Annotated in this window: 54 protein-coding genes (1 of these 54 cut by a window edge); 27 read left to right on the top strand and 27 right to left on the bottom strand. The window is 65.6% G+C overall.

All coding sequences use genetic code 11. From position 1 onward, the window contains the following. The 10 genes from E8F06_RS19950 to E8F06_RS19905 all read left to right on the top strand — a co-directional run. Positions 1-1,125: the end of a primosomal protein N' gene (locus E8F06_RS19950; RefSeq protein WP_280370316.1), read on the top strand. It extends 1,134 nt beyond the left edge of the window; only the last 1,125 of its 2,259 coding nucleotides appear in the window; its start codon lies beyond the left edge, outside the window; it ends in the stop codon at positions 1,123-1,125. Between the two features lie 138 nt (positions 1,126-1,263). Continuing rightward, positions 1,264-3,003, top strand: a complete 1,740-nt coding sequence (gene argS, locus E8F06_RS19945) for an arginine--tRNA ligase (protein WP_280370314.1) — start codon at positions 1,264-1,266, stop codon at positions 3,001-3,003. A 6-nt stretch (positions 3,004-3,009) separates the two neighbouring features. Then, on the top strand, positions 3,010-3,729 hold the full coding sequence (locus E8F06_RS19940) for an SPOR domain-containing protein (protein ID WP_280370312.1): 720 nt from the start codon (positions 3,010-3,012) through the stop codon (positions 3,727-3,729). A gap of 241 nt (positions 3,730-3,970) precedes the next feature. Next, on the top strand, positions 3,971-4,501 hold the full coding sequence (gene hslV / locus E8F06_RS19935; protein ID WP_044870821.1) for an ATP-dependent protease subunit HslV: 531 nt from the start codon (positions 3,971-3,973) through the stop codon (positions 4,499-4,501). A 29-nt stretch (positions 4,502-4,530) separates the two neighbouring features. Beyond that, complete coding sequence (hslU, locus tag E8F06_RS19930) at positions 4,531-5,868, top strand: HslU--HslV peptidase ATPase subunit (protein WP_280370310.1); 1,338 nt, start codon at positions 4,531-4,533, stop codon at positions 5,866-5,868. A gap of 58 nt (positions 5,869-5,926) precedes the next feature. After that, positions 5,927-6,301, top strand: a complete 375-nt coding sequence (locus E8F06_RS19925; protein WP_280370308.1) for a DUF971 domain-containing protein — start codon at positions 5,927-5,929, stop codon at positions 6,299-6,301. Positions 6,302-6,577: 276 nt separating this feature from the next. Next, entirely contained in the window at positions 6,578-8,257 is a 1,680-nt protein-coding gene (gene phaC / locus E8F06_RS19920) for a class II poly(R)-hydroxyalkanoic acid synthase (RefSeq protein ID WP_280370306.1), read from the top strand. Positions 8,258-8,410: 153 nt separating this feature from the next. After that, a complete protein-coding gene (phaZ, locus tag E8F06_RS19915) occupies positions 8,411-9,268 on the top strand; it encodes a poly(3-hydroxyalkanoate) depolymerase (protein WP_280370304.1) in 858 nt (285 codons plus the stop codon). Positions 9,269-9,439: 171 nt separating this feature from the next. Continuing rightward, entirely contained in the window at positions 9,440-11,122 is a 1,683-nt protein-coding gene (phaC, locus tag E8F06_RS19910) for a class II poly(R)-hydroxyalkanoic acid synthase (protein WP_280370302.1), read from the top strand. Between the two features lie 73 nt (positions 11,123-11,195). Then, positions 11,196-11,810, top strand: a complete 615-nt coding sequence (locus tag E8F06_RS19905; protein ID WP_280370300.1) for a TetR/AcrR family transcriptional regulator — start codon at positions 11,196-11,198, stop codon at positions 11,808-11,810. A 48-nt stretch (positions 11,811-11,858) separates the two neighbouring features. Here E8F06_RS19905 and E8F06_RS19900 read toward each other — a convergent pair whose 3' ends face one another. The 3 genes from E8F06_RS19900 to E8F06_RS19890 form a co-directional block, all read right to left on the bottom strand. Beyond that, the gene (locus tag E8F06_RS19900) at positions 11,859-12,779 is read right to left on the bottom strand and encodes a phasin family protein (RefSeq protein WP_280370298.1); all 921 of its coding nucleotides are present in this window, start codon (positions 12,777-12,779) and stop codon (positions 11,859-11,861) included. 10 nt (positions 12,780-12,789) lie between these two features. Next, entirely contained in the window at positions 12,790-13,221 is a 432-nt protein-coding gene (locus tag E8F06_RS19895) for a phasin family protein (protein ID WP_280370297.1), read from the bottom strand. A gap of 176 nt (positions 13,222-13,397) precedes the next feature. Beyond that, entirely contained in the window at positions 13,398-13,673 is a 276-nt protein-coding gene (locus E8F06_RS19890) for a polyhydroxyalkanoic acid system family protein (protein ID WP_271471267.1), read from the bottom strand. 142 nt (positions 13,674-13,815) lie between these two features. Between E8F06_RS19890 and ubiE the strand changes: the two genes are divergently transcribed. The 11 genes from ubiE to E8F06_RS19835 all read left to right on the top strand — a co-directional run bounded on the left by ubiE (position 13,816) and on the right by E8F06_RS19835 (position 22,388). Next, positions 13,816-14,586 carry a bifunctional demethylmenaquinone methyltransferase/2-methoxy-6-polyprenyl-1,4-benzoquinol methylase UbiE gene (ubiE, locus tag E8F06_RS19885; RefSeq protein ID WP_280370293.1) on the top strand — a complete coding sequence of 257 codons (771 nt, stop codon included), beginning with the start codon at positions 13,816-13,818 and terminating at the stop codon, positions 14,584-14,586. Continuing rightward, on the top strand, positions 14,586-15,203 hold the full coding sequence (locus E8F06_RS19880) for an SCP2 sterol-binding domain-containing protein (protein WP_280370291.1): 618 nt from the start codon (positions 14,586-14,588) through the stop codon (positions 15,201-15,203). Before ubiE ends, E8F06_RS19880 begins: the two co-directional genes overlap by 1 nt. Continuing rightward, a complete protein-coding gene (gene ubiB, locus E8F06_RS19875) occupies positions 15,200-16,792 on the top strand; it encodes a ubiquinone biosynthesis regulatory protein kinase UbiB (protein ID WP_280370289.1) in 1,593 nt (530 codons plus the stop codon). Before E8F06_RS19880 ends, ubiB begins: the two co-directional genes overlap by 4 nt. Positions 16,793-16,870: 78 nt before the next feature. Then, positions 16,871-17,272, top strand: a complete 402-nt coding sequence (gene hisI, locus E8F06_RS19870; RefSeq protein WP_280370288.1) for a phosphoribosyl-AMP cyclohydrolase — start codon at positions 16,871-16,873, stop codon at positions 17,270-17,272. Continuing rightward, on the top strand, positions 17,265-17,600 hold the full coding sequence (locus E8F06_RS19865) for a phosphoribosyl-ATP diphosphatase (RefSeq protein ID WP_151137849.1): 336 nt from the start codon (positions 17,265-17,267) through the stop codon (positions 17,598-17,600). The genes hisI and E8F06_RS19865 overlap by 8 nt, the downstream gene beginning before the upstream one ends. Before the next feature lie 25 nt (positions 17,601-17,625). Further along, entirely contained in the window at positions 17,626-17,883 is a 258-nt protein-coding gene (locus E8F06_RS19860; RefSeq protein WP_151137852.1) for a twin-arginine translocase TatA/TatE family subunit, read from the top strand. A 6-nt stretch (positions 17,884-17,889) separates the two neighbouring features. Further along, positions 17,890-18,396 (top strand): Sec-independent protein translocase protein TatB, encoded by a 507-nt coding sequence (gene tatB, locus E8F06_RS19855; RefSeq protein WP_280370285.1) that lies wholly within the window; start codon positions 17,890-17,892, stop codon positions 18,394-18,396. After that, a complete protein-coding gene (gene tatC / locus E8F06_RS19850) occupies positions 18,393-19,187 on the top strand; it encodes a twin-arginine translocase subunit TatC (protein WP_280370283.1) in 795 nt (264 codons plus the stop codon). The genes tatB and tatC overlap by 4 nt, the downstream gene beginning before the upstream one ends. Continuing rightward, entirely contained in the window at positions 19,184-19,891 is a 708-nt protein-coding gene (locus E8F06_RS19845) for a 16S rRNA (uracil(1498)-N(3))-methyltransferase (protein ID WP_280370281.1), read from the top strand. The genes tatC and E8F06_RS19845 overlap by 4 nt, the downstream gene beginning before the upstream one ends. A gap of 96 nt (positions 19,892-19,987) precedes the next feature. Beyond that, positions 19,988-21,907, top strand: a complete 1,920-nt coding sequence (locus tag E8F06_RS19840; protein ID WP_280370279.1) for a methyl-accepting chemotaxis protein — start codon at positions 19,988-19,990, stop codon at positions 21,905-21,907. Positions 21,908-21,965: 58 nt separating this feature from the next. Beyond that, entirely contained in the window at positions 21,966-22,388 is a 423-nt protein-coding gene (locus tag E8F06_RS19835) for a UPF0158 family protein (RefSeq protein WP_190829742.1), read from the top strand. A 405-nt stretch (positions 22,389-22,793) separates the two neighbouring features. Here the strand turns inward: E8F06_RS19835 and E8F06_RS19830 are convergent, their stop codons facing one another. From E8F06_RS19830 to pip, 5 genes are all read right to left on the bottom strand, one after another. Further along, positions 22,794-23,528 (bottom strand): amino acid ABC transporter ATP-binding protein, encoded by a 735-nt coding sequence (locus E8F06_RS19830; RefSeq protein ID WP_179062526.1) that lies wholly within the window; start codon positions 23,526-23,528, stop codon positions 22,794-22,796. After that, complete coding sequence (locus tag E8F06_RS19825; protein WP_280370277.1) at positions 23,521-24,483, bottom strand: amino acid ABC transporter permease; 963 nt, start codon at positions 24,481-24,483, stop codon at positions 23,521-23,523. Before E8F06_RS19825 ends, E8F06_RS19830 begins: the two co-directional genes overlap by 8 nt. Before the next feature lie 94 nt (positions 24,484-24,577). Beyond that, the gene (locus tag E8F06_RS19820) at positions 24,578-25,369 is read right to left on the bottom strand and encodes a transporter substrate-binding domain-containing protein (protein ID WP_280370275.1); all 792 of its coding nucleotides are present in this window, start codon (positions 25,367-25,369) and stop codon (positions 24,578-24,580) included. Between the two features lie 202 nt (positions 25,370-25,571). Further along, positions 25,572-26,009 (bottom strand): D-aminoacyl-tRNA deacylase, encoded by a 438-nt coding sequence (gene dtd, locus E8F06_RS19815; protein ID WP_280370273.1) that lies wholly within the window; start codon positions 26,007-26,009, stop codon positions 25,572-25,574. After that, on the bottom strand, positions 26,009-26,983 hold the full coding sequence (gene pip / locus E8F06_RS19810; protein WP_280370271.1) for a prolyl aminopeptidase: 975 nt from the start codon (positions 26,981-26,983) through the stop codon (positions 26,009-26,011). The genes dtd and pip overlap by 1 nt, the downstream gene beginning before the upstream one ends. A gap of 93 nt (positions 26,984-27,076) precedes the next feature. Between pip and E8F06_RS19805 the strand changes: the two genes are divergently transcribed. From E8F06_RS19805 to E8F06_RS19790, 4 genes are all read left to right on the top strand, one after another. Further along, positions 27,077-27,508 (top strand): hypothetical protein, encoded by a 432-nt coding sequence (locus tag E8F06_RS19805; protein ID WP_280370269.1) that lies wholly within the window; start codon positions 27,077-27,079, stop codon positions 27,506-27,508. Further along, entirely contained in the window at positions 27,505-27,978 is a 474-nt protein-coding gene (locus E8F06_RS19800; RefSeq protein WP_280370267.1) for an NUDIX domain-containing protein, read from the top strand. Before E8F06_RS19805 ends, E8F06_RS19800 begins: the two co-directional genes overlap by 4 nt. A gap of 102 nt (positions 27,979-28,080) precedes the next feature. Beyond that, complete coding sequence (locus tag E8F06_RS19795) at positions 28,081-29,493, top strand: NAD(P)/FAD-dependent oxidoreductase (protein WP_280370265.1); 1,413 nt, start codon at positions 28,081-28,083, stop codon at positions 29,491-29,493. A 15-nt stretch (positions 29,494-29,508) separates the two neighbouring features. Beyond that, complete coding sequence (locus E8F06_RS19790; RefSeq protein ID WP_280370263.1) at positions 29,509-30,468, top strand: alpha/beta hydrolase; 960 nt, start codon at positions 29,509-29,511, stop codon at positions 30,466-30,468. Positions 30,469-30,504: 36 nt separating this feature from the next. Here the strand turns inward: E8F06_RS19790 and hutG are convergent, their stop codons facing one another. From hutG to hutC, 12 genes are all read right to left on the bottom strand, one after another. Further along, a complete protein-coding gene (hutG, locus tag E8F06_RS19785) occupies positions 30,505-31,308 on the bottom strand; it encodes an N-formylglutamate deformylase (RefSeq protein ID WP_280370261.1) in 804 nt (267 codons plus the stop codon). Beyond that, a complete protein-coding gene (gene hutI, locus E8F06_RS19780; RefSeq protein WP_280370259.1) occupies positions 31,301-32,509 on the bottom strand; it encodes an imidazolonepropionase in 1,209 nt (402 codons plus the stop codon). Before hutI ends, hutG begins: the two co-directional genes overlap by 8 nt. Then, positions 32,506-34,038, bottom strand: a complete 1,533-nt coding sequence (gene hutH / locus E8F06_RS19775) for a histidine ammonia-lyase (protein ID WP_280370257.1) — start codon at positions 34,036-34,038, stop codon at positions 32,506-32,508. Before hutH (E8F06_RS19775) ends, hutI begins: the two co-directional genes overlap by 4 nt. 11 nt (positions 34,039-34,049) lie before the next feature. Further along, positions 34,050-34,880, bottom strand: a complete 831-nt coding sequence (locus E8F06_RS19770) for a glycine betaine/L-proline ABC transporter ATP-binding protein (RefSeq protein ID WP_280370255.1) — start codon at positions 34,878-34,880, stop codon at positions 34,050-34,052. Beyond that, positions 34,877-35,728 carry a proline/glycine betaine ABC transporter permease gene (locus tag E8F06_RS19765; protein ID WP_280370253.1) on the bottom strand — a complete coding sequence of 284 codons (852 nt, stop codon included), beginning with the start codon at positions 35,726-35,728 and terminating at the stop codon, positions 34,877-34,879. Before E8F06_RS19765 ends, E8F06_RS19770 begins: the two co-directional genes overlap by 4 nt. A 74-nt stretch (positions 35,729-35,802) precedes the next feature. Beyond that, positions 35,803-36,771 carry an ABC transporter substrate-binding protein gene (locus tag E8F06_RS19760; protein ID WP_280370252.1) on the bottom strand — a complete coding sequence of 323 codons (969 nt, stop codon included), beginning with the start codon at positions 36,769-36,771 and terminating at the stop codon, positions 35,803-35,805. 156 nt (positions 36,772-36,927) lie between these two features. Further along, positions 36,928-38,334, bottom strand: coding sequence for an amino acid permease (locus E8F06_RS19755; protein WP_280370250.1), 1,407 nt, complete (start codon positions 38,332-38,334; stop codon positions 36,928-36,930). Between the two features lie 73 nt (positions 38,335-38,407). Beyond that, positions 38,408-39,946, bottom strand: coding sequence for a histidine ammonia-lyase (hutH, locus tag E8F06_RS19750; RefSeq protein ID WP_280370640.1), 1,539 nt, complete (start codon positions 39,944-39,946; stop codon positions 38,408-38,410). Then, positions 39,943-41,613: a urocanate hydratase gene (hutU, locus tag E8F06_RS19745; RefSeq protein ID WP_280370248.1), complete on the bottom strand. Its 1,671-nt coding sequence runs from the start codon at positions 41,611-41,613 to the stop codon at positions 39,943-39,945. Before hutU ends, hutH (E8F06_RS19750) begins: the two co-directional genes overlap by 4 nt. A 291-nt stretch (positions 41,614-41,904) precedes the next feature. Next, positions 41,905-42,912: an ABC transporter substrate-binding protein gene (locus E8F06_RS19740; protein WP_280370246.1), complete on the bottom strand. Its 1,008-nt coding sequence runs from the start codon at positions 42,910-42,912 to the stop codon at positions 41,905-41,907. Between the two features lie 243 nt (positions 42,913-43,155). After that, positions 43,156-43,740: a HutD family protein gene (locus E8F06_RS19735; protein WP_280370245.1), complete on the bottom strand. Its 585-nt coding sequence runs from the start codon at positions 43,738-43,740 to the stop codon at positions 43,156-43,158. Then, complete coding sequence (gene hutC, locus E8F06_RS19730; RefSeq protein WP_280370243.1) at positions 43,737-44,489, bottom strand: histidine utilization repressor; 753 nt, start codon at positions 44,487-44,489, stop codon at positions 43,737-43,739. The genes E8F06_RS19735 and hutC overlap by 4 nt, the downstream gene beginning before the upstream one ends. A 193-nt stretch (positions 44,490-44,682) precedes the next feature. Here hutC and E8F06_RS19725 point away from each other — a divergent pair, with 193 nt between their 5' ends. Continuing rightward, positions 44,683-46,047, top strand: coding sequence for a formimidoylglutamate deiminase (locus E8F06_RS19725; protein WP_280370241.1), 1,365 nt, complete (start codon positions 44,683-44,685; stop codon positions 46,045-46,047). Between the two features lie 96 nt (positions 46,048-46,143). Here the strand turns inward: E8F06_RS19725 and E8F06_RS19720 are convergent, their stop codons facing one another. From E8F06_RS19720 to E8F06_RS19690, 7 genes are all read right to left on the bottom strand, one after another. Further along, positions 46,144-46,716, bottom strand: a complete 573-nt coding sequence (locus E8F06_RS19720; protein ID WP_280370239.1) for a lipocalin family protein — start codon at positions 46,714-46,716, stop codon at positions 46,144-46,146. Continuing rightward, positions 46,713-46,967, bottom strand: coding sequence for an outer membrane protein assembly factor BamE (gene bamE, locus E8F06_RS19715; protein WP_280370236.1), 255 nt, complete (start codon positions 46,965-46,967; stop codon positions 46,713-46,715). Before bamE ends, E8F06_RS19720 begins: the two co-directional genes overlap by 4 nt. A 69-nt stretch (positions 46,968-47,036) precedes the next feature. After that, on the bottom strand, positions 47,037-47,636 hold the full coding sequence (locus E8F06_RS19710; RefSeq protein WP_280370234.1) for a DUF924 family protein: 600 nt from the start codon (positions 47,634-47,636) through the stop codon (positions 47,037-47,039). A gap of 3 nt (positions 47,637-47,639) precedes the next feature. Continuing rightward, complete coding sequence (locus E8F06_RS19705) at positions 47,640-48,650, bottom strand: class 1 fructose-bisphosphatase (protein ID WP_280370233.1); 1,011 nt, start codon at positions 48,648-48,650, stop codon at positions 47,640-47,642. Between the two features lie 155 nt (positions 48,651-48,805). Beyond that, positions 48,806-50,455: a histidine kinase N-terminal 7TM domain-containing protein gene (locus E8F06_RS19700; protein ID WP_280370231.1), complete on the bottom strand. Its 1,650-nt coding sequence runs from the start codon at positions 50,453-50,455 to the stop codon at positions 48,806-48,808. Between the two features lie 172 nt (positions 50,456-50,627). Continuing rightward, positions 50,628-52,013 carry a DUF3999 domain-containing protein gene (locus E8F06_RS19695; RefSeq protein WP_280370229.1) on the bottom strand — a complete coding sequence of 462 codons (1,386 nt, stop codon included), beginning with the start codon at positions 52,011-52,013 and terminating at the stop codon, positions 50,628-50,630. Beyond that, on the bottom strand, positions 52,010-55,603 hold the full coding sequence (locus E8F06_RS19690; protein WP_280370227.1) for a DUF2339 domain-containing protein: 3,594 nt from the start codon (positions 55,601-55,603) through the stop codon (positions 52,010-52,012). The genes E8F06_RS19695 and E8F06_RS19690 overlap by 4 nt, the downstream gene beginning before the upstream one ends. 266 nt (positions 55,604-55,869) lie before the next feature. Here E8F06_RS19690 and E8F06_RS19685 point away from each other — a divergent pair, with 266 nt between their 5' ends. Beyond that, the gene (locus E8F06_RS19685) at positions 55,870-56,265 is read left to right on the top strand and encodes a YkgJ family cysteine cluster protein (protein WP_151137937.1); all 396 of its coding nucleotides are present in this window, start codon (positions 55,870-55,872) and stop codon (positions 56,263-56,265) included. The last annotated feature ends 247 nt before the right edge of the window (positions 56,266-56,512 follow it).

Raw genomic sequence — 56,512 nt, 5'->3', positions numbered from 1 at the left:
GAAAGCCTGCAGAATGCCCACGCCGGCCGCTACGGCCTGCTACGCCTGACCCAGCGCGCCGGCGGCGCCAAGCAACCGCGCTTCCTGCGCCTGGATGTGAAAAGCCTGCCGCTGGACTCCGGCATCTCCATGCCGCTGCAACAGGCCATCGCCCAGACCCTGGCGGCGGGCCAACAGGTGCTGGTTTTCCTCAACCGCCGCGGCTTCGCGCCGACCCTGCTGTGCCATGACTGCGGCTGGATCAGCCAGTGCCCGCGCTGCGACGCGCGCATGACCCTGCACCAGCGCTTCAACGAGCTGCGCTGCCACCATTGCGGCCACACCCAGCGCCAGCCAGCCTGCTGCCCAGACTGCAGCCGGGTCGACCTGCGGCCAGTGGGTGCCGGCACCGAGCGCGCCGAAGAACGCCTGGCGATCCTGTTTCCGAAGACGCAGGTCCTGCGTATCGACCGCGACAGCACCTCACGCAAGGACGCCATGGACAAGCTGTTCGCCACCATCCAGCGCGGCGAACCCTGCATCCTGGTCGGCACCCAGATGCTCGCCAAGGGGCACCACTTCCCCCGCGTGACCCTGGTGGCCATCCTCGATGCCGACGGCGGCCTGTTCTCCGCCGACTTCCGCGCCAGCGAGCGCATGGCCCAGCTCATCGTCCAGGTCGCGGGCCGGGCCGGGCGGGCCGAGGAGCCGGGCAAAGTGATCATCCAGACCCACCTGGCCGAGCATCCTCTGCTGGTGCAGCTCACCGAGCAGGGCTACTTCGCCTTTGCCGATCAGGCCCTTTCCGAGCGGCGCGCCGCCGGCCTGCCGCCCTTCGCGCACCTGGCCCTGCTGCGTGCGGAAGCGCACAAGCCGGGGCAGGCGGAAGACTTCCTCGACAGCGCCTGTACCGAAGCCGAACAGCAGCTAGCCGAAATGGGCGTCAACGGCGTCGAGTTGCTGGGACCGGTCCCCGCCCCCATGGAACGCCGCGCCGGTCGCTATCGAGCGCAGCTTCTATTGCAGGCCAACGCCCGCGCACCCCTGCACCGCCTGCTGACGCCCTGGAGCCAGGCGCTGGAGCAGTTGCCCGGGGGGCGCGCGGTGCGCTGGTCGCTGGATGTCGATCCAATCGACCTATTCTGACCAGAGCCGCCCAGCCGATATCACAGAAAGTCCCTTGCAGCTCGCCGCTTAAAACTTGAAGCTGCAGCCGCAGCCCGCCGATAATGCACAGTTTTCAACCAGCGCCAGCCCTCCCCAGGGCGGCCGGAAGAGCAGAAGATGAAAGACACCATTCGCCAGCTGATCCAGCAAGCCCTGACCCGTCTCACCAGCGAGGGCGTGCTGCCCGAGGGCCTCAGCCCGGCCATCCAGGTGGAAAACACCAAGGACAAGAGCCACGGCGACTTCGCCAGCAACATCGCCATGATGCTGGCCAAACCCGCCGGCATGAAACCGCGCGACCTGGCCGAGAAGCTCATTGCCGCCCTGCCCCAGGACGAGCAGGTGGCCAAGGTGGAAATCGCCGGCCCCGGCTTCCTCAACTTCTTCCAAAACACCCAGGCCCTGGCCCAGCGCCTGGAAGCCGCGCTGGCCGACGCTCAGCTCGGTGTGCGCAAGAATGGCCCGCAACAGCGCGTGGTCATCGACCTGTCGGCACCGAACCTGGCCAAGGAAATGCACGTCGGCCACCTGCGTTCCACCATCATCGGTGACGGCGTGGCCCGCGTACTGGAGTTCCTCGGCGACACCGTGATCCGCCAGAACCACGTGGGCGACTGGGGCACCCAGTTCGGCATGCTGCTGGCCTATATGCAGGAACAGCCGGTAGGCAGCGACGCCGAACTGTCCGACCTGGAATCCTTCTACCGCGCCGCGAAGAAGCGCTTCGACGAATCTTCCGAGTTCGCCGACCGCGCCCGCGAGCTGGTGGTCAAGCTGCAGGCGGGCGACCCCGACTGCCTGAAACTGTGGACCCGCTTCAACGACATTTCCCTGAGCCACTGCCAGGCCGTGTACGACCGTCTGGGCGTGAAGCTCACCATGGCCGACGTGAAGGGCGAAAGCGCCTACAACGACGACCTGGCCAACGTCATCACCGACCTGCGCGCCAAGGGCCTGCTCACCGAAAGCGACGGCGCCCTGTGCGTGTTCATGGATGAGTTCAAGAACGCCGAAGGCAACCCCCTGCCGCTGATCGTGCAGAAGGCCGGTGGCGGTTACCTCTACGCCACCACCGACCTGGCCGCCACCCGCTACCGCGCCAACGTGCTCAAGGCTGATCGCGCGCTGTACTTCGTCGACCAGCGCCAGGCCCTGCACTTCCAGATGGTGTTCGCCGCCGCGCGCCTGGCCGGCTTCGTGCCGCCGAGCTTCGAAATGGAACACATGGGCTTCGGCACCATGAACGGCGCCGACGGCAAGCCCTTCAAGACCCGCGACGGCGGCACCGTGAAGCTGATCGACCTGCTGGACGAAGCCGAACAGCGCGCCTACGGCCTGGTGAAGGGCAAGAACCCCGAGCTGGATGAGGCCGAACTGCGCCAGATCGCCCGCGCCGTGGGCATCGGTGCGGTGAAGTACGCGGACCTGTCCAAGCACCGCACCAGCGACTACAGCTTCAACTTCGAGCTGATGCTGAGCTTCGAAGGCAACACCGCGCCCTACCTGCTCTACGCCTACACCCGCGTGGCCAGCGTGTTCCGCAAGCTGGGCAAGGACTTCTCCGAGATCGACGGCCAGATCATCCTTGCTGCCGAGCAGGAGCAGGCCCTGGCCGCCAAGCTGGCGCAGTTCGCCGACACCCTGGGCAATGTGGCCGAGAAGGGCGTTCCGCACATCCTCTGCGCCTACCTCTATGATCTGGCCGGCCTGTTCTCCAGCTTCTACGAGAACTGCCCGATCCTCGCTGCCGAGGACCAGGCCACCCAGCAGAGCCGCCTGCGCCTCGCCGCGCTGACCGGCCGCACCCTCAAGCAAGGCCTGGAGCTGCTCGGCCTGCAAACCCTGGAACGTATGTAACGGACTATGGCGAAGAAAAAACCTGCACCCAAGCGCGGGGCCAGCCGCTACCAGGCGCCGGCCAAGAAACCGGTGCCCGGCTGGGTCTGGTTGGCCATCGGACTGGTCATCGGTGGCTTCGTGGTGTTCCTCAACCAGCTCGAGCCCGGCCGCGACGAAGTGCGCCGGACCAAGCCCGAGCAGGCCGCGAACGGTACCGCCGGCGGCAAGGCCAGCGGTGATGCCGGCAAGGTCCAGGCCAAGCCGGCGACACCTCCAGCCCAGGAACCGGCGAAGCCGAAGTACGACTTCTACACCCTGCTGCCGGAATCGGAAGTGATAGTGCCGCCGGAAGCGGTGCCCAAGGAGACGCCGGCCACGCCGCCTGCGCAGAAACCGGTCACCCCGGAAGAAGCCGCCAAGATCGACGCTGCACGCGCCCAGGCCGCCCTCAACGGCGAAACCCCGCCGCCCGCGCCGCCGGTAGTGGCCAAGGCGCCGGTTACCAATCAGTTCTTCCTCCAGGCCGGTTCGTTCCGCAAACGCGACGATGCCGACCGGGTGCGTGCGCAGATCATCCTGCTCGGACAGAACGTCCAGGTGGAATCCGGCACCGTCCGCGAGGAAACCTGGTATCGCGTGCTGGTCGGCCCCTTCGCCAACCGCGAGCAACTCGCCTCGGCGCAGAAGCAACTGGCCGGTAGCGGCTTCAGCAACCTGCTGTTACAGCAGCGCCAAAGCCGTTGAGCTGAGGCAGCTGATTGAAAAACGTTGGCGAGGCAGTCGAGGCGAGGCAAAAACAGACGAAAAAGCGGAGTTTACGAGCTGTAAATGAGCATTTTGAGCCTGTTTTTAACGACGCATCGACAGCGCAGGTAGTTTTTTCAACAGACTGCCAATCGTCCTTGCCCGGTTGAAAAGCTGGGCAAGGCCCCCCATCTGAGTTTCCATTCGGGCATTTCCGCCCCGCTGCGTGGAGACTCTCCCCTTGACCACCATCGTTTCAGTCCGCCGCAACGGCAAAGTCGTCATGGGCGGCGACGGCCAGGTTTCCCTCGGCAACACCGTCATGAAGAGCAACGCCCGCAAGGTCCGTCGCCTCTACCACGGCCAGGTCCTGGCCGGCTTCGCCGGTGCCACCGCCGACGCCTTCACCCTGTTCGAACGCTTCGAAGGGCAGCTGGAAAAGCACCAGGGCCATCTCGTCCGCGCCGCCGTCGAACTGGCCAAGGACTGGCGTACCGACCGCTCCCTGAGCCGCCTGGAAGCCATGCTCGCCGTGGCCAACAAGGATGCCTCGCTGATCATCACCGGCAACGGTGACGTGGTCGAACCCGAGCACGGCCTGATCGCCATGGGCTCCGGCGGCGGTTTTGCCCAGGCCGCCGCCCTGGCGCTGCTGCAACACACCGAGCTGTCCGCCCGTGAAGTGGCCGAGACCGCCCTGAACATCGCCGGCTCCATCTGCGTGTTCACCAACCAGAACCTGACCATCGAGGAGCTGGACAGCGCCGAGTAAGGCCGCCGTCCCGCATTGGAGCAACATTCATGTCCATGACGCCCCGCGAAATCGTCCACGAACTCAACCGCCACATCGTTGGCCAGGACGACGCCAAGCGCGCCGTCGCCATCGCCCTGCGCAACCGCTGGCGCCGCATGCAACTGCCGGCCGAACTGCGCGCCGAGGTGACGCCGAAGAACATCCTGATGATCGGCCCGACCGGTGTCGGCAAGACCGAAATCGCCCGTCGCCTGGCGAAGCTCGCCAACGCGCCCTTCATCAAGGTCGAAGCCACCAAGTTCACTGAAGTGGGCTACGTCGGCCGAGACGTCGAATCCATCATCCGCGACCTGGCCGACGCCGCCGTGAAGATGATGCGCGAGCAGGAAATGCACCGCGTGCGCTACCGCGCCGAAGACGCCGCCGAGGAGCGCATCCTTGACGCTCTGCTGCCTCCAGCCCGTACCGGCTTCGGCGATGAGGCGCCGCGCGAGGACTCCAATACCCGTCAGCTGTTCCGCAAGCGCCTGCGCGAAGGCCAGCTGGACGACAAGGAAATCGACATCGAAGTAGCCGAATCCCCGGCTGGCGTGGAAATCATGGCCCCGCCCGGCATGGAGGAGATGACCAACCAGCTGCAGAACCTCTTCTCCAACCTCGGCAAGGGCAAGCGCAAGTCCCGCAAGCTGAAGGTCAAGGAAGCCATGAAGCTGGTACGCGACGAAGAAGCCGCGCGCCTGGTCAACGAGGAAGACCTGAAAGCCGCTGCGCTGGAAGCTGTGGAACAGAACGGCATCGTCTTCATCGACGAGATCGACAAAGTGGCCAAGCGCGGCAACGTCGGCGGCGCCGATGTCTCCCGCGAAGGCGTGCAGCGCGACCTGCTGCCGCTGATCGAAGGCTGCACCGTGAACACCAAGCTGGGCATGGTCAAGACCGACCACATCCTGTTCATCGCCTCTGGTGCCTTCCACCTGTCCAAGCCCAGCGACCTGGTGCCGGAACTGCAGGGCCGCCTGCCGATCCGCGTCGAGCTGAAGGCCCTGTCGCCGGAAGACTTCGAGCGCATCCTGACCGAGCCCCACGCCTCGCTGACCGAGCAGTACAGCGCACTGCTGAAGACCGAAGGCCTGAACATCGAGTTCGCCCAGGATGGCATCAAGCGCCTGGCCGAAATCGCCTGGCAGGTCAACGAGAAGACCGAGAACATCGGTGCCCGTCGCCTGCACACGCTGATCGAGCGCCTGCTGGAAGAGGTTTCCTTCAGCGCCGGCGATCTCGCAGCGCAACATGACGAGACACCGATCCACATCGATGCCGCGTACGTGAACGGCCACCTCGGTGAACTGGCCCAGGACGAAGACCTGTCGCGCTACATCCTCTGACAGGCGCACACTGGATACAGCCGGCAATTGCCGGCTGTATCCGTTTGGAGACCCCGAAATGCGCATCCCCAGCGGTATTGAACTACACAAGGCCTCCAGGACTCTGACCCTGAAATACGGCCCGCAGGAAAGCTACACCCTCTCCGCCGAGTTCCTGCGCGTGCACTCGCCTTCAGCAGAGGTGCAGGGCCACGGCAAGCCCATCCTCCAGCACGGCAAGCTGAACGTCGGCCTGACCAGGCTGGAACCGGCCGGCAACTACGCCCTGAAACTGACCTTCGACGACGGCCACGACAGCGGCCTCTTCACCTGGGACTACCTCTACCAACTCGCCACCCGTCAGGAAGAGCTGTGGAACGACTACCTGCAGGAGCTCGCAGCCGCAGGCCGTTCCCGCGACCCCGACGAATCGGTGGTGAAAATCATGCTCTGACGCGGTGCAGGCCGCGCTCCATCCCCGCGCATACCGCCCAAGGTTAGGGCGCATTTTCTAATGGCTCGCGACATACTCGCGGGGCAGCGCCCTCTCAGTGGTCAGCTTGCGCAAACTGACAAACTCAGGTAACCAATTTCTGGCAAGTTCCATGCATTTGGCATCGCCAGATACAGAGAAATACGCGAAGTTCGCTTCGCCTTCCCGGTAACCCGAGCGTGTCAGCGCACTGCTTCGCCAGGGCGCTGTTCGACTCAGGACAATGGAGCGTCGTAGATGAGCAACAAGAACAATGAAGACCTGCAGCGCCAAGCCTCGGACAACACCTTGAACCTCAATCCGGTGATAGGTATCCGTGGCAAGGATCTGCTGTCTTCAGCGCGGATGGTGCTGTTGCAAGCCATCAAGCAACCTTTCCACAGTGCAAAGCACGTCGCTCATTTCGGCCTGGAACTGAAGAACGTGGTGCTCGGCCAATCCGGCCTGCAACCTGAAGCCGATGACCGCCGTTTCAGTGACCCGGCCTGGAGCCAGAACCCGCTGTACAAGCGTTACCTGCAGACCTACCTCGCCTGGCGCAAGGAACTGCACCAGTGGATCGCGCACAGCAATCTCTCCGAACAGGACACCAGCCGCGGTCATTTCGTCATCAACCTGATGACCGAGGCCATGGCGCCCACCAACAGCATGGCCAACCCGGCTGCGGTGAAGCGCTTCTTCGAAACCGGCGGCAAGAGCCTGCTGGACGGCCTTTCTCATCTGGCCAAGGACCTGGTGAACAACGGCGGCATGCCGAGCCAGGTGAACATGGACGCCTTCGAGGTCGGCCAGAACCTCGCCACCACCGAAGGCGCGGTGGTCTATCGCAATGACGTACTGGAGCTGATCCAGTTCAAGCCCATCACCGAAAGCGTGCACGAGCGCCCGCTGCTGGTGGTGCCGCCGCAGATCAACAAGTTCTACGTATTCGACCTGTCGCCGGAAAAGAGCCTGGCGCGCTTCTGCCTGCGCAACGGCCTGCAAACCTTCATCGTCAGCTGGCGCAACCCGACCAAGGCGCAACGCGAGTGGGGCCTGTCCACCTACATCGATGCCCTCAAGGAAACCATCGACGTCATCCTGAAGATCACCGGCGCCAAGGACCTCAACATCCTCGGCGCGTGCTCCGGCGGCATCACCACCGTCGCCCTGCTCGGCCATTACCAGGCGATCGGCGAGAACAAGGTCAACGCCTTCACCCAGATGGTCAGCGTGCTGGACTTCAACCTCGACACCCAGGTCGCCCTGTTCGCCGACGAGCAGACCCTCGAAGCCGCCAAGCGCCGCTCGTACCAGGCCGGTGTGCTGGAGGGCAAGGACATGGCCAAGGTGTTCGCCTGGATGCGCCCCAACGACCTGATCTGGAACTACTGGGTCAACAACTACCTGCTGGGCAATGAGCCGCCGGCCTTCGACATCCTCTACTGGAACAACGACACCACACGCCTACCTGCCGCGCTGCACGGCGAGCTGGTGGAAATGTTCAAGACCAACCCGCTGACCCGCCCCAACGCGCTGGAAGTCTGCGGCACCCCCATCGACCTCAAGCAGGTCACCTGCGACTTCTACTGCGTGGCCGGCACCACCGACCACATCACCCCCTGGGAAGCCTGCTACCGCTCGGCGCGGCTGCTGGGCGGCAAGTGCGAGTTCGTGCTGTCCAACAGCGGCCACATCCAGAGCATCCTCAACCCGCCGGGCAACCCCAAGGCGCGATTCTCCACCAGCAGTGAAATGCCGGAGGATCCGAAAGCCTGGCTGGATAACGCCACCAAGCACGCCGACTCCTGGTGGCTGCACTGGCAGCAATGGATTGCCGATCGCTCTGGCAAGGCCAAGAAAGCCAACTTCACCCTGGGCAACAAGGCCTTCCCGGCCGGTGAAGCCTCGCCCGGCACCTACGTGCACGAGCGATGAAAGACTGCGCCCTGCGCACCACTGCCCATGGCACCGGGATGTGCCCTGCGCGCCGCCGGCAATTGCCGGCGGTGCCAACCAGGCACTGCCTGGCGATTTCGGGAGCAGCCGCTGGCGGCTGCTCCCGGTTTTATCTTCAATAGGGCTCCGCGCATGCCGCTACCTTTCGTATTCCGAACCATCGAGCTGGATGGCCAGACCATCCGGACCGCCGTCCGCCCCGGTCAGTCGCACATGACGCCGCTGCTGATCTTCAACGGCATCGGCGCCAACCTCGAACTGGTATTCCCCTTCGTCCAGGCCCTGGACCCGGACCTGGAAGTGATCGCCTTCGACGTGCCCGGCGTCGGCGGCTCGTCCACCCCCAACGTGCCTTACCGCTTCTCCGGCCTGGCCAAGCTCGCCGCGCGCATGCTGGATTACCTGGACTACGGCCAGGTCAGCGCCATTGGCGTGTCCTGGGGCGGCGCCCTGGCCCAGCAGTTCGCCCATGACTACCCGGAGCGCTGCAAGAAACTGATCCTCGCCGCCACCTCGGCCGGTGCCGTCATGGTGCCTGGCAAGCCCAAGGTGCTCTGGCGCATGGCCAGTCCGCGGCGCTACATCCAGCCGTCCTACGGCGTGCATATCGCCCCGGACATCTACGGCGGCGCCTTCCGTCGCGATCCGGGCCTGGCCATGGCCCACGCCAGCAAGGTGCGTTCCTCCGGCAAGATGGGCTACTACTGGCAACTGTTCGCGGGGCTCGGCTGGACCAGCATCCACTGGCTGCATCGCATCCGCCAGCCGACCCTGGTGCTGGCCGGCGACGACGATCCGATCATCCCGCTGGTGAACATGCGCCTGCTCGCCTGGCGCATCCCCAATGCGGAACTCCACGTGATCGACGACGGTCACCTGTTCCTCGTGACCCGTGCCGAAACGGTGGCGCCGATCATCATGAAGTTCCTCGCCGAGGAGCGTCAGCGCGCGGTGATCCACCCCCAGGCCGTGCCGCTGCGCAGTAGCTGAGAACCTGCCGCTCCTTTGTGGGGCGGCCGCATGACACGCGAACCAGACCGGTGCGCGCTGTCATCAACTTGAATTTTGCTGGAGATAGTCTGGAATGCCCTTCGGGCTCCTGGTGGTACAAGCCTTGCTGTAGTCCTCCTGAACCACGGACCGAATACGGAGCGTTGCCCCATGCGAGAAAAACAAATCCCGGGCACCTTGCCGGTACCCGCCGCCTTCATGAATGCGCAGAACGCCATCGTGGGGCTTCGCGGCAAAGATCTGTTTTCCACGGTACGCAACCTGGCGCTGCAAGGACTGCGGCATCCGGTGCACAGTGCGCGACACATGCTCGCCTTCGGCGGCCAGGTCGGCCGCGCGCTGCTCGGCGATACCCTGCACCAGCCCAACCCACAGGACAGCCGTTTCGCCGACCCGTCCTGGCAGCACAACCCCTTCTACCGCCGCGGCCTGCAGGTCTATCTGGCCTGGCAGAAACAGCTCAGCACCTGGATCGACGAAAGCGATCTCAGCGACGACGACCGCGCCCGGGCCCGCTTCGTCCTGGCCCAGTTGAGCGACGCCCTCTCCCCCACCAACAGCCTGCTCAACCCACAGGCGGTGAAGGAGCTGTTCAACACCGGCGGCCTCAGCCTGGTGAAAGGCCTCGGCAATCTGGTGGATGACCTGCTGCACAACGACGGCATGCCCAGCCAGGTCAGCAAGCACGCCTTCGAGATCGGCCGTAACCTCGCCAACACCCCCGGCGCCGTGGTCTTCCGCAACGAGCTGCTGGAGCTGATCCAGTACAAGCCGATGAGCGAGAAGCAGTACCTGCGCCCATTGCTGGTGGTGCCGCCGCAGATCAACAAGTACTACATCTTCGACCTCGCGCCGGATAAGAGCTTTGTCCAGTACGCCCTGAAGAACGGCCTGCAGGTGTTCATGGTGAGCTGGCGCAACCCCGATGCGCGTCATCGCGAATGGGGCCTCTCCACCTATGTACAGGCCCTGGAAGAAGCCTTCGAAGCCTGCCGCGCCATCACCGGCAGCAAGGAGGTCAACCTGGTTGGAGCCTGCGCCGGCGGCCTCACCATCGCCGCCCTGCAGGGCCACCTGCAGTCGCGTCGGCAGCTGCGCAAGGTCACCAGCGCCACCTACCTGGTCAGTCTGCTGGACAGCCAGGTGGACAGCCCGGCCGCGCTCTTTGCCGATGAGCAGACCCTCGAAGCCGCCAAGCGCCGCTCGTACCAGGCCGGCGTGCTCGACGGCAAGGACATGGCCAAGGTCTTCGCCTGGATGCGCCCGAACGACCTGGTGTGGAACTACTTCGTCAACAACTACCTGCTGGGCCGAGAACCCCCGGCCTTCGACATCCTCTACTGGAACAACGACAACACCCGCCTGCCCGCCGCGCTGCACGGCGACATGCTGGACTTCTTCAAGCACAACCCGCTGACCCGCGGCGGCGCCCTGGAAATCTGCGGTACGCCCATCGACCTGCAGAAGGTCACGGTGGACAGCTTCAGCGTGGCCGGCATCAACGACCACATCACCCCCTGGGACGCCGTCTACCGCTCCGCCCTGCTGCTGGGCGGCGACAGCCGTTTCGTGCTGTCCAACAGCGGCCATATCCAGAGCATTCTCAATCCGCCGGGCAATCCCAAGGCGAACTACTACGAGAACGGCAAGCTCACCTCCGACCCACGCGCCTGGTACTACGACGCCAGGCACGTACAGGGCAGCTGGTGGGCGCAATGGCTGGGCTGGATCCAAGAGCGCTCCGGCGAGCAGCGGGAAACCATCACGGCCCTGGGCAACCAGGATTACCCCGCGATGGAAGCCGCTCCCGGCACCTACGTGCACGTGCGCTGACACCCCGGCGGCCGGCCCGGCGATCGCCCGGCCGGCCCTTCACCTCTTTACGGAAAGGCTGGCAGTACCCTGGATGAAGACCCGCGACCGCATCCTCGAATGCGCCCTTGAGCTGTTCAATCGCAACGGCGAACCCAACGTCACCACTCTGGAAATCGCCACCGAGCTGGGCATCAGCCCCGGCAACCTCTACTACCACTTCCACGGCAAGGAACCCCTGGTGATGGCGCTGTTCGAGCGTTTCCAGGAGGAACTGGCGCCGCTGCTCGACCCACCGGCCGACGCGCAACTGGATGCCGAGGATTACTGGCTGTTCCTGCACCTGATCGTCGAGCGGCTGTCGCGTTACCGCTTCCTCTTCCAGGACCTCTCCAACCTGGCTGGCCGCCTGCCGAAGCTGGCGAAGGGAATGCGCAACTGGCTGAACCACCTCAAGCGGACCCTGGCTGCCCTGCTGGCCCGGCTGAAAGCCGAAGAGCAACTGGTCAGCGATACCGAGTCCCTCGGCCAGCTGGTGGAGCAGATCACCCTGACCCTGCTGTTCTCCCTCGACTACCAGCGGGTACTGGGAAGCGGCGGCGAGATTCGCCTCGTGGTCTACCAGGTGATGATGCTGGTGGCCCCGCACCTTCGACCCGGCTCCCGACACGCCGCCGAAAGCCTCGCCAGACGTTATCTGGACGCCTGAAACGAAAACGCCCGGACAAGCCGGGCGTTTTCGTCATACCGATACCAATCAGGACTGGCTGGCCGGCGGGCTTGCCGGAGTAGCCGGTGCTGCCGGAGCCGGTGCCACGCTGGGTGCCGGAGCGGCCGATGCTGCAGGCGCTGCCGGGGCGACCGGAGCCGGTGCTGCTGGCTTGGCAGCCTTGGGCGCGGCGGGCTTCTTCACTGCCGGCTTCTTCGCGGCGGCGGGCTTGGCTGCAGCAGGCTTGGCCGCGGCGGCCGGCTTGGTAGCGGGCTTCGCTGCGGCGGGCTTGGCGGCTGCGGCCGGTTTCGCGGCTGCAGGCTTGGCAGCCGGTTTGGCGGCGGCTTTGGCTGCAGGTTTGGCAGCAGCGGCGGCCGGTTTGGCAGCCGGTTTCGCAGCAGCCTTGGCCGCCGGCTTCGCAGCAGCAGCTTTGGCAGCCGGCTTGGCGGCGGCGACCTTGGCAGCAGGCTTGGCAGCGGGCTTAGCGGCGGCCTTGGCTGCCGGTTTTGCGGCAGGCTTGGCTGCAGGTTTGACCGACTTGGCCGACACACCGGTGAGTTTCTCGAGCTGCTTGGTCAGGGAATCCACCTTGCCTTGCAGGTCTTTCACTTCAGTGCGGCTGGGCACGCCGAGACGGGAAATGGCGCTGTTCAGACGCTTGTCGAAAGCCTCTTCCAGCTCGCTCCACTTACCGATCGCCTTGCCCTTGACCTCTTCGACCTTGGACTTGGCCGTGCCCACGCGGGAGCCAACAGTCGACTTGACCGCGTCTACCTGCTTGTCCACCTCGGTCTTGGCCTGCTTCTCGGCCTTCTCTCCATCCTTGACCAGCGTATCGAACAGCTTGGAGCCGTCGTTGCTGATCTTCGAGTAGGCCCCCAAGCCAGCCAGCCAGATCTGGCGCGAGTATTTCTCGATCTCGCCGATCCAGGAGTTGGTGTCTTTATCGGTTTTCTTCTTGCCAGCCATCCTGCTCTCCTTATTTGGTTCGCGCGACGTGCTCGAGCAACGCGCTCAGCTCATCAAGCTTAGCAGAGAGTGCCTCAACGTCCTGCCGCGAGGGAATACCGATGCGATTGAGAGCGCTGGCTACACGGTTGTCGAAAGCCGTCTCGATCTTGTCGAACTGAACCTCGACCTTTTCCTTCACGCCGGTAACGCGGTTCTTGACGCTGTCGAACTGGCTGTTGGCGGCTTCGACCTGCTCGTCCACCAGCTTCTTGCCCTGCTTCTCGACGCCTTCGCCGGCCTTCACCAGCTCCTTGAAGTAATCGACGCCCTCGGCGCCAGCCTTGGCGTAGGCACCCAGGCCAGCCAGCCAGATCTTGCGGGCATAGAGCTTCACGTCGGCAATGACGGTGGACTTGCTTTCGGCTTTCTCGACTTTCTTTTTGACGGCTACTTTGGCCATGGTGCACCTCACGCTGAAAGGTAGATGACTCGTCCTTTTTGAGGACTTATGCGCAAGGTAGCGAGGAAAATTAGAAACCGCATACTAGCCGCGCCGCGGACTGTTTCGGGCACGGTACCCGTGGGAACGAATTCATTTGCGAAGGGCCGCGAAGCGGCCCTCTGGAGCAGGCTGGCTCAGGCCAGGTACTCGTCCAGCGCCCTCTCGATTTCGCGCTTGATACTGCCGCTCATGGTCGAGAGCAGCAGGCCCAGCTTGACCTCGACACGCACCCTGGCGTCACTCACCTCGATCGAACCGTCGGCACCGCTGCGCTTGAATTCCAGGGTGTCGCCGCGCCACTGGTAACGCACGTCGTACTCACGCGCCAGGCGCTGTGCCAGCTTCTCGGCTTTCTCCCGGACGGCCTCAAGACCGAGGGCATGGGGACGTTCGACATGGATGCGGGACATTGGGGTTTCCTGTACTGCGACCTTTGGTCGCGCGACTATACCAGCCACCACGCGCCCTGGCCGCCCCTGCAACACCCGGTCGCCAAGACAAAGCCGGGCGCCGGCATTAGAATGGCCGCCATTCAATTCCGGTGGCATTGACATGAACGACCCGCGCAAAGGCAACGACGCCGAACCCACGACTCACTTCGGTTACCAGCAGGTCCCCGAAAGCCAGAAGGCAGACAAGGTCGCCGAGGTATTCCACTCGGTTGCGGCCAAGTACGACCTGATGAACGACCTGATGTCCGGTGGCGTCCACCGCCTGTGGAAGCGCTTCACCATCGAGCTGTCCGGCGTGCGTCCGGGCAACCGTGTGCTGGACATCGCTGGCGGTACCGGCGACCTCACCCGTCAGTTCTCGCGCCTGGTGGGCGTGACCGGCGAAGTGGTGCTGGCCGACATCAACGCCTCGATGCTCAAGGTGGGCCGCGACAAGCTGCTGGACAGTGGCGTGGCCGGAAACGTCAGCTTCGTCCAGGCCAATGCCGAGAAGCTGCCCTTCCCCGACAATCACTTCGACGTGGTCACCATCGCCTTCGGCCTGCGCAACGTCACCCACAAGGACGAAGCCATTCGTTCCATGCTGCGGGTGCTCAAGCCGGGCGGTCGCCTGCTGGTGCTGGAGTTCTCCAAACCCACCAGCGGCCTGCTGTCCAAGGCTTATGACGCCTACTCCTTCAGCCTCCTGCCGCTGATGGGCAAGCTGATCACCAACGACGCCGAAAGCTACCGCTACCTGGCCGAGTCGATCCGCATGCACCCGGACCAGGAGACCCTCAAGGCGATGATGTCCGAAGCCGGCTTCGAACGCGTCACCTACCACAACATGACCGGCGGCATCGTCGCCCTGCATCGCGGCATCAAGCCCTGATGCTGACCCAGGCGCTGCTGGCCGGTATCGAGCTCGGCCTGAACAGGGTGCTCGCCCTGGACAGCACCGCGTTGCCGCGCATGTCCGCACTGGAAGGCAGCGTCATCGAGGTCGATTGCCAGAGCCCGGCGCTGACCCTCTTCCTGCTCCCCGGCGGCGATGGCCTGAAGCTCTCCGCCCATTGGTCCGCTCCCGCCGATTGCCGCCTGCGGGCGCCCGCCAGCAGCCTGCTGAAGCTGGCCACCACGCGGGAAAAGACCGCCGTCCTGCACAGCCCCGAAGTCACCCTGGAAGGCGACAGCGCCGTGCTGCTCGAACTGGCAGCCATCCTCCAGGACCTCGAACTGGACTGGGAATACGAGCTGTCTCGCTGGCTCGGCCCGGTCGGCACGCAATTGCTCGCCGGCCACCTGAGGAGCCGCGCCAGCTGGGCCGGACAGGGGCTGGACAACCTGCGGCAGAACCTCGCCGACTACCTGGCCGAAGAGTCGCGCACACTGGTGGGCCGCCGCGAAGCCGACGCACGCTTCGCCGAACTGGACCGCCTCAAGCTCGCCCTCGACCGCCTCGATGCCCGCGTCGAGCGCCTGAACCAGAGAACCAAGCCCAACGCATGAAGCTGCTCGCCGCCCGCCGCCTGCTGCGCATCCAGCAGGTCGTCATCCGCTACCGACTCGATGACCTGCTGCTCGAACTGCCGCTGCCCTGGTGGCTGCGCACGCTGAGCTACGCCCTGCCCTGGCGCTGGCTGCCACGCAAGGAACTGCCGCTATCCCGTGGTGCGCGCCTGCGCCTGGCGTTGGAAGACCTCGGTCCGATCTTCATCAAGTTCGGCCAGTTGCTGTCCACTCGCCGCGACCTGATGCCGCCCGACATCGCCGACGAACTGGCCCGCCTGCAAGACCAGGTACCGCCGTTCGCGCCGGAAAAGGCCGTCGCGCGTATCGAGGAACAACTGGGGGCCAAGGTCAGCGAGGTGTTCGCCCGCTTCGACGTCGAGCCACTGGCCTCGGCCTCGGTGGCCCAGGTCCACGCCGCCCAGCTGAAAAGCGGCGAAGAAGTGGTGGTGAAAGTGATCCGCCCGAACCTGCGGCCGATCATCCGCCAGGACCTCGCCTGGCTGTTCCTCCTCGCCCGCCTGGCCGAACGCGTGTCCGCCGACGCCCGCCGCTTGCGCCCGGTGGAGGTGGTGGACGACTACGAGAAGACCATCTACGACGAGCTCGACCTGCTGCGCGAGGCGGCCAACTCCAGCCAGTTGCGACGCAACTTCGACGACTCGCCACTGCTCTACGTGCCCCAGGTCTACTGGGACTGGTGCCGCCCCAAGGTACTGGTGATGGAACGTATCTACGGCATCCCGGTGACTGACATGACCACCCTTGCCGACCAGCGTACCGACATGAAGCTGCTGGCCGAGCGCGGCGTGGAAATCTTCTTCACCCAGGTGTTCCGCGACAGCTTCTTCCACGCCGACATGCACCCCGGCAACATCTTCGTGGCCACCCGCCAGCCCTGGAACCCGCAGTACATTGCCATCGACTGCGGGATCATCGGCAGCCTCACCCCCGAGGACCAGGATTACCTCGCCCGCAACCTGATCGCCTTCTTCAAGCGCGACTACCGCCGCGTGGCCCAGCTGCACATCGACTCCGGCTGGGTGCCGGCAGAAACCAGGGTCAACGACTTCGAAGCGGCCATTCGTACCGTCTGCGAACCCATCTTCGAGAAGCCGCTGAAAGACATCTCCTTCGGCCAGTTGCTGCTGCGCCTGTTCCAGACCGCCCGCCGCTTCAACATGGAAGTCCAGCCGCAGCTCGTGCTGTTGCAAAAGACCCTGCTGAACATCGAAGGCCTGGGCCGCCAGCTCTACCCGGACCTGGACCTCTGGACCACTGCCCAGCCGTTCCTCGAACGCTGGATGCGCGAGCGCGTCAGCCCCCTGCAACTGCTGCGTAACCTGCAGCAACAGGCCGAGCAGGTGCCACACCTGTCGCAGATCGCCCGTGACACCCTGGAGCGTCTGGCCAAGCCCACCAGCGCACCGCAGAAGACCGAGCAGCCGGTAAGCGTCCAGTGGCCGGCACGCCTGCTCGGCGCGCTGCTGGTCGCCGGCGCCGCAACCCAGGGCCTGGCGCCCACCGCCGAAACCTGGCCGAGCTGGCTGATGCTGGCCGGCGGTCTATATCTGGTGCTGCGCCGATAGCCAGCCCGGAGCGGCACTGGCACACTATTTCGATTCGAGCGCCGGTCCTGTGGGGCCGGCCCAGTTGTGGATGACACGATGAAAGACTGGCTGGAAGAGATTCACTGGAACGCCGAAGGCCTGGTGCCGGCGATCGCCCAGGACCACAAGACAGGCCGCGTACTGATGATGGCCTGGATGAACCGCGAAGCCCTTGCCCTTACCGTCGCCGAAAACCGCGCCATCTACTGGTCACGCTCCCGTGCCAAGCTCTGGCGCAAGGGCGAGGAATCCGGCCATGTACAGCAACTCCACGAGCTGCGCCTGGACTGTGACGCCGACGTCGTCATCCTGCTGGTCGAACAGCTGGGCGGCATCGCCTGCCATACTGGGCGCGAAAGCTGCTTCTACCGCGTCTACGAGGATGGCGGCTGGAAGACCGTCGACCCCGTGCTCAAGGACCCGCATGCCATCTACGCCGCAGGACACAGCCATGAGTGATACTCTCGCCCGCCTGGCCGAGGTACTCGAAGAGCGCAAGAACTCCGCGCCCGACAGCTCCTACGTCGCCAGCCTGTACCACAAGGGCCTGAACAAGATTCTGGAGAAGGTCGGGGAAGAGGCGGTGGAAACCATACTCGCCGCCAAGGATGCCGCCACCAGCGGCGATGCCAGCGACCTGATCTACGAAACCGCCGACCTCTGGTTCCACAGCCTGGTCATGCTCGCCGCCCTCGGCCAGCACCCCCAGGCCGTACTCGATGAACTGGACCGTCGCTTTGGCCTGTCCGGGCACGCCGAAAAGGCCGCCCGCCAGCCATCCGCCTGACAAAGACAATCAAGAGGAACACACCATGGGCATCTTCGACTGGAAACACTGGCTGGTCATTCTCATCGTCGTCGTGCTGGTCTTCGGCACCAAGCGCCTGAAGAACCTCGGCTCCGACGTTGGCGAAGCCATCAAGGGCTTCCGCAAGGCCATGAACACCGAGGAAGCCGACAAGGCCCCCGAGCAGACCACCGCCCAGCAATCCGGCACCCCGCTGAACCAGCCGCACACCATCGACGGCCAGGCGCAGCAAGTGCAGGACCCGGTGACCCGCAAGGACTGATGCCCCATGTTCGGTATCAGCTTCGGTGAACTGCTGCTGATCGGCCTGATCGCCCTCCTGGTGCTCGGGCCTGAACGGCTGCCTGGCGCGGCGCGCACCGCCGGCCTCTGGATCGGCCGTCTCAAGCGCAGCTTCAATGCGATCAAGACCGAGGTCGAGCGCGAGATCGGCGCCGACGAAATCCGTCGCCAGCTGCATAACGAACACATCATGGCGCTGGAGAAGCAGATCAAGGAGAGCATCGTGCCTCCGACGGTCGAATCCCTGCTGTCCGATTCCGAATCTGAAAGCGCTGCACCGGCCGCCGCGCCCGCGAGCCAGACACCCGCCAGTCCGGCGGCTCCCGCTGCTCCCGTAGCGCCGGCACAAGCTCCCGCGACCAGCGCGCCCACTCAGAACCCAACCGCCCAACCCGCGCCCGCCCAGTCGTCCGCCTCCACGGCGACCACCCCGACAGCGCCGGCTGCGCCCCAGGCCCCCGTCGAACCGCAACAGCCGTCCCGCACCCCATGAGCGACCAGAAGCCGGAACAAGACCAGGAAATGCCCCTGGTCTCGCACCTCACCGAACTGCGTACACGCCTGTTGCGCTGCGTAGCGGCGATCTTCCTGATCTTCGCCGGCCTGTTCTACTTCGCGCAGAAGATCTACACCCTGGTCTCGGCGCCCCTGCGCCAGTACCTGCCGGAAGGCGCGACCATGATCGCCACCGACGTGGCCTCGCCCTTCCTCACCCCGTTCAAGCTGACCATGGTGGTGGCGCTGTTCCTCGCCATGCCGGTGATCCTGCACCAGGTCTGGGGCTTCATCGCCCCCGGCCTGTACAAGCACGAAAAACGCATCGCCCTGCCGCTGCTGGTGTCGAGCATCGTGCTGTTCTACGGCGGCATGGCCTTCGCCTACTTCCTGGTGTTCCCGCTGATCTTCCACTTCTTCGCCAGCGTGACGCCTGAAGGTGTGTCGATGATGACCGACATCACCAGCTACCTCGATTTCGTGATGACGCTGTTCTTCGCCTTCGGCGTCGCCTTCGAAATCCCCGTGGCAGTGGTGCTGCTGATCTGGATCGGCGTGGTCGACGTTGCCTACCTCAAGCGCATCCGTCCCTACGTGGTCATCGGTTGCTTCGTGGTGGGCATGGTCCTGACTCCGCCGGACATCTTCTCCCAGACTCTGCTGGCCGTGCCCATGTGGCTGCTGTTCGAGGTCGGCGTGTTCTTCGGCGGCCTGATCCGCAAGCGCGGCGACCATCCGGAAGACGACACCGAAGAGCCCGGCGACCAACCGCCCGCCACCCGCCCGTGAACCTGCTCCTTCTCGAAGACGGCGACTTCGTCGCGGCGGACCGCGTGCGCCTGGAAGGCCGGCGCCTCAAGCACCTGCATGAAGTCCATCGTGCCGAGGAAGGCGACAGCCTGCGGGTCGGCCGCCTCGGCGGCCAGATGGGCCAGGGACGCCTGCTCAGCCTCGAAACTGCCTGCGCCGAGCTGGAAGTGAGCTTCGACCAGCCACCGCCAGCCAAGCTGCCCCTCACCCTGCTGCTGGCCCTGCCACGGCCGAAAATGCTCCGCCGCGTGTTCCAGACGGTCGCCGCCATGGGCGTGCCGCGCCTGGTGCTGTTGAACAGCTACCGCGTGGAGAAGAGCTTCTGGCAGACCCCCTTCCTCGAACCTGCGGCCATTCGCGAGCAACTGATCCTGGGCCTTGAACAGGCGCGGGATACCGTCCTGCCCGAAGTGGTCATCGAAAAGCGCTTCAAGCCTTTCGTCGAGGACCGCCTGCCGCAGCTCGCCGCGGGCACCCTGGGGCTGGTGGGCCACCCCGGCAACTACCCGCCCTGCCCACGCGCAGTGAACGAGCCCATCACCCTGGCCATCGGCCCGGAAGGCGGCTGGATTCCCTACGAAGTGGAGAAGCTGCACGAAGCCGGCCTGCAGCCCGTGCAACTCGGCGAACGCATCCTGCGTGTGGAAACGGCGGTCACCGCCCTGCTCGCCCGGCTTTTCTGAGACGACGAAGCGACTTCAAGCGCGCGGTTTCCCTGCCGATAGCAGGAGTATTCCAGGCGGCCTCTCGCCCGCCATGCTCGCAAAGGAGTGCTCCGCATGTTCCGCTGGTTCAGCAACATCAGCGTCAACCTCAAGCTCGCCACAGGCTTCGGCCTGGTCCTACTGCTGACCGTCCTGATCACCCTTACCGGCTGGCTCGCCCTCAGCAGCACCATCGAACGCGGTGAAAAGTTGAGCGAGAGCGCGAGCTTGAGCGAACTGACCAAGGACCTGCGCATCAATCGCATGCAGTTCCAGATCAAGCAGGACCCGGCCGTCGCCGCGGCGGTGAACGACAGCCTCAAGGCACTGGAAGACCTTGGCAGTCACCTCTCCAGCGTCCTTCTAGACCCCCAGGACCGCGCTCTCGTCGCCGAGCAGGGCAGCGCCACCCGCAACTACCAGAACGCCTTTGCGCAGCTCGTACAGGCCTATCAGGCCCGTGAAGCGGCCCGCGCCAAGCTGGGCACGAGCGCTGACCAGGCGGTGGCGGTGATCGACCAGATCGAGCGACGCATCCTCGACGACATCACCCTCGACGACAGCGGCCGCCTCGCGCAGTACCGCACCCTCGTCCAGCTTCGTCTGTCCGTGCAGCAGGCCCGTTTCCAGGTGCGCGGTTATACCTTCAGCAGCGACCCGAACCTCGAAGAAGCCGCCCTGACGGCGGTGGACGGCGCGCTCTCGGCGGTGGCCAAGCTCGGCGAAACCATTGGCAGCGACGACGCAGACCTGGGCAAGGTCAGCGTTTCCCTGAAGGCCTACCGGGCAGCGATAGTCGAATTCCGCAGCGCCACCGACAGCACTGGCGCCCACCTGGAAACCATGCGTGGCCTGGGCGAAAAGCTCATGCAGGTCAGCAGCTCGCTGGTCGAACGGCAAACCGACAAGCGCAATCACGAAACCGGCACCACCCGCAGCCTGCTGCTGACGGCCCTGCTCCTGGCGCTGCTCATCGGCATCGGCGCTGCCCTGGTCATCACCCGGCAGATCGTCCGTCCCCTGCAGCGCACCCTGGGCGCCGCAGAACGCATTGCCGCCGGCGACCTCAGCGAAGACCTGCACGCGGACCGCAACGACGAACTCGGCCAATTGCAGGGCAGCATGCAGCGCATGACCCTGAACCTGCGCCAGCTGATCGGCCAGATCCGCGACGGCGTCGTCCAGATCGCCAGCGCGGCCGAACAGCTCTCGGCAGTCACCGGGCAGACCAGCGCCGGGGTCAACAACCAGAAGGTGGAAACCGACCAGGTTGCCACCGCCATGAATGAGATGGCTGCCACCGTGCAGGAAGTCGCGCGTAATGCCGAACAGGCCTCCGAAGCGGCCAGCGCGGCCGATCGCCAGGCGAAGGAAGGCGAGACCGCGGTCAACGATGCCGTCGCCCAGATGGATAAACTGGCGGCCGAGGTAGGCCGTTCCAACGACGCCGTCGACCGCCTCAAGCAGGAGAGCGAGAAGATCGGCAGCGTGCTCGATGTGATCAAGTCGGTGGCCGAGCAGACCAACCTGCTGGCCCTTAACGCCGCCATCGAGGCCGCCCGCGCGGGCGAAGCCGGACGCGGCTTTGCCGTGGTGGCCGACGAAGTGCGCGGCCTGGCGCAGCGCACGCAGCAGTCCACCAAGGAAATCGAGGAGCTGATCGACGGCCTGCAGAGCGGCACCCAGCACGCCGCGAGTCTGATGGACACCAGCCGCAGCCTGACCGACAGCACCGTCGAACTGACCCGCCGCGCCGGAAGGCGGCTCAGCGCAATCGCCCAGGCGGTTTCCACCATCCAGGCGATGAACCAGCAGATCGCGGCGGCCGCAGAGCAGCAGGGCGCCGTTGCCGACGAAATCAACCGCAGCGTGGTCAACGTGCGCGATATTTCCGAGCAGACCGCGTCCGCCAGCGAGGAGACGGCCGCTTCCAGTAGCGAACTGGCGCGCCTGGGCAACGAACTGCAGGCGACCGTCAGCCGCTTCCGTATCTGACAATTCCCCGGGCTTGGAGGTAGGATCCGGTCATGTTTCCTGCCTTCGAGTGTCCGCCATGCGCCCGTTGACCATCGACCTCGACCAAATCGCCTTCGCCCTCAATACCGAGGGTCTCGATCACTACCTCGACCTGCTTAGCGGCAAGGTCCTGCTGATTCCCGAAGAAGACGCCGACCCCGAACTGGAAACCCTGCTGCGGGAAGAGCCGGAGCGCTTCCTGCTGGTGGAGCCGCTGGGCCAGGGCGACGAGCTGCGGCTGATGCAGGAGTTCCTCCATGAAGTGGTCCACCCCCACGCCTATTCCGCCCTGGAACAGGCCCTGACGGGCCGCAAACCCGCCCGCAGCTTCCGCCATGTGCTGATGGAGTACCCGGTACTGCTGGAGGCCTGGCACCAGTTCGAAGCCGCCCGGCTGCGCGAACTGGCCCAGGACTGGCTGGAAGAGAACGAACTGCAGCCGGCGAAGCCGCTGCACTGAGCCCGTTATGGGGCTCGGGAAGGCCGTAGGTTGTGGCTGAGGTCACGAAGCCCAACATTGCGGACGCCGAGCTTGGCTTTGTTGGGCTTCGCTCCGCTCAGCCACAACCTACAAAAGGCCAGCTCCGCCTGCCTGATCAGATCCGTAGGATGGGTGGAGCGAAGCGATACCCATCAAAAAAGGCCGGTCGGATAGTCCGAACCGGCCTTCATTTTCTCTTCCCGGAGGGGTAACTCAAACCCCACCTTCGTCACGTGCCTGCAGGGACGATTGCACCGCCTCCCTCTCCCCGGCCCCTCTCCCTGAAGGGAGAGGGGCGCATGTCCGTGCCAATCCGCAGAATTGCGCGCCAGGGTGGGGCGCCGTTGGTGGATCGGTGAAGCGTGATCCACCCTACTCCGAGCTTTACAGCACCTGCCGCAGGAAGCTCTGCGCGCGCGGGTCCTGGGGCTTGTCGAAGAACTGCGCGGGTGGTGCGTCTTCCAGTAGCTTGCCGTGGTCGAAGAACAGCACCCGGTCGGCTACTTCGCGGGCGAAGCCCATTTCGTGGGTCACGCAGACCATGGTCATGCCTTCCTGGGCGAGCTGCTTCATCACGTCCAGCACTTCGCCGACCATCTCCGGGTCCAGCGCCGAAGTCGGCTCGTCGAACAGCATCACCTTGGGCTCCATGCATAGGGCGCGGGCGATGGCCACGCGTTGCTGCTGGCCGCCGGACAGGCGCGAGGGGTACTCGTTGGCCTTCTGCGCGATGCCGACCTTGGCCAGCAGCGCCTGGGCCTTGGCCTCGCGCTCGGCCTTGCCGCGCTTGCGGACGACCTTCTGCGCCAGGCAGAGGTTCTCCAGCACGGTCATGTGCGGGAACAGGTTGAAGTGCTGGAACACCATGCCCACTTCGCGGCGGTAGGCGTTCACGTCGGTCTTCGGATTGGCGAGGTCGACGCCGTCGATGCTCACCGAACCGGAATCCAGCTCCTCCAAGCCGTTGAGGCAGCGCAGGAAGGTGGACTTGCCGGAGCCCGACGGGCCAATCACCACCACTACTTCGCCACGCTTCACCTGCGTGGTGACGTTATCCACAGCCCGCACCTCTTGGCCGCGAGCATCGAAGACTTTCACCAGGTTTCGGACTTCAATCACTTTTCCCGAGCCTCCGCTCCAGACGGCTGGCGATTTGCGACAGCGGCAGGTTGATGACGAGGTACAGCGCAGCGACGCAGAACCAGATCTCGAAGGTGGAGAAGGAGGTCGTGATCGCCTCGCGGCCGCTCTTGGTCAGTTCGGTGATGGCGATGACCGACACCAGCGAGGTGTCCTTGACCAGGCTGATGAACTGCCCGGCCAGCGGCGGCAGCACGCGCTTGAACGCCTGCGGCAGGATCACGTGGCGCATGGACTGGCCCGCGTTCAGGCCCAGCGAGCGCGCCGCCTCGTTCTGGCCACGGGCGATGGACTGCACGCCGGCACGGACGATTTCGCCGACGTAGGCGCCGGTGAACAACGCCAGCGCCGCCACCCCGGCGAACTCGCGGGAAAGGTTCAGCACGGTGCCGATGAAGAAGTAGAAGATGAAGATCTGCACCAGCAGCGGAGTACCGCGCACCAGTTCGACGTAAACGGTGGACAGGTCGCGCAGCGTGGGGTTGTCCGACAGGCGGCAGAGGCCGGTAAACAGGCCGATCAGCAGGCCGAAAGCGCCGGACACCACGGATATCCACAGGGTGGTCCAGAGGCCCCAGAGCAGCGGGCCGGCGGTCCAATGGCGGGTCACGCCGATCTGGTCGCCTTCGGAAACGTCATCGCCCTGGCTCACCTGCAGGCTGTCACGGGCCACTTCCAGCACCTGCTCCTCACCGCCCTCGGCGGTCAGGGTCACGCGGGCGTTGTCGCCGGCGTCGGCGATGGCGCTGACGGTGCTGTAATCGGCAGCGCGCTGGCTTTCCTCCGCCTGGTAGGCGAAGTACTGAGGCACGCGATTCCAGCGCCATTCGTAGGAAATCAGTGAGGTGGAGTACCAGAGTCCCCAGCCAATCACGACCAGGATCAGACCGGTCAGGATGTGCCAGGGCCAGTTACGGCGATGTTTTCTAGTCAAGGTAAATCTCGCTCATGGCGGGGAACAAAAGGCAGGCCCGGCCTTGTGGGCCGGGCCTGTCGCAACCAACACTGGCCCTGAGGCCGGTGCGGGCTTATTCCATCTCTTTAAGCCAGTCGGTCTTCTTGAACCACTTGGCGTGGATACGCTCGTAGGTGCCGTCGTTGCGGACCTGATGCATCCAGTTGTTGACCCAGTTCAGGCTGTCGTAGTCGCCCTTCTTCAGGCCGAAGGCCAGGGGTTCGAAGGTGAAGGGCTCTTCCAGGAACACCAGCTTGCCGGCACCGGCCTTGTTCACGGCCACCACGTTGTACGGGGCGTCGTAGATGAAGGCGTCGGCCTTGCCGTTGACCACGTCCATCACCGCTTCCTGCTCGTTGTCGAAGCCGTGGTACTGGGCCTTGGAGATCAGCTTCTTGGCGACCATTTCGCCGGTGGTGCCGATCTTGGAGGTGATGCGGAATTTGCCATCGTTCAGGTCCTTGTAGGACTTGATCTCACCTTGCAGCTCCTTGCGGATCAGCAGGGTCTGGCCGACCACGATGAAGGGCTCGGAGAAGTTGATGCGCAGGTTGCGCTCCTGGGTCAGGGTCATGCCGGAGCCGATCATGTCGAACTTGTCGGTCAGCAGGGCCGGGATGATGCCGTCGTAGCTCGTGGATACCAGTTCCAGCTTGACGCCCATGGCCTTGGCCATGGCCTTGAGCAGGTCGACTTCGAAGCCGATGATCTCACCACGCTTGTTGGTCATTTCGAAGGGCATGTAGGTCGGGTCCATGCCGACGCGCAGGGTGCCGCGCTTGACTGCATCATCGACCATGCCAGCGTGGGCCAGACCGGTCAGGGCGCTGGCGGCGAACAGCAAAGACGCGAGAAACTTTTTCATTCCTTCTCCTAATGGGGCGGCTCGTTGAAAAACGTTAACGACGCAGTCAAGGCGACGCCTCGGCAACGCAGGTAGCGTTTCAAGAGCCTGCCAACGGGGCAGATCGTTGTTGTTGTCCAGCCCACGAACGACGGGGCATGGCGCGCATGCTAAACCGCATCTCCGTGGATGGCGAGTCGCAAGAAGCAGATATCGGGCCAGCTCAGCTTTCGAGCAGGAAAGTGACCGGACCGTCGTTGATCAGGTGCACCTGCATGTTGGCGCCGAAGCGGCCGGTGGCCACCTGCGGATGCTTGAGGCGGGCCTGTGCCACGAGGTAGTCGAACAGCTCCTCACCGCGCGCCGGAGATGCTGCGGTAGAGAAACTCGGGCGCAGGCCGCTCTTGGTATCGGCGGCCAGCGTGAACTGGGAGACCAGCAACAGGCCGCCGCCAACGGCGCCGAGGGACAGGTTCATCTTGCCCTCGGCATCGGCGAATACGCGGTAGTTGACCAGTTTGTGCAGCAGTTTGTCGGCGCTGGCCTCGGTGTCCTGGGGCTCGACGCCCACCAGCACCAGCAGGCCCTGGTCAATGGCGCCAACCACCTCACTTTCCACTTCAACGCGGGCGGCACTGACCCGTTGCAGCAGTGCCTTCATCAGGCGTCTTCCTCGGGCGGCAGCTCCAGCAGGCGGCGGGCCATCTGGTTGGTCGCGCGCACCAGGGCGTCGGTGATGCCGGCCTCGGCGGCCGCGTGGCCAGCATCGCGGACGATCTGCAGTTCGCTGTTCGGCCAGGTCTTATGCAGGGCCCAGGCGTTGTCCAAGGGGCAGATGGCGTCATAGCGGCCATGCACGATCACACCCGGCAGGTGGGCGATGCGCGGCATGTCGCGGAGCAGTTGGTTAGGCTCGAGGAAGGCGTTGTTGACGAAGTAGTGGCACTCGATGCGGGCGATGGACAGGGCGCGCATCGGCTCGCTGAAGCGCTCCACCACGGGCGCGCTCGGACGCAGGGTGGCGGTGCGGCCTTCCCAGGTAGACCAGGCCTTGGCCGCGTGCATCTGGGCGATCTGGTCAGGGCCGGTCAGACGCTTGTAGAAGGCCTGCATCAGGTCGCCGTGTTCCTCGGCCGGAATCGGTGCCAGGTAGTCTTCCCAGTAGTCCGGGAACATCCGGCTGCAGCCTTCCTGGTAGAACCAGTGGAAGTCCTCCGGCCGGCACAGGAAGATGCCGCGCAGGATCAGGCCGTGCACGCGTTCCGGATGCGCCTGGGCATACGCCAGGGACAGGGTGGAGCCCCAGGAACCGCCAAACAGCACCCACTTGTCGATCCCCAGGTGCTGGCGGATGCGCTCAAGGTCGGCCACCAGGTCCCAGGTGGTGTTCTTTTCCAGGCTCGCGTGGGGTGTGGAGCGGCCACAGCCACGCTGGTCGAAGGTGACGATGCGATACAGGTTCGGATCGAAGAAGCGCCGGCTCATGGCGTCGCAGCCGGCCCCCGGGCCACCGTGGATGAACACCACCGGCAAGCCTTCCGGCGTACCACTTTCATCCACATAGAGCACGTGCGGCGCATCCACCGCCAGCTCGTGCCGGGCGTAGGGTTTTATCTCCGGATACAAAGTCTGCATTCTGGGCTCCCGAAACTGTGCGTAAGGTCGACCCCTGGACGAGTCCGGCCTTCTAATCTGCCGGGCATCATAACGAGGAAAAAGGAGTTCAGCATGCTACTCAGGAAGATCGCTCTGCCGACGCTCTGCGTACTGGCAATCCTAGCCGGTTGTGGCCGGAGCGACCCGGCCGCGGAGCTGGATGCAGCAGTGCAACAACTGCAGGACAACCTCGAATCGAAGAAAACCGCCGCGGTGCTGGAGCAGTTGCACCCGCAGTTCATCGCCCAGCAGCAGAACGACCGTGACTGGGCCAAACGCACCATGACCCTGCTGTTCATGCGCCACAAGAATGTCAGCGTGATCGCCCTCGGCAAGGCCAACAGCCTGGACCCGACCTACCGCGAAAAAGGCTATACCGACGCCCAGGTCGCCCTCACTGGCGCCGAGGGGCTGATTCCCGACAGCGCCCGGCACTATGGGGTGAAGCTGGAATGGTGGCTCGACGACGGCGAGTGGAAACTCGCCCGGCTGGACTGGCAATGAGCGCGCCACTTACCCACCGCATCCGCGCCGCCGGCCTGCTGGTGCGTGATGGCCGCATCCTGCTGGTCAGGCACGAAGTGGGCGACGACACCTACTGGATACCGCCGGGCGGCGGCTTCGAATCGGTCAAGGACGAATGCACCCGTGACACCGTGCGCCGCGAGTTCATGGAGGAGACGGGGCTGGAGGTGGACGTCGGCCCGTTGGTCTACGTCCGCGAATTCGCCGAGCCGGCCATGGGCCGCTTCCACATGGAGCTGTTCTACCGGATCGACGCCTGGCGCGGCGAACTCAGCCTGGCCAATCTGAGCGGCCTGGGAGGCGACGAGTTCGACATCAAGGAACTGGCCTGGATCAGCCGCGACGAGCTGGCCGCCCTGCCCTTCTACCCGGCCGAGCTGCTGGATGATGTCTGGGAGCGGGTCGCCGCCGAGGTCGTGGTGATCCGCCATCTCGGCCTGCAGCGCTAGAGCCCTTGGCTATCGTCGCAATCAGCTCTTGATCTGGAGTTCCGGGCTCACGGGACTAGCCTTGGGGGGGTGGGGGCTTCCACATTCGCGAGGACAGTCGCCATGCACCCGGACCTGTTGGAAACCGACTATCTGGTGATCGGCGCCGGCGCTGCGGCGATGGCCTTCGTCGACACGCTGCTCAGCGAATCCGACGCCACCGTGCTGATGGTGGACCGCCACGCCCAGCCCGGCGGCCACTGGAACGACGCCTACCCCTTCGTCCGGCTTCACCAGCCCTCGGCCTGCTACGGCGTGAATTCCCGTGAGTTGGGCAGTGGCAAGAAAGACAGCTCCGCGCTGGGGGAGAACCTCTACGAACTGGCCTCTGGTACGGAAATCCTCAGCTACTACGAGCAGGTGATGAATCAGCGGTTCCTGCCGTCGGGGCGCGTGCGCTACTTCCCCATGTGCGACTACGTCGGGGATCGCGCAGCGGATCATCGTTTCGTTTCCCTGCTTGGCGGCACGGAGTACCGGGTGCAGGTACGGCGGAAACTGGTCGACGCCACACACGCCCAGACCCAGGTGCCCTCCACACATCCACCGAAATACCGGGTGGCCACCGGGGTAACCTGCGTACCGCCCAACGAGCTGCCCCAGATCCGCCAGCCACATCCCGCCTATGTGGTGGTCGGCTCCGGCAAGACCGGCATCGATACCTGCCTGTGGCTGCTGCAGAACGGCGTGTCGCCGGGTTCGATCCACTGGATCATGCCCAGCGATCCCTGGCTGGTGGATCGCGCCACCCTGCAACCCGGCCTCGAGTACTTCGAGCAGAGCGTCCACGGTGTCACCGCGCAGTACTCGGCCCTTGGCGCCGCCACCTCGCTCGCAGACCTGTTCGACCGGCTTGAACAGTCGGGCCAGCTGCTGCGTATCGACCTCTCCGTCACGCCGCGGGCCTATCGCGGCGCCACAGTCACCCGAAGCGAGCTAAGCGCCCTGCGCGGTATCGAACACAAGGTACGGATGGGCCATGTCGAGGCGATCGAGCCGGGTAAGGTCATGCTGGAGGGCGGCAGCGTGGAGGTGCCCATGGGAGCCCTGTTCATCGACTGTAGCGCCAGCGCCCTGGCCGGATGGAAGGTGGCACAGGTGTTCGACGGAAACAGGATCAACCTGACCTTCGTCAGCAACAACCAGCCGGTGTTTTCAGCCGCCCTGATCGCCTACGTCGAATGCCACCTGGCCGACGACGCGGCGAAGAACGCCTGCTGCCAGCCGGTCCCGGTGCCACGGGTTCCAGAGGACTGGCTCAGGATCTGGGACGTCTACCTGGGCAACTTCCAGCGCTGGCGCGAAGACCAGGCCCTGACCCAGTGGTTGTTCAGCTCCCGCCTGTTCCTGATGACCACGGTGGTACGCGATGTCCGGCCCGACGACAGCGAGCGCCATGCCCTGCTCCACGAACTGACCCTCGCCAGGCAGCAGGCAGCGGTGAACCTGCCCCGGCTGATGGCGCTGCTCGCCTGAGCAGAAGACCTGGACATGGGCGCCCCGACGCTGGAAACCCTTACCGTCAACGGCATCCGCATGCGCGTCGCGATACAGGGCGATGGGCCAGTGGTGCTGCTCTGCCACGGGTTTCCGGAGCTGTGGTACGCCTGGCGGCACCAGCTCGACTCCCTTGCGGCGGCCGGCTTCAGGGCGGTCGCCCCGGACATGCGCGGCTACGGCGAAACTGACGCCCCGCAAGCCGTGGAGGCCTATTCCAGGCTGCACGTGGTCGGGGACATGGTGGACCTCATACGGGTGCTGGGAGAGCGCCAGGCGGTCATCGTGGGGCACGACTGGGGGGCCATGGTGGCCTGGGCCGCCGCCCTGCTGCGGCCGGACCTGTTTCGCGCGGTGATCGGCATGAGCGTGCCCTTCGCGCCGCCCGACCCGACGGACATCCTCAAGGTGCTGGAAGGCCGGGGCATCCAGGATTACTACATGCAGTACTTTCAGGCCCCCGGCGTGGCGGAAGCCGAACTGGAGCGGGATATCAGCGCAACCTTCCGCCGATTGCTCTACTGCGGTTCCGGTGATTGGCAGGGCCTGCCGGCATTCGGTCGCCTGCAGCCCGGCCAGGGCTTCCTCGGGCACATGAAAGAGCCCGACGTGCTACCGGCCTGGCTCACGGAGGACGACCTCGACTACTACGTGCAGGCATTCCGGCGCAGCGGTTTTCGCGGCGGGCTGAACTGGTACCGGACCATGCGCCTCTCCAGCGAACTCATGGCGCCGTGGCGCGGCAGCATCATCCGCCAGCCGTCGATGTTCATGGCCGGAAGCCGGGACTCGGTGCTCGGTTTCCCGGTGATTCCCCAGTTGATCGCCGCGTTTCCGAAAACGCTGCCCGGACTGCGGGAGTGCCACCTGCTCAATGGCGCCGGGCACTGGCTTCAACAGGAGCGGCCGGAGGAGGTCAGCGCGCTGATGCTGGACTTCCTCCGCGCCCTTTGAAGCAACGGCGGCACTCGCTGTTGCCTGTCAGGGTGATCAGCGGCCGTAGCGCTGCTGACCCCACTCCAACATCGCCTGCAGCAAGCGATTCAGCACGGCCTGGGTCGGCACCGCGAGGTCTTCGCGATAGTCGAAGGGCACCTGCTCATCCATGTAGGTGCATTGCGCCAGCTCCAGCTGGACGGCATGGATGTGCTGGTCCGGCTGGCCGTAGTGACGGGTGATGTGGCCGCCCTTGAAGCGGCCATTGAGCACGTGGCTGTAGTCCTCCGCCTCGGCGCAAACTGCCACCAGGGCATCGGCCAGGCCCGGATCGCAACTGGCGCCGGCGTTGGTGCCGAGGTTGAAGTCCGGCAAGCGGCCATCGAACAGACGCGGGACGAAGGAACGGATGGAGTGGGCGTCGAACAGCATGGCGTAGCCGAACTCGGCCTTCATCCGCGCCAGCTCATCGCTGATGGTCTGGTGATAGGGCGTCCAGATGTCCGCCAGGTAGCGCGCCCGCTCCGCCGACGAGGGCTCCTCGCCTTCGTGGTAGAGGGGGTCGCCATCGAACAGGGTCGACGGGTACAGGCCGGTGGTGGCGGTGGCATAGAGCGGCTTGTCGTCGGCCGGGCGGTTGAGGTCGATGACATAGCGCGAGTACTGCGCCGCCAGGGTGCTCGCCCCCAGTTCGCCGGCGAAATCGTAAAGGCGCGGGATGTGCCAGTCGGTATCGGTGAGGTCCCAGCCGGCTTCCACCATTCCGGCTTCCACCGCCGGGGTCAGCAGGGTGCCGGGATGCGGCATGCTGATCAGCAGCGGCACGTTGCCGCGGCTGAATGAGAGAACGTTATCCACAGTCGATCTCCTGTCCGTGTCGAATCACCCGCTTGGGCAGGTCGCCACCCAGCCAGTATGCGAGTTCTGCCGGGCGCTGGATGTCCCAGGCGATGAAGTCGGCCACCTTGCCCGCCTCCAGGCTGCCGTGGCTGCCGGCCAGGCCGAGGGCCTTGGCAGCATGCAGGGTGGCGCCGGCCAGCGCTTCTTCCGGGGTCAGGCGGAAGGAGGTGCAGGCCATGTTCAGCATCATCCGCAAGGAAAGCGCGGGCGAAGTGCCAGGGTTGAGATCGGTCGACACCGCCATTGCCACGCCGTGCTTGCGCAGGGCATCGATGGGCGGCAGCTGGGTTTCCCGCAGCAGGAAGAAGGCGCCGGGCAGCAGCACGGCGACGGTGCCCGAGGCGGCCATGGCGATGGCATCGTCCTCGGTCATGTATTCCAGGTGGTCCGCCGACAGCGCCTGATAGCGTGCTGCCAGGCTGGAGCCATGCAGGGAAGACAGCTGCTCGGCATGCAGCTTCACCGGCAGGGCCAGTTCGCGGGCCGCCTTGAACACCCGCTCCACCTGGGCCGGGGAAAACGCCAGGTGCTCGCAGAAGGCGTCCACCGCGTCCACCAGGCCCTCATTGGCCAGGGCCGGCAGCATCTCGCGGCAGATGTGGTCGATGTAATCATCGGCGCGGCCGGCGTACTCCGGCGGCAGGGCGTGAGCCGCCAGGCAGGTGGCGCGTACGGTGATCGGCAGGGTCTCGCCCAGGCGCCGCGCGACCCGCAACATCTTGCGCTCGCTGGCCAGGTCCAGGCCGTAGCCGGATTTCACCTCCAGGGTGGTCACGCCGTCACGCAGCAACTGGCGGGCGCGGCGGGTGGCGCTCTCCAGCAGCTCGTCCTCACTGGCTTCACGGGTAGCGCGGACGGTGCTGGCGATACCGCCGCCCTGGGCAGCGATCTCGGCGTAGCTGACGCCTTCCAGGCGCTGCTCGAACTCGCGGCTGCGGTCGCCACCGAACACCAGGTGGGTATGGCAGTCGATCAGCCCCGGAGTGACCCAGGCGCCATTGAGGTCGACTTCCACGTCATAGGGGATCGACGGCAGTTCGGCACGTGGGCCGATCCACTCGATGCGCCCGGCGTAGGTCAGCAGCACCGCGTCTTCGATGATCGAGTACTTGCCGCCTTGCATCGTAGCGGCGTGGCAGTTGTGCCAGAGGTGTTTCATTGCAGGCCTCCGGTGCGAACGGAAATCCCTTCCAGCGCAGCACCGTCACGCAGCAGGTCGGCGGCACGGGCGATATCCGGTGCCAGCCAGCGGTCCTGGTCATAAGCCGGCACGTGCTCGCGCAGGGTTTCCCACGCAGCCGTTGTGCCAGCACCGAAGCCCCTCGGCTTGTGGAACTCGAAAGCCTGGGCGGCAAACAGATATTCGATGGCAAGGATTCGGCGGCAGTTCTCCACCGCCTTGCCCAGCTTGAGGGCGGCATTGGTGCCGAGACTCAGGTGGTCTTCCTGCAATCCGGAGGTGACGAAGTTATCCACAACGGCCGGCTGCGCCAGCTGACGGTTTTCCCCGACCAGGGCAGCGGCGACGTACTGGGCGATCATCATCCCCGAATTGACCCCGGGCTGGCCTACCAGGAACGCCGGCAGGCCACTGACCAGCGGGTTGACGAGGCGATCCAGGCGGCGTTCGGCAATGCCGCCAAGCTCGGCCACCGCAATCGCCAGCAGGTCCGCCGCCATGGCGACCGATTCGCCGTGGGGGTTGGCCTGGGAGACGACCTTGTAACTGTCCGGGGTCCCCAGCAGCAGGGGGTTGTCGTTGGCCGACGCCAGTTCGGTATCCACCTGCTTCGCGGCATGGGCCAGCTGATCACGGCAGGCACCGTGCACCTGGGGAATGGAGCGAATGCTGAGCGCGTCCTGCGTGCGGATGCCGCGACTTTCGGCGACCACTTCACTACCGGCCAGCAGGGCCAGCAGGTTGGCGCCCACCGCCTGCACGCCGGGGTACGGCTTGAGGGCGATGATGTCCGGATCGAAGGCGGCGATCTGTCCGCGCAGGGCTTCGAAACTCATGGCGCCGATCACGTCGGCCCAGCGCATCAGGCGTTCCGCGTCGTCCAGGGCCAGGCAAGTCAGGCCGGTCATGCAGGGCAGGCCGTTGACCAGGCAGAGCCCGTCCTTAGCGCCCAGTTTCACTGGCTGGAGGCCTTCGGCGGCCAGCGCTTCGGCGGCGGATACCACCCGACCGCGATAGCTCACTTCGCCAACGCCGAGCAGGGCGATGCCGACGTGGGCCATGTGAGTGAGGTAGCCCACCGACCCTTGGGACGGCACCTGTGGGGTGATGCCGCGCTCCAGCAGCGCCAGCAGTGCTTCCACCACCTGCCGCTGCACGCCGGAGCGGCCGTGGCTGTAATTGGCGATAGCACAGCAGATGATGGCGCGGGTCTGCTCGTCGGCCAGCACCGGACCAACGCCGCAGGCATGGCTGAGCAGGGTGTTGCGCGACAGCGTGGCGAACTGCTCAGCGGTCAGCACGACTTCACTGAGTGCGCCAAGACCGGTGCTGATCCCGTAGGCGCGCTCGCCCCGCTCGACGATCCGCTCGACGATGCCCCGGGCGTTGTCGATGCGCGCCCAGGCCGACGGCGTCAGCTCCAGGCGCGCGCCGTGGCGAGCCACGGCCACCACCTGGCGCCAGTTCAACGGCGAATCGCCCAGCAGGACTTTCTCAGGTAACGACATTCAGCTGTTCCTTACAGATTGGCCACGCGGCGCTGGACGAAGCGATCGACATAGTCGTCGGCCGGCTGGTGGAGGATCTCTTTCGGCGTGCCGACCTGGATCAGTTGGCCGTCCTTGAGGATGGCGATGCGGTTGCCGATGCGCACGGCCTCGTCGAGATCATGGGTGATGAACACGATGGTTTTCTGCAGGGTCTTCTGCAGCTCCAGCAGCTGTTCCTGCATGTCGGCACGAATCAGCGGGTCGAGGGCGCTGAAGGCTTCGTCCATGAGGATGATGTCGGTGTCCGAGGCCAGCGCCCGGGCCAGGCCAACGCGCTGGCGCATGCCGCCGGAGAGCTGGTGCGGGTAGGACTTCTCGTAGCCCTTCAGGCCCACGGTGGTGATCCAGTGCTGGGCACGTTCCAGGCAGTACTCTTTAGTCTCGCCGCGCACCTTGAGGCCGTAGGCGACGTTGTCGATCACCGTCTTGTGCGGCAGCAGGCCGAAGCTCTGGAACACCATGCTGATCTTCTTGCGACGGAATTCGCGCAGCTGCTCCATGTCGTAGCGCAGGATGTCTTCGCCATCGACCAGGATCTGCCCGCTGGTGGGGTCGATCAGGCGGTTGAAGTGACGCACCAGGGTGGACTTGCCGGAACCGGACAGGCCCATGATCACGAAGATCTCGCCGGCGCCGATGGACAGCGACAGGTCGTTGACCCCGACCACGCAGCCGGTGTTGGACAGCACGTCCGCTTTGCTCTTGCCCTGCTGGATCAGCGCCAGGGCTTCGTCGGCGCGCTGGCCGAAGATCTTGAATACGTTCTTGACGACGATCTTGCTCATGTTCTCGCCACTCATTTGCTGGCTGCGTGCCGCGAACGGCCGTAAGCCTGGGTGATGCGGTCGAAGACCACGGCCAGGATGACGATGGCCAGGCCCGCTTCGAGGCCCTTGCCGACGTTGAGAGTCTGGATGCCCACCAGGACGTCCTCACCGAGGCCACGGGCGCCGATCATGGACGCGATCACCACCATCGACAGGGCCATCATGGTGGTCTGGTTGATGCCGGCCATGATGCTCGGCATGGCCAGCGGCAACTGCACGCCGAACAGCTGCTGCCAGCGGTTGGCGCCGAAGGCGTTGATGGCTTCCATCACCTCGCCGTCAACCTGGCGGATGCCGAGGTCGGTCAGGCGGATCAGCGGCGGCGCGGCGTAGATCACGGTGGCGAAGATGGCCGGCACCTTGCCCAGGCCGAAGAGCATCAGCACCGGGATCAGGTACACGAAGCTGGGCATGGTCTGCATGATGTCCAGCAGCGGCATCAGCACCGCGCGCAGACGATTGCTGCGGGCCGCGAGAATGCCCAGCGGAATGCCGATCAGCACCGAGATGAAGGTGGCCACCAGCATCAGCGCGACGGTCTGCATCAGCTTGTCCCAGAGGCCGACGGCGCCCACCAGGAACAACAGGCCGGTGATCACCACCGTCGGCAGGATGCGCCGGGTGGCATGCCAGGCAATCCCGGCGACCACGATCAGCACCAGCCACCAGGGCGTGGCACGCAGCAGGCCTTCGAGGTAGACGATGGCGTAGAGCAGGGTGTCGGAGATGTGGCGGAACACGTCGCCGTAGTTGGTCACCAGGCTGTCGACCCAGCCGTTGACCCAGTCGGCGATGGAAAAGGTGAAGCGTTCAGGGAACATGGCTCGCTCCGGTCAGGTGGTGGGCCCTCTCCTCCCCGAGGAGGAGGGGCCAGGAATGGGGGAAGGCCCCGGCCTCAGAGGGCGGCTTCGATCTTCTTCGCCGCGTCTTCGCTAACCCAGGCGCGCCACACTTCCGGGTGTTCCTTGAGGAAGACCTTGGCCAGGTCCGCCGAATCCATCTTCTCTTTGGCCATCTTCGCCAGGTTCTGGTTCAGCAGGTCGATCGGCAGGTTGACCTTCTCCAGCACGGCCACCAGTTCCGGGGCCTCGTCATGGAAGGTCTTGGACAGGCCGACCTGGATGGTCACGCTCTTGTCCACGCCGGGCTTCTCCTCCAGCTTGACCAGGTCCGCCTGACCCATCAGCGGCGTCGGCGACCAGTAATAGAAAAGGATAGGCTCGCCACGGCGATAGCTCGACAACACGGCCGCATCCAGGGCCGGGCCGGTGCCCGGGCGGAAGTTGGTGAACTTCTCTTCCAGGCCGTAGCTCTTCAGCATTTCGGAGTTGTCCAGCTCGCAGGTCCAGCCAGCCGGGCAGTTGTAGAAGCGGCCCTTGCCCGGCTCCTCCGGATCGCGGAACAGTTCGGCGTACTGGCCGAGGTCGGCGATGGCCTTGAGCTGCGGCGCCTTGGCCTCGATGCCACGCTTGGCGTCGCCCTCGATCACATAACGCGGCACGTACCAGCCTTCGGTGGCGCCGACGATCGGTGCGCCCACGCCCACCACCTTGCCGGCGGTGGCGGCCTTGTTCCAGGCGTCGCTACGGCCGATCCATTCCTCGGCGAATATCTGGATATCGTTATTGCCAAGGGCTTGTTCCATGGTGATGGAGTTGCCCGGCAGGCTGTCGGTCTCGCAGCCGTAACCGTTCTTCAGCACCAGTTGCAGCACGTCGGTGAGCAGCATGCCGCTTTCCCAGTTGAGTCCGGCGAACTTCACCGGCTTGCCGGATTCGCACCAGCCCGCCGCCTGGGCGGAAGCCGCTCCAGCCAGCAGACCCGCCGCACACATGAGGCTCAACACTCGCTTCTTGAATTGCATGTTCCGACGCTCCTGAAACTTGGTAAGAGGATTAGGGCAGTTCAATCGGGGGCGACCACCGGCACTGGCCGGCGGTCGCTGCCAGTGACTGGCGCTTTTCTTGTTCTCCACCGGCGGCCTCTACCGGCCGCCGTGGGGTGTTACACGCAACGCACATCAGTCATCCAGACCTGCCGCGGGCACAGCAGAAACCCGCCCTTCCATGTGTCTCGGCCGTACCCACAACCAGTAGGCGATCACCAGCAGAGCAATCCAGACCATACCGACCCAGAGGGCCGCCTGGGTGTCCGGGAAATAACCGAGCACCGCGAAAACGAACAGCATGAAGCCGATGGCTGCGGCCGGAGCGGCGGGCCACAGGGGCACCGGGAATTTCAGTTCGGCCACTTCCTTCGCGCTCATGCCGCGACGCATGCCGACCTGGGCCAGCAGGATCATCAGCCAGACCCAGACAGTGGCGAAGGTGGCGATGGAGGCGATCAGCAGGAACACGTTCTCCGGGATCAGGTAGTTCAGCACCACGCCAATCAGCAGCGAGGCGCCCATCACCACCACGGTCAACCAGGGCACGCCATGGCGGGAGACCTTCGCGAAACCCGCCGGCGCCTGACCCTGGCGGGCCATGCCGTAGAGCATGCGGCCGGCACCGAACACGTCGCTGTTGATGGCGGAAACGGCTGCGGAAATGACCACGACGTTGAGGATGGCGGCCGCGGAGCTGATGCCCAGGCTGTCGAAGATCTGCACGAAGGGGCTGCCCTGGCTGCCAATCTGCGGCCAGGGGAAGATCGACATCAGCACGAACAGGGTCAGCACGTAGAACAGCAGGATGCGCATGGGCACGGCGTTGATCGCGCGGGGCAGCACGCGCTGCGGGTCCTTGGCCTCGCCGGCGGTGACGCCGATGATCTCGATGCCGCCGAAGGCGAACACCACCACGGCGAAAGAGGCGATCAGGCCGCTGATGCCGTTGGGCATGAAGCCACCGTGTTCCCACAGGTTGTGCACGCCGGTAGCGGCGGCTCCCTCTGCCAGGCCGAAGCCGAAGAACATGATGCCGAGGCCAGCCAGGATCATCGCCACGATGGCGCTGACCTTGAGCAGGGACAGCCAGAATTCCAGTTCGCCGAACACCTTCACGCTGCACAGGTTCAGCGCGCCGATGAAGAAGATGATGGACAGGACCCAGATCCAGCGCGGCACGTCAGGGAACCAGAAGCCCATGTAGATGCCGAACGCCGTCACGTCCGCGAGGCAGACGATGATCATCTCGAACGCGTAGGTCCAGCCAGTGATGAAGCCAGCCAGCGGGCCGATGTAGCTGCTTGAGTACTGGCCGAAGGACCCGGCCACCGGGTTGTGCACGGCCATCTCGCCCAGCGCGCGCATCACCATGTAGACCGCCGCACCGGCGATCAGGTAGGCCAGCAGAACCGCCGGCCCGGCCATCTTGATGGCCGATGCGGAACCGTAGAACAGACCGGTGCCGATAGCCGACCCGAGGGCCATGAAACGGATGTGCCGCGCACTGAGTCCGCGCTGCAGTCCGGGTTGTGTCGTCATTCCTCTGCACTCCTCATTGTTCTTGTCGTGCACTGGGTGACGGCCGCCCCTCCCCAGGGGCGGCCGGATTGCGTCAGAAGCTGGGCAGCAGGCCCACCGGTACGAGTGCGTTCAGGCAGCCGCTGGCGAGCAGGTCGCTGGCGGTCTCGATGTCCGGCGCGAAGAAGCGGTCTTCCTGGTAGTAGGGAACCTTGGCGCGCAGCAGGCCACGGGCTTCTTCCAGCTTCGGCGAGCTCTTCAGGCCCTCACGGAAGTCCAGGCCCTGGCAGGCGCCCAGCCATTCGATGGCGAGGATGCCGCGCACGTTGTCTGCCATGGCCCAGAGGCGCTTGCCGGCGTTCGGCGCCATGGACACGTGGTCTTCCTGGTTGGCCGAGGTGGGCAGGCTGTCGACGCTGGCCGGATGGGCCAGGGCCTTGTTGTCGCTGGCCAGGGCGGCGGCGGTGACCTGGGCGATCATGAAGCCGGAGTTGACCCCGCCGTTCTCCACCAGGAAGGGCGGCAGCTGGGACATGTGCATGTCCATCATCAGCGAGATACGGCGCTCGGACAGCGAGCCGATCTCCGCGATGGCCAGCGCCAGGTTGTCAGCAGCCATGGCCACCGGCTCGGCGTGGAAGTTGCCGCCGGAGATCACATCGCCCTCTTCGGCGAACACCAGCGGGTTGTCGGATACCGCGTTGGATTCGATCTCCAGCACCTCGGCAGCCTGGCGCAACTGGGTCAGGCAGGCACCCATGACTTGCGGCTGGCAGCGCAGGGAGTACGGGTCCTGCACCTTGTCGCACTTCTCGTGGGAACGGGCGATCTCGCTGCTGGCGGTGAGCAGGTCGCGGTAGGCAGCGGCGACATCGATCTGGCCGCGCTGGCCACGGGCCAGATGGATGCGCGCGTCGAAGGGCGAGCGGGAGCCGAGCATGGCTTCGACGCTGAGGCCGCCGCAGACGGTGGCGCCGGCGAACAGGTCCTCGGCCTCGAACAGGCCGCGCAGGGCGTAGGCGGTGGAAACCTGGGTGCCGTTGAGCAGGGCCAGGCCCTCCTTCGCGGCCAGGGTCAGCGGCTCCAGGCCGGCAATCGCCAGGGCCTCGGTGGCCGGCAGCCACTGGCCCTTGTGACGGGCCTTGCTCTCGCCCAGCAGCAGCAGGGACATGTGCGCGAGCGGTGCCAGGTCGCCGGAGGCGCCCACCGAGCCCTTCAGCGGGATGTGCGGATAGACCTCGGCGTTGATCAGCGCCACCAGGGCGTCGATCACCTTGCGGCGAATGCCGGAGAAGCCGCGGGCCAGGCTGTTCACCTTCAGCAGCATGATCAGACGCACCATGGCGTCATCCAGCGCTTCGCCGACACCGGCGGCGTGGGACAGCACCAGCGAACGCTGCAGCTTTTCCAGGTCGGCCGGGGCGATGCGGGTCGAAGCCAGCAGGCCGAAACCGGTGTTGATGCCGTAAGCGGTGCGGCCTTCGGCAATGATGTTCTCGACGCAGGCGACGCTGGCATCGATGGCCGCACCGGCGCTGGCATCCAGGGCCACGCGCACGGGGGCGTGGAAGGCCTGGCGCAGTTGCGCCAGGGTCAGGGTTCCGGGTTTGAGGTTCAGCGAATTCACACTCAGGCTCCTTTGCCAATCATCGGCAGGTTCAGGCCCTGCTCACGAGCGCAGTCTATGGCGATCTGGTAACCGGCATCGGCATGACGCATCACGCCGGTGCCAGGGTCGTTGGTCAGCACGCGGGCGATGCGCGCGGCGGCTTCGTCGGTGCCGTCGCAGACGATCACCATGCCCGAGTGCTGGGAGAAGCCCATGCCCACACCGCCGCCGTGGTGCAGCGACACCCAGGTGGCACCGCTGGCGGTGTTCAGCAGGGCGTTGAGCAGCGGCCAGTCGGAAACGGCATCGGAACCGTCCTGCATGGCTTCGGTTTCGCGGTTCGGGCTGGATACCGAGCCGGAGTCCAGGTGGTCGCGACCGATGACGATCGGGGCGGACAGTTCGCCGCTGCGGACCATTTCGTTGAAAGCCAGGCCGAGCTTGGCGCGCAGGCCCAGACCAACCCAGCAGATACGTGCCGGCAGGCCCTGGAAGCTGATGCGCTCGCGGGCCATGTCCAGCCAGCGGTGCAGGTGGGCGTCGTCCGGGATCAGTTCCTTGACCTTGGCGTCGGTCTTGTAGATGTCCTGCGGATCACCGGACAGGGCAGCCCAACGGAACGGGCCGATGCCGCGACAGAACAGCGGGCGGATGTAGGCCGGAACGAAGCCGGGGAAGTCGAAAGCGTTGGCCACGCCCTCTTCCTTGGCCATCTGGCGGATGTTGTTGCCGTAGTCGAAGGTCGGGACGCCGGCCTTCTGGAAGTCCAGCATGGCCTGTACATGCACAGCCATGGACTGCTTCGCGGCCTTGACCACTGCAGCCGGTTCGGTCTGAGCGCGGTCGCGGTACTGCTCCCAGGTCCAGCCGATCGGCAGGTAACCGTTCAGCGGGTCGTGGGCGCTGGTCTGGTCAGTGACCATGTCCGGGCGTACGCCACGGCGCACCAGCTCCGGCAGGATTTCAGCAGCGTTGCCCAGCAGGGCGATGGAGATCGCCTTGCCCTCGCGGGTGTACTTGGCAATGCGCGCCAGGGCGTCGTCCAGGTCGGTGGCCTGCTCGTCGACATAGCGGCTGCGCAGACGGAAGTCGATGCTGGTCTGCTGGCATTCGATGTTCAGCGAGCAGGCGCCGGCCAGGGTCGCGGCCAGGGGCTGGGCGCCGCCCATGCCGCCGAGGCCCGCGGTCAGGACCCACTTGCCGGTCAGGTTGCCGTTGTAGTGCTGGCGGCCTGCCTCGACGAAGGTTTCATAGGTGCCCTGGACGATGCCCTGGCTGCCGATGTAGATCCAGCTGCCGGCGGTCATCTGGCCGTACATGGCCAGGCCCTTGGCGTCCAGCTCGTTGAAGTGTTCCCAGGTGGCCCAATGCGGCACCAGGTTGGAGTTGGCGATCAGCACGCGCGGGGCGTTGGCGTGGGTCTTGAACACGCCGACCGGCTTGCCGGACTGCACCAGCAGGGTTTCGTCTTCGTTCAGCTCTTTCAGGGTCTCGACGATCTTGTCGTAGCACTCCCAGTTGCGCGCCGCGCGACCGATGCCGCCGTAGACCACCAGTTCCTTCGGATTCTCCGCCACCTCGGGGTCGAGGTTGTTCATCAGCATGCGCAGCGGCGCTTCGGTCAGCCAGCTCTTGGCGTTCAGCTTGTTGCCACGCGGGGCGCGGATTTCGGTGTCACGGAATTTGGTCATGCCTGGCTCCTCGTAGGGTGGTAGCGGCGGGCAGCGTTACTGCCTGACTGCGCGGGAAAAGCAGCGCACATCTGCACACATATAAACTTGTACATACAAGCATATGCAAGCAAGAGGCCAAATCCTCATGGGTAATTGGCAAAGGCAGGGAAAAGCCCCGTGGAACAAGGGCTTCCACCATGAAGATGTATAGACAAGTAAAGCAGAGGGGAGAGACGAACGCTGTTACCGCACACGAGAAATGCCCGCTTTCGAAGCGGGCGTGCGCCGAAGTGGGGCCTTAGGTAACAGTCACTTCAGGGAAGCATCGAGATGCTGGGCGACATCCGCAGGCACCCAGGTCGACCAGATTTCCCGGTGCTCACGGAAGAAGGCATCTGCCACGGGACCCGCATCAGCGTGCTCCTCGGACATCCGCGCGAGGATGCCGTTGAACAGCGGCAGCGGGATTTCCACCTTCGAGAACGCCTGAACCAACGCCGGCGCCTTCTCGCGCAGGTCGCGGGAAACACCGATGGAAATCTTCGCCGGCAACGAACGGGTACCGATGGGCTTCGGGTTGTTGGGGTCGATCAGGGTTTCCCAGGCCTTCTGGTCGAAGGGAGGCTCCTCCAGCTGCACCAGCTTGTAACGCCCCATCAGCGGGGTCGGCGACCAGTAGTAGAAGAGAATCGGCTGCTGCTGGCGGATCGCCGAGCTGATGGCCGCATCCAGCGCCGGGCCGGTGCCGGTGCGGAAGTTCACGTAGCTGTCTTCCAGGCCATAGGCCTTGAGCTTCTGGCTGTTGACCCCTTCGCAGGTCCAGCCGGTGGGGCAATTGTAGAAACGGCCCTTGCCGGGGGATTCAGGGTCCTTGAACAGCGCCTTGAAGCGCGGCAGGTCGCTGACCGAGCGCAGTCCGGCAGCGGGCGCGCCCTCCCCTTTCACCAGGTATTCCGGCACCCACCAGCCCTCGGTGGCGCCCTTCACCGGCTCGCCGACGGCGAAGACTTCACCGGCCGCTTCGGCCTTGCGCCACAGCTCGCTGCGCCCGGCCCACTGCTCGGCGATTACCTGGATATCGTTCTGCCGCAGCGCGTTTTCCATGGTCAGGGTGTTACCGGGCAGCACGTCGGTCTTGCAGCCGTAACCCTTCTCCAGCAGCACCCGCAGTACTTCGGTGGCGAACATGCCGCTTTCCCAGTTCAGCCCGGCCAGCACCACGGGCTTGGGATAAGGGCATTCGGCGGCTTCGGCTTCCAGCGAAGCCGGCAGGACCAGGGACAGGACGATGGCAGCGAGAACGCTGTGGCGGGGCATGGAAGGCTCCGGTAGGCGTGACGGGCGACAGGATTAGGTTTAGACCCTGTGGCGCGGTCGTGCCCGGACCCTACAACAAACTCAGGTCCCTACCTGGCTTTTGTAGGTTGCGGCTGAGCTATGCGAAGCCCAACGCTCACGGTCACCCCGCACGTTGGGCTTCGTTCCTCTGCCCAACCTACGGCAGGCCTGCGGCCTGCTTGGCGAATGAATTCGCCCCTACAAATGAATCGGCCGTGTGCCTTAGCGCGGCGTCAGCTCGATCAGGCAGCAGGCGCCCTTGCCATCCAGCTTCAGCTCGGCCAGCGCGCCGGATGCTTCGATATGCAGGCAGTCATGGCGGCCGAGCACCTCGGATGCCTGGCCATCGATCGCCAGGCTCGTTCCTGCTTCGGCGGCGAACAGCAGCACGGTGCTGGCAGAAGAAAACAGCTTTATCCCGCCGTCCGCCCGCAGCCACTGCAGACGAGCGGAGTAACGCTTGGGCGAGTAGATGAGGTTGAAATCGCGGATCGGCCCGTCGATCAGCTCGCACTGCACCGTGCTGCCGCCATCGAAGGCGAAGGCGTCCAGGCTGGTGAGGTCGCGGGAGCGTTGGCCATCCACTTCCAGGCGCATACCGGCGCCTTCCAGAACGGTGATCACCCGCTGATAGCCAGTGAAAGCGGAGAAGCCGCCGGACTCGCCGACATCGGCGATGGACAACCGCCAGCCGAAGCCGTCGAGTCCATCACCCGCGTCGCGGGCGATTTCCAGGGTGGAACCCGCGCCGTTCTTCCACGGCATACGAGGGTAGTCGGCGGCACGCAGCAGGCGGGATTGGGTCATGAACCGAAACGTCCTTCGAGGCGGTAGCGGGAACCGGGGTAGAGCAGGCGCGCGCTGGTCACGGTATTGCGCCCGGACCAGGTGCGACGGCGAATCAGCAGGCAGGGCTCACCGCGCTCGATCTGCAGCAGCTTGCACTCCTCAACGTCGGCCAGGATGGCCTCGACCACATGCTCCCCCTCGGTCAGCGGCGCTACGCTGGACAGGTAGGCGTACGGCGTCTGGCTAGTGAAGTCCTGCTTCAGGTAATCGGGGGCGACCGCTGGATTCACGAAGCGATCTTCGATCTGCACCGGCACATCGTTCTCGAAGTGCACGATGCGCGAGTGGAATACGCGTTGTCCTTCGCGCAGGTCGAGCGCCAGCGCCCGCTCCGGGCCCGCCACTTCGTCGACCAGGCTGACCACCACGCAGTGATGGCGATGACCACGGGCTGCGATCTCTTCGGCGATGTTGTGCACTTCGAACAGGGCCGACTGGCCCTTGGGTTCGGCGACGAAGGTGCCGACGCCCTGCATGCGCACCAGGAAGCCTTCGGCGGTCAGCTCGCGCAGGGCGCGATTGATGGTCATGCGGCTGAACCCCAGCTCGTTGACCAGCTCGCTCTCGGAAGGCACCCGATAATGCGGCGGCCATGCGCCGCTCTGGATCTGCTGGCTGATCATCTGTTTGACGCGCGCATACAGGGGCGCAGGTGCCTCCCCTATCTGGGCGGCCAGCGAAGACGGTGCATTGGGCGAACTGGGCACGGGAAACTCCTTGTCGGCGAAGAGGCAAGACCCTGGATGGCAAACAGGCGTAGCCCCGAACCGGCTGCCCGCCTCCGGCATGTACCGGATTCGACAATTCCAGACAAGTGCGCGACTGACGTGAGTTTACGTCACCCACAAACGTCTGTATATGTATATACAAATAAAACAACCCACCCCTCGGTGCCTCACCATGTCCGCTTTCTTCGCAGAACGCGCCCTGCTGCCGCAAGGCTGGGCTCGCAATGTCCGCTTCGAAGTTTCTTCCGACGGCCTGATCGAAAAGGTGCTGGCCGATGCCGATGCGGCAGGTGCCGAACGTCTGCAAGGCCCGGTTTTGGCGGGCATGCCGAACCTGCACTCCCACGCCTTCCAGCGCGCCATGGCCGGGCTGGCCGAGGTTGCGGGCAACCCCAATGACAGCTTCTGGACCTGGCGCGACCTGATGTACCGGCTGGTGGGCCGGCTCGATCCGGAACAGGTGGAAGTCATCGCCCGGCAGCTCTATATCGAGATGCTCAAGGCGGGCTACACCAGCGTCGCCGAATTCCACTACGTGCACCACGATGCCGACGGTCGCCGTTACGCCGACCCGGCCGAACTCTCCCTGCGAGTCAGCCAGGCCGCCCGCGACGCCGGCATCGGCCTGACCCTACTGCCTGTGCTCTATAGCCACGCCGGCTTTGGCGGACAGTCACCGAATGATGGGCAGCGCCGCTTCATCAACAGCACCGAAAGCTACCTGGCCCTGCAGGAACGCCTGCACGCGGAAATTGCCCGCCGGCCGAACCAGCAACTGGGCCTGTGCTTCCACTCGCTGCGCGCGGTGACGCCTGAACAGATCAATGCGGTTCTGGCGGCGGAACAGGGCTCGCGTCCCATTCATATCCACATCGCCGAACAACAGAAGGAAGTGGACGACTGCCTCGCCTGGAGCGGCCGCCGGCCGTTGCAGTGGCTTTACGAGAATGCCCCGGTGGATGAGCGCTGGTGCCTGGTCCACGCCACCCACGCCGAGCAGGACGAAGTGGTCGCCATGGCGTCCAGCGGTGCCGTGGCCGGGCTGTGCCTGACCACCGAAGCCAACCTCGGCGACGGTATCTTCCCGGCGGTGGACTTCCTCGCCCGGGGCGGCCGCCTGGGCATCGGCTCCGACAGCCATGTCTCGGTGAGCGTGGTGGAAGAACTGCGCTGGCTGGAATACGGCCAGCGCCTGCGCGACCAGCGCCGCAACCGCCTCTATCGCGCCGACCAGCCGCAGGTCGGCCGTACCCTGTTCGATGCGGCCCTGGCCGGCGGCGCCCAGGCCCTCGGTCAGCCCGTGGGCGCCCTGGAAGTCGGCAAGCGCGCCGACTGGCTGGTGCTGGATGGCAACGACCCCTACCTCGCCACGGCAGAGGGCGATGCCCTGCTCAACCGCTGGCTGTTCGCCGGCGGCGACCGTCAGGTACGCGACGTGATGGTCGGCGGGAAGTGGGTGGTGCGCGATGGCCGGCATGCGGCCGAAGCGGAGACTGCGAAGGCCTTTGCCGGAGTGTTGCGAGAAGTCCTGCGCTAACGCCGGGCGCCAACTTCCGTAGGTTGCGGCTGAGCTACGCGAAGCCCAACACCATCGTGCGAAACGATGTTGGGCCGCGCTGCGCTTGGCACCAACCTACGGGTGATGCGCCGAATCGTTGAGGGCGCTGTCCGGCGTGCGCCAGATCAGCAGGTCGGTGTCATACCCCTGCTCTTCCGCCACTTCCAGCAGTTGCTCGCGGGTCTTCTCCGACACCACCGGCGTGCGCGACAGCAGCCAGAGATACTTGCGATCCGGATTGCCCACCACGGCGGTGCGGTAGTCGTCGTCCACGTAGAGCACCCAGTACTCGCCTTTGGCGACGCCCGGCAGGAGCCGGGAGAACCAGTTGTCGAAGCGCACCCAGAGCTTGTCGGTGTGGCCGGCCACCTGGGGCACGGCGTTGCCACTGACTTCCTTCCACTCGCCATCCAGCGTGCGGCAACGGTTCAGCACGCCCAGGCTGCCGTCGTCCCGCAGGTTGTAATGGGCTTCGGACTGGGCGCAGCCGCGCTGGAAGAACATCGGCAGCCGCGCCAGTTCGTACCAGGTGCCCTGGTAGCGCATGAGGTCCACCGTCTCCACCGTGCGCGGCGGAACCGGGCCCTCGCCATGGCTGGCGCAGCCGGCCAGCAGCAGGGCCGCCAACAGCGCGGCTGCACGCTTCACTTGAGCCCCTTTCCAGAGAACATCAGCACCTTCTCGCCGGCGTACTGCACGCTGACGAAGGCCTTCTCGTCGCCCCAGGTACAGCTGGTGAAGCCGACGGCGCCGGAGCACTCGGTCGGGCTGCCGAGCAGTTGCTCCACCTCGGCCTTGGTCATGCCGGACTTGAGCTTGGAATAGTTCTCCTGGTTGAGCTTGTTACAGGCGGCCAGCACCAGGCAGCAGGACAGGACAGCGAGGGTACGAAGGGACATGAAGCACTCCTTGGCGGATAGAACGCGACCGGCCTGTCTGAGCCGGTCGCAAGATTGTTCCATTCGATTCTAGAAGCGCGAACCGGGTTCCCGCAGGAAAGTGCTTTCTTCGTCGCTGGAAGGACGGCCGAGAACGGCGTTGCGATGGGGAAAGCGACCGAAGCGGGCAATGACCACCCGATGGCGCTCGGAGAAATCGAGGAAGTTCTCGAACAGCGATCGCTCGACGGCGTCTGCGCTGTCCAGCAACAGGCGGTAGCGGTAGAGCGCGCGCTCCTGGCTGGCCAGGTTTTCGGCGTGTTCCAGCACCAGGTAGATGAACACCTGGCGAATCGGGCTGAGATGCCGGTCCAGGCCGCGAGCCAGGCCGTCAGCCACCAGCGCCTGGGCGCGGGCGTCGCCGGCGAAGCCGCGGGGGTCGTTGCGGAAGATCATGCGGGGCAGCTGGTCCAGCAGCACGACCAGCGCCAGCCAGCCATCCGGCTGTTCGGCCCAGTCGGCGAGACCGCCTTCCAGGGCCTGTTCCACCAGGCCGCCAAAGCACTCGCGGGCTTCGGCATCCTGATGGTCCTTCTTGCCGAACCACAGCCCGTGGCGCGCCGCGGCGGTCTGACTGGCGGAGGCCTCAGGTCCGAACCACCAGTCGAGCAGCGGCTGCCAGGGCTGCATGGGTTACTCCTGGTGGTAACCGGTGACGCGGGCGACTTCTTCCTTGGAACCCAGGAAGACCGGCACGCGCTGGTGCAGGGAGTTGGGCTGAATGTCGAGGATGCGCTGACGGCCATCGGTGGAGGCGCCGCCGGCCTGCTCGATGATGAAGGACATCGGGTTGGCTTCGTACATCAGGCGCAGCTTGCCGGGCTTCTCCGGCTCACGGGCATCCCAGGGGTACATGAAGATGCCGCCGCGGGTCAGGATGCGGTGCACGTCGGCCACCATGGAGGCGATCCAGCGCATGTTGTAGTTCTTGCCCAGGGCGCCTTCCTTGCCGGCCAGCATTTCGCTGACGTAGCGCTTCACCGGGGCTTCCCAATGACGCTGGTTGGACATGTTGATGGCGAACTCGGCGGTGGTTTCCGGCACACGGATGTTGTCGTGGGTGAGCACGAAGGAACCCAGCTCGCGATCCAGGGTGAAGCCCTTCACGCCGTCGCCCAGGGTCAGCAGCAGCATGGTCTGCGGACCATAGATGGCGTAGCCGGCGGCAACCTGCTTGGTGCCCGGCTGCAGGAAGGCCTGCTCGTTGAGCGCATCGTTCTGCGAGAGGTGCTGCTCAGGGCAACGCAGTACCGAGAAGATGGTGCCCACCGACACGTTGACGTCGATGTTGGAGGATCCGTCCAGCGGGTCGAATACCAGCAGGTAGGCACCCTTGGGGTACTTGCCGGGGATCTGGTAGGCGTTGTCCATTTCCTCGGACGCCATGCCGGCCAGGTGGCCGCCCCACTCGTTGGCTTCCAGCAGGATCTCGTTGGACATCACGTCCAGCTTCTTCTGCACTTCGCCCTGCACGTTTTCGGTGCCCATGCTGCCGAGCACGCCGCCCAGCGCGCCCTTGGACACCGCATGGCTGATTTCCTTGCAGGCGCGCGCGACGACCTCGATGAGGAAGCGCAGATCGGCAGGAGTGTTGTGGCTTCGGGTCTGCTCGATCAGGTAGCGACTCAGGGTAACGCGGGACATGAAATGGCTCCGGAGGGTGGAAAAATGCGCGCAGTTTAGCGCGAGTCGTTTCTCAATGCCTCTCAGCGGGATAGAAGGCGCTGAAATGGCGGTAATGTCAGCCTGACAGGGGCTGCGAATTTATCTGACGCTGGTGTCGGCCACTGGTTCATCCGTCAGTCGGCACCCGATGCAGCCAGTCGCTGCACCTGGTTCCGGCCGTTGCGCTTGGCGTCGTACAGCGCGGCGTCTGCGACCTGCATCAGCTCCTCCAGCGTCTGCCCCTGGGCCGGCCAGACGGCCAGACCGGCGGAGAGGGTCACCGACAGCAGCCCCTCGCGGGTGGGCAGCGGCTGGCCAGCCAGCGCCTGGCAAAGCGCCTGCAGACGGACGAATGCCTCATCGCCGGCGGCACCGGGCAGCAACAGGAGGAATTCTTCGCCGCCGATACGGAACACCGCATCACTGCCACGCAGGTTGCTGGTCAGGTGGATGGCCACGGCGCGCAGCACGTCGTCGCCCACCAGGTGGCCGTGGCGGTCATTGAGCTGCTTGAAGTGGTCGAGATCGATCAGCGCCAGGGAAATAGGTGTGCGCTCGCGCTGGCTGCGGGTCAGTTCGCGGGCGAACAATTCGCCCAGGTGGCGGCGGTTGTAGAGGCCGGTCAGCGGGTCGCGCAGGGCCTGCTCCTGCAACTGTTCGTGCAGGCGGGTGATGGTGCGCAGGCGCTCCTCGCTGGTGGCCAGCGCCTCGGCCAGCTTGAGTTCGCTGCAATGGCGCTCGGTGATGTCACGCAGGTAGAGCATCTGTCCGAGGATGAAGGTACCGCTCCGGGTCACCCGCTCGATATCGCGGGAGCGCACCTCGAAATAGCGCGAGGAGCTGGCCGGGATCAGCAGCATCTCCCGCTCCCCCGCCGCCAGCATCGCCTCCAGTTCCAGGCCGTAGACCGGCCACTTGGACAGGACCGTGCCCTGCCAGGACGCAGACTGCCCGGCGAGTTCCAGGGCGGCGGGGTTGGCGTCGATCACCCGGCGCTGCGGGTCGACCACCAGCACCGGATCGGGCAGTTCCTCCAGCAGCAGGTGGCGCGCGACCGGCAGCAGGTCGAACAGGCGCACACCGAGGATCAGGCAGGCAAAGGCCACCAGGGTGAAGGCGAAGCTGAATGGCGTGGGATCGAAGCCGAACAGGGTCCAGCCGAAGACTACATAGCTCAGGTTGGCGCCCCAGGGCACGCAGGTGACCAGCACGAACGCCAGGTAGTGCCGCCGGTGCAGGCCGTGGCTGGCCAGGGCGGCGCGGGTCACCACGGCCAGGCAGAAGATCATGAAGACGTAGACATAGATGGCCACAGCATCGAACAGCGGGCCGTGGTCATAACGAATGGCCGCGCCCGGACTGTCGTCCATCGGCAGGGTACCGGGGCCGTAGAACAGCTGGTGCCAGGGGTTGCTCAGGGCCATGGCCGAGGCGACCAGCGGGCCGATGCCCAGCAGCAGGAAGCCGCGCAGCGTCAGGGGCTCACGGATGCTGTTGACGAACTGCCAGAGGAACACCGCCCAGAAGGTCGGCACGCCGATGATCCCCGGCCAGGCCATGCTGGCCCAGAACACCTTGCACTGCGGCCCTTGTGCGGCAAGCTCCAGCCCCGCTGCGGCGAGCCACCAGCAGATGCCGGCATGCAGGACGATGAAGCTCTCTCGGCCAGGAAAGTGGCGCTGGCGGCTCACCCAACGCGCCATCAGGATCACCCCGATGCCGACCGCGAGGGTCAGCGCCACCGGCCAGCTGAAGCTCCAGCCACCGGACAGGCAGGCGTTCATCGCCGGGCTCCGGGGAGCTTGGCAAGCGACAATACGGGGTGCGAATGGGACTGCTTGAGGCTGGTCACTGGCCGTCCTGACCTGAAAAAGGGCCGTCTGCTGCGGCCCGTGGAATGACAGGACAAAGATACATCAAAACGCCAGCACTGCCGCCTGCAAGCCGCGTCACTCATCAGGAACGGGTGGCTGGCCGGCGCAGCAGGCTGAACGCCATGACGCCCAGCAGGCCGACGCCCAACAGCAGCACGGCCCAGAGGCCGACGCGCTTCCAGACGATCTGCTCGGCAGTCTGCCGTTCCGCCGGGTGTTCGCCGACCTGCGCCGGTATCGCCACCGCCTCGGCGCGGCCCATCTTCTCCAGGCTGGAAGCGTCGAAGCCCGGCACCAGCGTGGCCAGGGGCAGCTCCGTGCGGCTGGCTTCGGCATTGCCCAGCGCCAGGGTGAACGGCGGGTTGCCACGGGCGAGGAACACCACCTGGGTGGCATGCATACCCACCTCCAGGCGCGGCACCTGCTGGCCGAAGCCGCCGGCACGCTGGTCCACCGTCAGGCGCAGCTGCTTGACCGCCATCCAGCCCGGCAGGTCCAGTTCCTCCTGGGCCACTTCCTTGCCGTCCTGGGGCAGGCGGTAGAGCAGGCCCGACGCCAGCGGCTGCCATTGCGGCGCGCCGTCACGACGCGCCTCCACCTGTATCGGCAGCAGGCTTCCTGGCCGCTCCACGGCAATGCGCAGACGCTCGATGGGCAGCCCCAGGGGCAGGTCCCAGAGGTACTGGCCATCCTTGCTGCTGACCGGCTCCAGCGGTGCCGACCAGGCCATCGACGCCGGCAGGCTCTCGCGACTGGCGCTCACCACCTTCACGGCGGTCAGTTCTGGGGCTTGCCGCGGGCTCTGCCAGAGCAGGCGCAGATAGCGCGCCGGGCGTCCCGGCAGGGTCACTTCGCGCTGGTCGATGCGTTGATCGGCAAAGGACAGCCGGGCCACCTGGCCATCGCCCCAGGACTCCCAATGCTGCAGGTCATCGCTGGCCTCGATGCTGAAACGCTGGAAGCCTTCGCCACCACCGTTCCAGTCCAGGCTGAGCTTCTCCAGGGGCGCCTGTACGCCGCTGGCGTCCAACAGCCAGCCGCGCAATTGCTCGCCAGCCGAAGCCGGGCTCTCCGGCACCACCTGCACCACCGTCCCCGTGGTGCTGCGCTCAATTCGCACACTGGGCAACCCCGCCGCACTCTCGGTGGAGCCGTGCAGGGGGAACCAGCGCAATGGATGCTCATGACGGGCGCGACGTTCACTGGCGCTGCTGCGGGTCAGGGCGTAGGCCAGGGCCTCACCCTCGGCGTTGAACACCCGCAGGTCGCGCAGGTCGGCATGGCGCGCGGCGAAATGCAGGGCCATGGGCATCTCCAAGCGATACCAGGGCCCCTGGCCTTCCACGCGCAGTTCGACGCGGGTGGTGAAATCCTCGGGTTGCTCGGCGGCGAGCAGCGGCTGGCAAAGCAACCCCAGGCCAGCCAACAGGGCCAGTCCGGGGCGGCGCAGGGAAGACAAATCGATCATGCGTTGACCCGCTCCTGTTCAGGTTCCGCGCGCCTGGGCGGCAGGGGCGCGAAGTAGCCGACGACCAGCAGCAGGACGCCGACGCCGATGAAAGACACGATGCGCTCCAGGCCACCGCGGTTGCCCAGTTCGACGAAGAACAGCTTGGCCACCACCAGCGCGATCAGCACCGCACCCACCAGCCAGAGCTGGCGCCAGGCGCGCAGATGACCGACCACCATCAGGCCGAGGGCGATGCTGGTCCAGACGATGGACAGCCCGGCCTGCACCAGCATGGAGTCCAGCTGCGCCTCCAGTTGGTAAGGCACACCGCCCCAGTGATGCGCGCAACGGAATACCGCCGCCGTGGCCAGGGCGAACAGCGACACGCCCGCCACGCCCTGGATCAGCCAGGCCGGCAAGTCAGGCAAGCCGAACCGGGGCAGGCAGTCACGCACCCAGAGGTAGGCGCCCAGCAGCGCGAACAGCAGGCCCAATTCCAGCGGATTGAGCAGCGGCAAATAGGGCAGCGGCTCTGCAGCGCCATCGCTCCAGGCGTTGGCGATCCAGAACCAGGCCAGCATCAGCAGTGCCAGCGGTAGCGAGGCCCACAGGCGGTACTCCCGTGGATAGGCCGCCACCGGCCAGGGCAGGCGCGGACGCAAGGCCACCAGCAGCAGCCAGGCACTCGGCAGCAGCGCCCAGCCCAGCCACCGCCAGGCGTTGTACTGCTCGGACAACAGCATCAGCAGGTAGCGGAGTTCCAGCGCCAGCACGCCGAGCAGCAACCAGCACCCCAGCACATGGGAAGCGCTGCGCGCCCCGCTGGGCAGGAGTCCATCCAGCCTGCGCAGCGCCAGCAGGTGCACGACGAACAGCGCGCCCCAGCCCGCCCAGCCAAAGCTCGCCGCCGGGTGGTACTGCGGTTCCCAGGCCACCGCCAGCGCCGCCACACCCGCCGGCGCCACCACCAGGCACAGCAGCGCCAGGGCACGCCATTGCTCGCGGCCGGCCAGCCAAGTCGTGAAGAAGGCGCTCGCGGACGCCAGCAACAGGGCCAGCGGCACCTGCAGTTCGGGCGCGGCGAAGCGGCCGATCTCCGCCAGCCAGGCCAGGGCCCACCAGCCGGCGCTCCAGGCCAGCAGCAGCTGCGCCAGGTGCGCGAGGCTGAGGCCACCCATGGCCGCCTCCGCCCGAGCCGCCCGTTGCAGGCGCCAGGCACCAACGAAGGCTGCCAGCGCCAGCACCGCCGGCGTCCAGAAACCGGCATGGGCCAGCGGGCGCAGGCCTTCACCACTCAGCTCACCCAGCAACAGCGGACTCACCGCGAGGAAGCTGAAACCGGCCAATAGCTGCAGGAACAGGCCAAACCAGAACGCCGCGCGCTGTTGCAGATACAGGCTGAGCCAGAGGATCAACAGACCGCTACCCGCCCACACCGCGCCAGCGGTACGCCAGGGCAGCACGAACAGCACCGCCAGGTTGACGAAGGCCAGCCCCGCCAGCAGTACCAGCGACAGGCTCCGCAGCAGCCGCACATCCGCACGCGCCAGCGGGTGACGGGCGGCCAACAGCATCCCGGCGATCAGCGCCAGGCCGATGAGCGAAGCCACCATCAATCCGCGCCACCCCGGCACGGCACCGCTGCCAAGGCCGGAACCGTCCAGATCAAGCAGGAAGATGGCGCCGCCAAGCAGTTGCACCGCGAAGGCGCTGAACAGGAAAGCGCGGGAGAGCAGGCGAAGCCCGACGAAGATCGTCGCCAGCCCCGCCAGCGCCCAGGCGATGGCCGTGCCTTCGGCTGCAAAGCAAAGCGGCGCCATCAGGTAGAGGAACGCCAGCCCCGCACAGGCGAACACCGGCGCACTGCGCTGCTCCAGCCCCGTAGCCGCGTCGACAGGCGCCCGGCGCAGTTGCCAGAACACGAACAGCAGCGCCGCACCCAGCATCAACGCGCCCAGGGGTGAGCCATCCAGCAGCGTGTAGCTGCCCGCACGCAGCCCACCGAGGAAGGCCACCGCCGCGCCAAACTGCAGCAGCAAGGCGAACGCCCGCGCCAGCGGCCGGCCCTGGCGCAAGCCGAGCCAGTAGATGCCGGCGCCTTCCACCGCCCAGGCGGCGGAAGTCCAGCGGGCGTCCAACCCCAGGGGAATCGCCAGACTGCCGAACACCACGCCCAGCGCCAGGCAGGTTTCCACCAGCAGCAATGCGCGGCCAGCGGTGCGGCCCGCCAGAATGCGCGCCAGGACGATGTAGAACAGGCCGAGGGCGAGGGCACTGAAGGCGGTGCCGAACTCGATATGGCGGATCAGCGCCACCTGCAGGCCGAAACCGATGATCGGCGGACCGAACAGCACGGTGCCGTCCACCGTGTCAGCCTGGCGCGCCGACCAGCGCAGCAGCTCGCCACGCTCCTCTGGCGCATCCGCCGCCTCGGCCAGCTTGCGCCGGGCAAAGAGCAGGCCGATACCCACGTACATCAGGAAGAACAGCACCAGGAAGGGCTCGGTGCTGGCAAAGAGCTCCGGCCGGTAGGAACGCAGGCCCCAGGCGAAGCCAATGCCGAAGGTGCCGACGAAGCCGATCAGGTTGAGCAGGCGCCAGGCCTTGAACCAGGCGATGGCAAAGATGCCCGCATTGAGTAGCGCGAAGTAGCTGAACAGCGCCACATGGTCGCCGCTGCCGCTGGAGGTGAGGATGGGCGCGGCAAAGCCACCCAGCGCCGCAGCGGCGGCAAGCCCCAGGGCGTCCTGCGCCACCGCGAGGATCGCGGAAAACAGGGTGACCGCCACCAGCAGGCCGAAGGCCATCTTCGGGTCCAGCAACGGGTGTAGGCGCATGGCCGCGAATACCGTCAGGTAGAGCACGGCGATCCCGGCACCCTGAAGCATCAGGCCGTAATTGGGATTACGCCGGCGTAGCCACCAGCCGAGCCCCAGCAACGCGATGGCGGCCAGCGCCACCCCGGCGTAACGCAGCTCCACCGGCACCACCATGCCTTCGGTGGCGTAGCGCAGCAGGAAGGCCAAGCCGAGGAACAGCAGCACAACGCCGATGCGCAGCACGGTATTGCCACCGAACAGCCAGTTGCGGGCGGCGGCAAAGCCCCGTTCGAGCAGGGAGGGCTCGCGAGGCTTGGGGGGAATCGGTGGCGTCCGGCGTGGTGCCCCGGGGCGCGCTTCCTGGCCCCAGGCGTCAGCAGCAGCGGCGGCAGGAGCAGGCTCGGGGGCCGGTTCGGCCGCAGCGGTGGGTTGTTCCAGCACGTCAGCCGGCAGCTCCCAGACCAGATCGCTGTCGTCAGGCACCCGTTCAGGCGCGGCCTGCGCCGCTGGCGCCACCGGCTCGGCAACGGGAGGCGCCGCCTCAGCTGGCTGCGCCCCGCCCTGCTCCACCTTGAGCAGACGCTCATGAATGGCCTGGGTGCCTTTGTCGAAGCGGGCGGCGAAGCTGGCCAGCGACTTGCGCAGCTCGGCGTTCTCCCGCATCAGCCACTGGAGGCGAATGGCCTGCCCCAGCCCCAGGCCCATCAAGCCGCCGAGCAGGGCACCCGTGACGCTTTCATCTATCCCGGCCCCGAAGGCCAGGCCAATCAGCATGAAAATCCATTGCATGCAGCGATTACTCAGATGGTTGGGCAGGTTGGCCGCATTCCTCGCGACCGGTATCAGCTAGAAGCTACAAGAGAACCGGCATCGTCCCCAATAAGAGACGTCTCAGTTCTGACTCACAGACACAGAAGATTCCTACAGCTCAGCACAACACCGGCACAAATCCGCAGAGACAAAGGGAAATTTCATGTTCCCCGACGGGAAACTGTTCACTTTTTCACCAACATCGCTATGATGCCCGCCCTTCTCCCCTAGCCTGCTCGCCGACCATGAAGACCATGATGATCGTCGGTGCCGACCTCGACCGGACGGACACCTGGATCAAATACGAAAAAACCATGTGCCACGCCTGCGTTTCCAGTTGCTGCACCATGCCGGTCGAAACGCGCCTGAGTGACCTGATCCGCCTGGAACTGGTGGCCGAGTTCGAGCGTGGCGAGCCGCCGAAGAACATCGCCAAACGGCTGATGAAGGAAGGCGTGGTAGAGCGCTTCAACCAGAAGTCCGGCATCTTCACCCTCACGCGCATGGGCAACAACGACTGCTACTTCCTCGACCGCAAGAGCCGTCTGTGCACCGTCTACGACAAGCGCCCGGAAACCTGCCGCAACCACCCGCGCATCGGTCCGCGCCCAGGCTACTGCGCGTTCAAGCCCAAAGACTGACGCCCCCTCTCCCGAAGGGAGAGGGAGCAGTCCGCACGGAATCTAGCCGCTGCGCTTTCCCTGTGGGGGCGATTTCAATCGCAAAGGGCTGCGCAGCAGCACCAACCAACCCCCGAGCGGCGACTCGCCCTCACCCCAACCCTCTCCCGAAGAGAGAGGGAGCAGTCCGCGAGGAATCTAGCCACTGCGCTTTCCCTGTGGGGGCGATTTCAATCGCAAAGGGCTGCGCAGCAGCCCCAACCAACCT

Origin of the sequence: Pseudomonas sp. BN411 (assembly GCF_029871235.1) — a bacterium.
GTDB lineage: Bacteria > Pseudomonadota > Gammaproteobacteria > Pseudomonadales > Pseudomonadaceae > Metapseudomonas.
Note: the sequence above shows the minus strand (reverse complement) of the source record. Positions and strands in the feature narration are given on the sequence as shown.

Bases quoted from the DNA above. Each gene is read 5' to 3' on its own strand.
- E8F06_RS19880 (WP_280370291.1), top strand. From the start codon at position 14,586: ATGCTGACCCAGGCGCTGCTGGCCGGTATCGAGCTCGGCCTGAACAGG.
- E8F06_RS19695 (WP_280370229.1), bottom strand. From the start codon at position 52,013: ATGATCGATTTGTCTTCCCTGCGCCGCCCCGGACTGGCCCTGTTGGCT.
- E8F06_RS19795 (WP_280370265.1), top strand. From the start codon at position 28,081: ATGCACCCGGACCTGTTGGAAACCGACTATCTGGTGATCGGCGCCGGC.
- hisI (WP_280370288.1), top strand. From the start codon at position 16,871: ATGAAAGACTGGCTGGAAGAGATTCACTGGAACGCCGAAGGCCTGGTG.
- hslU (WP_280370310.1), top strand. From the start codon at position 4,531: ATGTCCATGACGCCCCGCGAAATCGTCCACGAACTCAACCGCCACATC.
- E8F06_RS19735 (WP_280370245.1), bottom strand. From the start codon at position 43,740: ATGACCCAATCCCGCCTGCTGCGTGCCGCCGACTACCCTCGTATGCCG.
- E8F06_RS19765 (WP_280370253.1), bottom strand. From the start codon at position 35,728: ATGTTCCCTGAACGCTTCACCTTTTCCATCGCCGACTGGGTCAACGGC.
- E8F06_RS19725 (WP_280370241.1), top strand. From the start codon at position 44,683: ATGTCCGCTTTCTTCGCAGAACGCGCCCTGCTGCCGCAAGGCTGGGCT.
- dtd (WP_280370273.1), bottom strand. From the start codon at position 26,009: ATGAAGGCACTGCTGCAACGGGTCAGTGCCGCCCGCGTTGAAGTGGAA.
- E8F06_RS19820 (WP_280370275.1), bottom strand. From the start codon at position 25,369: ATGAAAAAGTTTCTCGCGTCTTTGCTGTTCGCCGCCAGCGCCCTGACC.
- E8F06_RS19800 (WP_280370267.1), top strand. From the start codon at position 27,505: ATGAGCGCGCCACTTACCCACCGCATCCGCGCCGCCGGCCTGCTGGTG.
- E8F06_RS19700 (WP_280370231.1), bottom strand. From the start codon at position 50,455: ATGAACGCCTGCCTGTCCGGTGGCTGGAGCTTCAGCTGGCCGGTGGCG.
- E8F06_RS19760 (WP_280370252.1), bottom strand. From the start codon at position 36,771: ATGCAATTCAAGAAGCGAGTGTTGAGCCTCATGTGTGCGGCGGGTCTG.
- E8F06_RS19860 (WP_151137852.1), top strand. From the start codon at position 17,626: ATGGGCATCTTCGACTGGAAACACTGGCTGGTCATTCTCATCGTCGTC.
- E8F06_RS19840 (WP_280370279.1), top strand. From the start codon at position 19,988: ATGTTCCGCTGGTTCAGCAACATCAGCGTCAACCTCAAGCTCGCCACA.
- E8F06_RS19805 (WP_280370269.1), top strand. From the start codon at position 27,077: ATGCTACTCAGGAAGATCGCTCTGCCGACGCTCTGCGTACTGGCAATC.
- E8F06_RS19710 (WP_280370234.1), bottom strand. From the start codon at position 47,636: ATGCAGCCCTGGCAGCCGCTGCTCGACTGGTGGTTCGGACCTGAGGCC.
- E8F06_RS19895 (WP_280370297.1), bottom strand. From the start codon at position 13,221: ATGGCCAAAGTAGCCGTCAAAAAGAAAGTCGAGAAAGCCGAAAGCAAG.
- phaC (WP_280370302.1), top strand. From the start codon at position 9,440: ATGCGAGAAAAACAAATCCCGGGCACCTTGCCGGTACCCGCCGCCTTC.
- E8F06_RS19740 (WP_280370246.1), bottom strand. From the start codon at position 42,912: ATGCCCCGCCACAGCGTTCTCGCTGCCATCGTCCTGTCCCTGGTCCTG.
- E8F06_RS19770 (WP_280370255.1), bottom strand. From the start codon at position 34,880: ATGAGTGGCGAGAACATGAGCAAGATCGTCGTCAAGAACGTATTCAAG.
- phaZ (WP_280370304.1), top strand. From the start codon at position 8,411: ATGCCGCTACCTTTCGTATTCCGAACCATCGAGCTGGATGGCCAGACC.
- E8F06_RS19890 (WP_271471267.1), bottom strand. From the start codon at position 13,673: ATGTCCCGCATCCATGTCGAACGTCCCCATGCCCTCGGTCTTGAGGCC.
- E8F06_RS19835 (WP_190829742.1), top strand. From the start codon at position 21,966: ATGCGCCCGTTGACCATCGACCTCGACCAAATCGCCTTCGCCCTCAAT.
- E8F06_RS19685 (WP_151137937.1), top strand. From the start codon at position 55,870: ATGAAGACCATGATGATCGTCGGTGCCGACCTCGACCGGACGGACACC.
- E8F06_RS19905 (WP_280370300.1), top strand. From the start codon at position 11,196: ATGAAGACCCGCGACCGCATCCTCGAATGCGCCCTTGAGCTGTTCAAT.
- E8F06_RS19690 (WP_280370227.1), bottom strand. From the start codon at position 55,603: ATGCAATGGATTTTCATGCTGATTGGCCTGGCCTTCGGGGCCGGGATA.
- tatB (WP_280370285.1), top strand. From the start codon at position 17,890: ATGTTCGGTATCAGCTTCGGTGAACTGCTGCTGATCGGCCTGATCGCC.
- phaC (WP_280370306.1), top strand. From the start codon at position 6,578: ATGAGCAACAAGAACAATGAAGACCTGCAGCGCCAAGCCTCGGACAAC.
- E8F06_RS19900 (WP_280370298.1), bottom strand. From the start codon at position 12,779: ATGGCTGGCAAGAAGAAAACCGATAAAGACACCAACTCCTGGATCGGC.
- ubiE (WP_280370293.1), top strand. From the start codon at position 13,816: ATGAACGACCCGCGCAAAGGCAACGACGCCGAACCCACGACTCACTTC.
- hutU (WP_280370248.1), bottom strand. From the start codon at position 41,613: ATGACCAAATTCCGTGACACCGAAATCCGCGCCCCGCGTGGCAACAAG.
- pip (WP_280370271.1), bottom strand. From the start codon at position 26,983: ATGCAGACTTTGTATCCGGAGATAAAACCCTACGCCCGGCACGAGCTG.
- E8F06_RS19865 (WP_151137849.1), top strand. From the start codon at position 17,265: ATGAGTGATACTCTCGCCCGCCTGGCCGAGGTACTCGAAGAGCGCAAG.
- argS (WP_280370314.1), top strand. From the start codon at position 1,264: ATGAAAGACACCATTCGCCAGCTGATCCAGCAAGCCCTGACCCGTCTC.
- hutH (WP_280370257.1), bottom strand. From the start codon at position 34,038: ATGTCGTTACCTGAGAAAGTCCTGCTGGGCGATTCGCCGTTGAACTGG.
- ubiB (WP_280370289.1), top strand. From the start codon at position 15,200: ATGAAGCTGCTCGCCGCCCGCCGCCTGCTGCGCATCCAGCAGGTCGTC.
- E8F06_RS19790 (WP_280370263.1), top strand. From the start codon at position 29,509: ATGGGCGCCCCGACGCTGGAAACCCTTACCGTCAACGGCATCCGCATG.
- E8F06_RS19925 (WP_280370308.1), top strand. From the start codon at position 5,927: ATGCGCATCCCCAGCGGTATTGAACTACACAAGGCCTCCAGGACTCTG.
- tatC (WP_280370283.1), top strand. From the start codon at position 18,393: ATGAGCGACCAGAAGCCGGAACAAGACCAGGAAATGCCCCTGGTCTCG.
- E8F06_RS19755 (WP_280370250.1), bottom strand. From the start codon at position 38,334: ATGACGACACAACCCGGACTGCAGCGCGGACTCAGTGCGCGGCACATC.
- E8F06_RS19940 (WP_280370312.1), top strand. From the start codon at position 3,010: ATGGCGAAGAAAAAACCTGCACCCAAGCGCGGGGCCAGCCGCTACCAG.
- E8F06_RS19705 (WP_280370233.1), bottom strand. From the start codon at position 48,650: ATGTCCCGCGTTACCCTGAGTCGCTACCTGATCGAGCAGACCCGAAGC.
- hutI (WP_280370259.1), bottom strand. From the start codon at position 32,509: ATGAAACACCTCTGGCACAACTGCCACGCCGCTACGATGCAAGGCGGC.
- bamE (WP_280370236.1), bottom strand. From the start codon at position 46,967: ATGTCCCTTCGTACCCTCGCTGTCCTGTCCTGCTGCCTGGTGCTGGCC.